General features: G+C 61.4%; 42 protein-coding genes, 1 tRNA gene and 4 pseudogenes. 28 read left to right on the top strand and 19 right to left on the bottom strand.

Annotation, left to right across the window (positions count from 1 at the left end; genetic code table 11):
* A partial coding sequence (locus SO180_RS22345) for an ATP-binding protein (protein WP_449380994.1) occupies positions 1-1914 on the top strand: 1914 nt, incomplete at its 5' end.
* 959 nt (positions 1915-2873) lie between these two features.
* Here the strand turns inward: SO180_RS22345 and SO180_RS22350 are convergent.
* Positions 2874-3902, bottom strand: coding sequence for an AraC family transcriptional regulator (locus SO180_RS22350; protein WP_449380995.1), 1029 nt, complete (start codon positions 3900-3902; stop codon positions 2874-2876).
* Between the two features lie 100 nt (positions 3903-4002).
* On the opposite strand from SO180_RS22350, the gene SO180_RS22355 reads away from it, so the two are divergent.
* The 6 genes from SO180_RS22355 to SO180_RS22380 all read left to right on the top strand — a co-directional run bounded on the left by SO180_RS22355 (position 4003) and on the right by SO180_RS22380 (position 10012).
* A complete protein-coding gene (locus tag SO180_RS22355) occupies positions 4003-4842 on the top strand; it encodes an SDR family NAD(P)-dependent oxidoreductase (protein WP_449380996.1) in 840 nt (279 codons plus the stop codon).
* A gap of 170 nt (positions 4843-5012) precedes the next feature.
* On the top strand, positions 5013-6326 hold the full coding sequence (locus SO180_RS22360; protein ID WP_449380997.1) for an MFS transporter: 1314 nt from the start codon (positions 5013-5015) through the stop codon (positions 6324-6326).
* Positions 6327-6351: 25 nt separating this feature from the next.
* Positions 6352-6759, top strand: coding sequence for a carboxymuconolactone decarboxylase family protein (locus SO180_RS22365; RefSeq protein WP_449380998.1), 408 nt, complete (start codon positions 6352-6354; stop codon positions 6757-6759).
* 17 nt (positions 6760-6776) lie between these two features.
* The gene (locus tag SO180_RS22370) at positions 6777-7838 is read left to right on the top strand and encodes a beta-keto acid cleavage family enzyme (RefSeq protein WP_449380999.1); all 1062 of its coding nucleotides are present in this window, start codon (positions 6777-6779) and stop codon (positions 7836-7838) included.
* Between the two features lie 86 nt (positions 7839-7924).
* Positions 7925-8761 carry a TauD/TfdA dioxygenase family protein gene (locus tag SO180_RS22375; protein WP_449381000.1) on the top strand — a complete coding sequence of 279 codons (837 nt, stop codon included), beginning with the start codon at positions 7925-7927 and terminating at the stop codon, positions 8759-8761.
* A gap of 300 nt (positions 8762-9061) precedes the next feature.
* Complete coding sequence (locus SO180_RS22380; RefSeq protein ID WP_449381001.1) at positions 9062-10012, top strand: YeiH family protein; 951 nt, start codon at positions 9062-9064, stop codon at positions 10010-10012.
* Positions 10013-10146: 134 nt separating this feature from the next.
* Here the strand turns inward: SO180_RS22380 and SO180_RS22385 are convergent, their stop codons facing one another.
* The 3 genes and pseudogenes from SO180_RS22385 to SO180_RS22395 all read right to left on the bottom strand — a co-directional run bounded on the left by SO180_RS22385 (position 10147) and on the right by SO180_RS22395 (position 12936).
* On the bottom strand, positions 10147-11301 hold the full coding sequence (locus SO180_RS22385) for an OpgC domain-containing protein (protein WP_449381002.1): 1155 nt from the start codon (positions 11299-11301) through the stop codon (positions 10147-10149).
* A 20-nt stretch (positions 11302-11321) separates the two neighbouring features.
* A pseudogene (locus SO180_RS22390) lies at positions 11322-11639 on the bottom strand (patatin-like phospholipase family protein); the annotation flags it as partial.
* 34 nt (positions 11640-11673) lie between these two features.
* A complete protein-coding gene (locus tag SO180_RS22395; protein WP_449381003.1) occupies positions 11674-12936 on the bottom strand; it encodes a serine hydrolase domain-containing protein in 1263 nt (420 codons plus the stop codon).
* Between the two features lie 711 nt (positions 12937-13647).
* Between SO180_RS22395 and SO180_RS22400 the strand changes: the two genes are divergently transcribed.
* Complete coding sequence (locus SO180_RS22400; protein ID WP_449381004.1) at positions 13648-14778, top strand: efflux RND transporter periplasmic adaptor subunit; 1131 nt, start codon at positions 13648-13650, stop codon at positions 14776-14778.
* Positions 14779-14793: 15 nt separating this feature from the next.
* Entirely contained in the window at positions 14794-17889 is a 3096-nt protein-coding gene (locus SO180_RS22405) for an efflux RND transporter permease subunit (protein WP_449381005.1), read from the top strand.
* A 224-nt stretch (positions 17890-18113) separates the two neighbouring features.
* Here SO180_RS22405 and SO180_RS22410 read toward each other — a convergent pair whose 3' ends face one another.
* Positions 18114-18611, bottom strand: a complete 498-nt coding sequence (locus tag SO180_RS22410) for a phosphate-starvation-inducible PsiE family protein (protein WP_449381006.1) — start codon at positions 18609-18611, stop codon at positions 18114-18116.
* Between the two features lie 259 nt (positions 18612-18870).
* Positions 18871-20079, bottom strand: coding sequence for a Na+/H+ antiporter NhaA (gene nhaA / locus SO180_RS22415; protein ID WP_449381007.1), 1209 nt, complete (start codon positions 20077-20079; stop codon positions 18871-18873).
* A gap of 468 nt (positions 20080-20547) precedes the next feature.
* Here nhaA and cydP point away from each other — a divergent pair, with 468 nt between their 5' ends.
* The 5 genes from cydP to SO180_RS22440 all read left to right on the top strand — a co-directional run bounded on the left by cydP (position 20548) and on the right by SO180_RS22440 (position 24502).
* Positions 20548-20736, top strand: a complete 189-nt coding sequence (cydP, locus tag SO180_RS22420; protein WP_449381047.1) for a cytochrome oxidase putative small subunit CydP — start codon at positions 20548-20550, stop codon at positions 20734-20736.
* A 20-nt stretch (positions 20737-20756) separates the two neighbouring features.
* Positions 20757-22313, top strand: a complete 1557-nt coding sequence (locus tag SO180_RS22425) for a cytochrome ubiquinol oxidase subunit I (protein WP_449381008.1) — start codon at positions 20757-20759, stop codon at positions 22311-22313.
* 10 nt (positions 22314-22323) lie between these two features.
* The gene (gene cydB / locus SO180_RS22430) at positions 22324-23475 is read left to right on the top strand and encodes a cytochrome d ubiquinol oxidase subunit II (RefSeq protein WP_449381009.1); all 1152 of its coding nucleotides are present in this window, start codon (positions 22324-22326) and stop codon (positions 23473-23475) included.
* A gap of 9 nt (positions 23476-23484) precedes the next feature.
* Positions 23485-23598, top strand: coding sequence for a cytochrome bd-I oxidase subunit CydX (gene cydX / locus SO180_RS22435; RefSeq protein WP_449381010.1), 114 nt, complete (start codon positions 23485-23487; stop codon positions 23596-23598).
* Positions 23599-24328: 730 nt separating this feature from the next.
* Complete coding sequence (locus SO180_RS22440; protein ID WP_449381011.1) at positions 24329-24502, top strand: hypothetical protein; 174 nt, start codon at positions 24329-24331, stop codon at positions 24500-24502.
* Between the two features lie 367 nt (positions 24503-24869).
* Here the strand turns inward: SO180_RS22440 and SO180_RS22445 are convergent, their stop codons facing one another.
* The 3 genes from SO180_RS22445 to SO180_RS22455 form a co-directional block, all read right to left on the bottom strand.
* Positions 24870-25796: an ABC transporter substrate-binding protein gene (locus SO180_RS22445; protein WP_449381012.1), complete on the bottom strand. Its 927-nt coding sequence runs from the start codon at positions 25794-25796 to the stop codon at positions 24870-24872.
* Positions 25797-26087: 291 nt separating this feature from the next.
* A complete protein-coding gene (locus SO180_RS22450) occupies positions 26088-26654 on the bottom strand; it encodes a hypothetical protein (RefSeq protein ID WP_449381013.1) in 567 nt (188 codons plus the stop codon).
* A gap of 392 nt (positions 26655-27046) precedes the next feature.
* A complete protein-coding gene (locus tag SO180_RS22455; RefSeq protein WP_449381014.1) occupies positions 27047-27520 on the bottom strand; it encodes a GYD domain-containing protein in 474 nt (157 codons plus the stop codon).
* A gap of 773 nt (positions 27521-28293) precedes the next feature.
* On the opposite strand from SO180_RS22455, the gene SO180_RS22460 reads away from it, so the two are divergent.
* Positions 28294-29094, top strand: coding sequence for a KilA-N domain-containing protein (locus SO180_RS22460; protein WP_449381015.1), 801 nt, complete (start codon positions 28294-28296; stop codon positions 29092-29094).
* 395 nt (positions 29095-29489) lie between these two features.
* On the opposite strand, the gene SO180_RS22465 is transcribed toward SO180_RS22460, so the two are convergent.
* The gene (locus SO180_RS22465) at positions 29490-29726 is read right to left on the bottom strand and encodes a hypothetical protein (RefSeq protein ID WP_449381016.1); all 237 of its coding nucleotides are present in this window, start codon (positions 29724-29726) and stop codon (positions 29490-29492) included.
* A gap of 68 nt (positions 29727-29794) precedes the next feature.
* On the opposite strand from SO180_RS22465, the gene SO180_RS22470 reads away from it, so the two are divergent.
* Both SO180_RS22470 and SO180_RS22475 read left to right on the top strand, forming a co-directional pair.
* Positions 29795-30004, top strand: a complete 210-nt coding sequence (locus SO180_RS22470) for a hypothetical protein (RefSeq protein WP_449381017.1) — start codon at positions 29795-29797, stop codon at positions 30002-30004.
* The gene (locus SO180_RS22475; RefSeq protein WP_449381018.1) at positions 29991-31082 is read left to right on the top strand and encodes a tyrosine-type recombinase/integrase; all 1092 of its coding nucleotides are present in this window, start codon (positions 29991-29993) and stop codon (positions 31080-31082) included. The genes SO180_RS22470 and SO180_RS22475 overlap by 14 nt, the downstream gene beginning before the upstream one ends.
* 81 nt (positions 31083-31163) lie before the next feature.
* Here SO180_RS22475 and SO180_RS22480 read toward each other — a convergent pair.
* Positions 31164-31240, bottom strand: a tRNA-Arg gene (locus SO180_RS22480).
* Positions 31241-31609: 369 nt separating this feature from the next.
* Here SO180_RS22480 and SO180_RS22485 point away from each other — a divergent pair.
* The 6 genes and pseudogenes from SO180_RS22485 to SO180_RS22510 all read left to right on the top strand — a co-directional run bounded on the left by SO180_RS22485 (position 31610) and on the right by SO180_RS22510 (position 42668).
* Complete coding sequence (locus SO180_RS22485; protein WP_449381019.1) at positions 31610-36814, top strand: alpha-2-macroglobulin family protein; 5205 nt, start codon at positions 31610-31612, stop codon at positions 36812-36814.
* Between the two features lie 111 nt (positions 36815-36925).
* On the top strand, positions 36926-39034 hold the full coding sequence (gene pbpC, locus SO180_RS22490) for a penicillin-binding protein 1C (RefSeq protein ID WP_449381020.1): 2109 nt from the start codon (positions 36926-36928) through the stop codon (positions 39032-39034).
* Between the two features lie 50 nt (positions 39035-39084).
* A pseudogene (locus SO180_RS22495) lies at positions 39085-40815 on the top strand (ArnT family glycosyltransferase); the annotation flags it as partial.
* A 96-nt stretch (positions 40816-40911) separates the two neighbouring features.
* Entirely contained in the window at positions 40912-41538 is a 627-nt protein-coding gene (locus SO180_RS22500) for a phosphatase PAP2 family protein (RefSeq protein ID WP_449381048.1), read from the top strand.
* 63 nt (positions 41539-41601) lie between these two features.
* Positions 41602-42333, top strand: a complete 732-nt coding sequence (locus tag SO180_RS22505) for a glycosyltransferase family 2 protein (protein WP_449381021.1) — start codon at positions 41602-41604, stop codon at positions 42331-42333.
* A complete protein-coding gene (locus tag SO180_RS22510; RefSeq protein WP_449381022.1) occupies positions 42330-42668 on the top strand; it encodes a lipid-A-disaccharide synthase N-terminal domain-containing protein in 339 nt (112 codons plus the stop codon). The genes SO180_RS22505 and SO180_RS22510 overlap by 4 nt, the downstream gene beginning before the upstream one ends.
* Positions 42669-42942: 274 nt before the next feature.
* On the opposite strand, the gene SO180_RS22515 is transcribed toward SO180_RS22510, so the two are convergent.
* The 5 genes and pseudogenes from SO180_RS22515 to SO180_RS22535 form a co-directional block, all read right to left on the bottom strand.
* On the bottom strand, positions 42943-44136 hold the full coding sequence (locus SO180_RS22515; RefSeq protein WP_449381023.1) for an MFS transporter: 1194 nt from the start codon (positions 44134-44136) through the stop codon (positions 42943-42945).
* Positions 44133-45296 (bottom strand): hypothetical protein, encoded by a 1164-nt coding sequence (locus tag SO180_RS22520; RefSeq protein WP_449381024.1) that lies wholly within the window; start codon positions 45294-45296, stop codon positions 44133-44135. The genes SO180_RS22515 and SO180_RS22520 overlap by 4 nt, the downstream gene beginning before the upstream one ends.
* A gap of 37 nt (positions 45297-45333) precedes the next feature.
* On the bottom strand, positions 45334-45564 hold the full coding sequence (locus SO180_RS22525; RefSeq protein WP_449381025.1) for an aminotransferase class III-fold pyridoxal phosphate-dependent enzyme: 231 nt from the start codon (positions 45562-45564) through the stop codon (positions 45334-45336).
* 94 nt (positions 45565-45658) lie between these two features.
* A pseudogene (locus SO180_RS22530) lies at positions 45659-45991 on the bottom strand (aminotransferase class III-fold pyridoxal phosphate-dependent enzyme); the annotation flags it as partial.
* 49 nt (positions 45992-46040) lie between these two features.
* Positions 46041-46811: pseudogene (locus tag SO180_RS22535) on the bottom strand (SidA/IucD/PvdA family monooxygenase); the annotation flags it as partial.
* Between the two features lie 484 nt (positions 46812-47295).
* On the opposite strand from SO180_RS22535, the gene SO180_RS22540 reads away from it, so the two are divergent.
* Complete coding sequence (locus SO180_RS22540; RefSeq protein ID WP_449381026.1) at positions 47296-48201, top strand: LysR substrate-binding domain-containing protein; 906 nt, start codon at positions 47296-47298, stop codon at positions 48199-48201.
* 414 nt (positions 48202-48615) lie between these two features.
* Here SO180_RS22540 and metC read toward each other — a convergent pair whose 3' ends face one another.
* Entirely contained in the window at positions 48616-49809 is a 1194-nt protein-coding gene (metC, locus tag SO180_RS22545; RefSeq protein WP_449381027.1) for a cystathionine beta-lyase, read from the bottom strand.
* A gap of 387 nt (positions 49810-50196) precedes the next feature.
* Here metC and SO180_RS22550 point away from each other — a divergent pair, with 387 nt between their 5' ends.
* Genes SO180_RS22550 through SO180_RS22565 form a run of 4 tightly spaced genes read left to right on the top strand, consistent with a single transcriptional unit; the run spans position 50197 to position 54712 of the window.
* Positions 50197-51213, top strand: coding sequence for an amino acid ABC transporter substrate-binding protein (locus tag SO180_RS22550; RefSeq protein ID WP_449381028.1), 1017 nt, complete (start codon positions 50197-50199; stop codon positions 51211-51213).
* Positions 51214-51237: 24 nt separating this feature from the next.
* The gene (locus SO180_RS22555; protein WP_449381029.1) at positions 51238-52443 is read left to right on the top strand and encodes an amino acid ABC transporter permease; all 1206 of its coding nucleotides are present in this window, start codon (positions 51238-51240) and stop codon (positions 52441-52443) included.
* Complete coding sequence (locus SO180_RS22560) at positions 52440-53960, top strand: amino acid ABC transporter permease (protein WP_449381030.1); 1521 nt, start codon at positions 52440-52442, stop codon at positions 53958-53960. Before SO180_RS22555 ends, SO180_RS22560 begins: the two co-directional genes overlap by 4 nt.
* A gap of 11 nt (positions 53961-53971) precedes the next feature.
* Positions 53972-54712 (top strand): amino acid ABC transporter ATP-binding protein, encoded by a 741-nt coding sequence (locus SO180_RS22565; RefSeq protein WP_449381031.1) that lies wholly within the window; start codon positions 53972-53974, stop codon positions 54710-54712.
* A gap of 134 nt (positions 54713-54846) precedes the next feature.
* On the opposite strand, the gene SO180_RS22570 is transcribed toward SO180_RS22565, so the two are convergent.
* Positions 54847-55881, bottom strand: coding sequence for a cysteine synthase A (locus SO180_RS22570; RefSeq protein WP_449381032.1), 1035 nt, complete (start codon positions 55879-55881; stop codon positions 54847-54849).
* A gap of 84 nt (positions 55882-55965) precedes the next feature.
* Positions 55966-57195 carry a class I SAM-dependent methyltransferase gene (locus SO180_RS22575; protein WP_449381033.1) on the bottom strand — a complete coding sequence of 410 codons (1230 nt, stop codon included), beginning with the start codon at positions 57193-57195 and terminating at the stop codon, positions 55966-55968.
* Between the last annotated feature and the right edge of the window lie 476 nt (positions 57196-57671).

The following is a 57671-nucleotide window of genomic DNA, read 5'->3' on the forward strand; positions in this document are numbered from 1 at the left end:
TACGCGCATCTGAGCAACATCGCGCTCGGGCGCATCGGCCGAGACGACGGAGCATCGTTGATCTCGAAGGTTACGGGCGGCAAGGCGCTGCCAAGTGGGGTGTTGCAGCAGATCCTGGCCCGCACCGACGGCGTCCCGCTGTTCCTTGAGGAGCTGACCAAGGCCGTGGTCGAGAGTGGTGTGCTCACCGACGCCGGCGACCGCTACACGCTGGCGGGACCGTTGCCGGCGCTGGCGATCCCGACGTCGCTGAACGCCTCTCTTCTGGCCCGGCTCGATCGCCTCGCGCCAGTGCGCGAAGTGGCGCAGATCGGAGCGGCGCTTGGACGCCAGTTCTCACATGCGCTGATCAGCGCTCTCGCGCCCATGCCGCAGCCGAAACTGGACGACGCCTTGGCCCAGCTCGAGCACGCCGAATTGATTTTTCGGCGCGGGACTCCTCCCGATGCGGAATACACCTTCAAGCATGCACTGGTACAGGATGCGGCCTATGGCACCTTGCTGCACGCCCGACGGCAGCAGCTGCATGGCCGGATCGCTGCGACTTTGGAGCGGCAGTTTCCAGAAGTCGCGGAGACGCAGCCCGAGCGATTGGCGCAGCATTGCGCGGAGGCGGGCTTGGTCGAGAAGGCGGTCGGTTACTACCTCAAGGCGGGCAAGCAGGCCATTGCGCGGGCGACAATGATCGAAGCGGGGGCACAACTCCGAAAGGGCCTTGACGCTCTGGCTGGCCTTCCCGACGACGCTGTGCGCCAGGAGCTAGAGCTTGACCTGCAGATCGCGCTGGGACACGCGCTCGAGACGACCAAGGGCTTGGCCGCGCCGGAGACGGGTGAGGTCTATGCTCGTGCACGTGGCCTCTGTGAGCAACTAAATCGGCCTGCGCAATTGGGACAGGTTCTGTATGGCCAGTATTTGTTTCGCGTCGTCCGCGGCGAGCTCGACCAAGCGGAATGCCACGCCGAGGAGCTGCGTCGCCTGGGTGGGGTCGGAAACGACACGATGTGGGAATGTTTCGGCACGCAGATTAACGGAAGCATCTGCTTCTACCTTGCCAAGTTCACCGACGTCTGCCGTTTCATGGAGAGTGCATTCTCCTTGTGGGACCCGAAGTATCGAGCCTTCGCGCCGACCGCCGAGGATCCATACGTTGGAGCGATGAGCCATTTTTCGCGCGCGTTGACCTGCCTCGGTCATCTCGACCAGGCACGTTCGCGGCGGGACCAGAGCCTGGCCGACGCCGAACGGCTCTCGCCTTTCATGCGGGCTTTCGCATTACGCCAGGCCTGGTATGGCGATTGGGCCATCGAGGGGGCTCAATCAGCCCGGACCATCCTCGAGTCGGCGCAAGAGGTAGTGGCCATCTCGGATCAGCACGGCTTCCGCGACTCGCTGGCGATCGGGAACATCATGCGTGGTTGGTGTCTGGCGAGCTTGGGGCAAGCGGAGGTGGGCGTCCCGCTGCTCCTTGAAGGGCTGACAGTGTGCCGCGCAGGCGGGCGCAAATTGATGATTCCATTCTTTCTGTTGACGCTCGGGGAAGCTTACGGGCTGGCAGGCCAGCCGCAAGAAGGGCTAGATCGGCTTGCTGAGGTCGCCTGCCTGGTTGAGACGACTCATGAGCGCTGGGTTGAGGCCGAAATGCATCGGCTGCGCGGGACGCTACTGCTGTCCATGAACGAGCACGCTGCGGCAGAGGAGAGCTATCGCCACGCGATCGAAGTGGCGCAGCGACAGAGCGCCAAGTTCTGGGAGTTGCGTGCGGCGCTTGACCTTGCGCGGCTCTGGCGCGACCAAGGCAAAAGCACCGAGGCGCGCGATCTGCTCTCGCCGGTTCATGCCTGGTTCACGGAGGGTTTCGATACGAGGGACTTGAAGGAGGCCGGGGCCTTGCTCGTTGGCTTGGCGCACTGAGTTACAAAAGGTCCGGCCGTCAGCTGGCGCGCGCGAGTCGATGCAGCTAAGCAGCGCCGTCGCCGGATATTGTCCCGAAGCGCTTGCCGTCTGTTCACGCAGGTAACTGCGCTCTCTCCATTCGCCTCTATGGAAACACGAGTTTGGTCCTTCTTGCGCCCGACGAGCAGCCATCCAGTTCCAGGATCGGCCGCTTGGCGCCGCGCGAGGCTAGGGGACGTCCAATCGAGTCGTAAAATGTAAAATCCACGTCGTGAATCGTCAGACGAACGCTTTTGGAGTTGGGTACATCGGGATGGCGCAACGACAACTGTTAACGCAAACGCCGAGCGGTTAATGACGTTGCGTCTGCCCGGAGTGGACCAGAGCGAGCACAGTGACGCTCGAGACGGAGACGCGCTATCACCAGCGCTGCACAGTCATCTCATCGGACGACCGATGTGGCCTCGCTTTGCATCCGATTGTTTCGTTGATCCAGTCTGGCGCAGACCCAGTCTTCGCCCAAACGGCGCCGAGATGTCTCGCGCAGCGTTGTTCGGTTTGGTCGCCGCGTGGAGCGGAGTACTGAGCTGCTTGCTGTTCGCTTTAATCGTTGTGCGCCTGTTCGCTTAGGAGGAACGCGATGATCGTCTGCTCTTGCAACGTTTTTAGCGACGCGCATGTCAGGTGCGTTGCAAGTGCGGAGCAACGGCCACCTATGCGACGAATCTACGCCTCACTTGGCTGCGCCGCGAAATGCGGTCGCTGCGCCAAGATCATCAAGAGTATCCTTGATGAAATCAAACCGTGCGTGACCTTTGATGGTATCGCAGGAAGCGGCGCGACAAAGGGCTGACAGGCGCAAAGCGTGCCCGGCGGGTTTGTGCCCAAAATTACCTGCGCCCCTCCTAGCAACACAGAGCGTCGATTTGCTCAAGAGCAGGCCGTCGACCTCGGACTGTCGCGTAAGTCGTGCGTCTTTACAAATGATCGGCTTTGCCCAAAGACGGCCGCCGCAGATGACTGGCCCGCCATTGTGTGATGTTGCACCCAAAGCGTTCTTTAAACCAGCGCGCGAGCGCACTTTGCGCGGAGAAGCCGAGCAGCTCGGCGACTGCCGGTAGCGATCGATTTCGATCTTCGATGAGGCGAACCACCATTTCGGCCCGCTGGGCGTCGAGCATCTCGGAAAAACTCTTCCCATGTTCCGCGAGCCAGCGTTGCACTGTCCGAGCATCGCAGCCCAGATGCTGAGCAACCCTGTCCAGCGAACAACGGCCCGTGGGCAGGAGAGCAACGATCAATTCTTGTATCTTTCCGTCGATGGTCAAAGATCGTTCGGCAATAGAATCAACATAGCTCTGCGCGTACCGCGCCATCGACGCATCTGCCGCCGCCATCGGCCGATCGATATCGGTAGCCGGGCAGATGATCGCGTCGAACTCGGCACCGAAGGCGACATTGCAGTTGAAGAAGCGTCGGTACGTCTCGCGATGGCGCGGGGCGGGATGGGCGAAGTGAACATCGAGCGGTCGCCATCCGGACCCCAGGAAGGCGCTGAGGATGCGATAGGTCACGCCCACGAGCAGCTCGGCTGACTGACGCGCCGGCACGGGGCGTCCCAGCAACAGCAGCGGCGCGATGACAGCGAGATCGGCATGTCGTTCGATGCGCAGGCGAACCGATTCATTGTGAATGTGAATATAGCGTCCGAGAGCTTCCAGGGCCGCGCCGACAGTGGGTTGCTCGCGGGCTACCAGGGCAACCGGGCCTAAATTCGAAAGTCCGCCCCGCTCTGCCAGTCGCAGCCCGAAATCGTCGGTCCCTGACGCGGCCGCGGTCGCTTCCAGGAGGCGGCGTACGCTACCACTTGGGATCCTGATGTCGGGGTCAGCCAGGCCTCTCGCGGGCAATCCCACGCTTCGCAGCATCTTCGCGGGATCGATTCCGACGGACCGCGCGACGTCGGCGTAATGCGTCAGACAGGCGGCGCGGATCAGGTCGGCCATCGCAGATACTCGACAGAGTGTCGCGAAATGTAAAACCGCTGTCGCGTATCGTCAAACCAATCTTTTTGGCCAGACTAAGCTCCAACGACAATTCGGCATCGTGAAGCGGAGCAAAGCAATGGTTCTAAATGGCAAGATTGCTGTGGTCACGGGTGCAGCCGCCGGCCTCGGAAGAGCAATCGCGCTGGCCTATGCGCGAGCCGGCGCGCGGCTAGCCATCTGCGATATCAATGAGAAATCATTGGCGGAGACCGCCTGTGCGATCGAGGCGGCGGGAGCCGAATGTTTTAGTGTCCGCTGCGACGTCTCGTCAAGTGCGATGGTCGCGGCCATGTTCGAACGCGCCTGTTCGCGCTTTGGTACGGTGCATGTGCTGGTGAACAACGCGGCCATGGTACCGTCACGGCCGGAAGACACGGCCAGGCGCAACAGGCACTACGCCTACTTGACTACCCCGATGCCCCGACAATCGCTCGGTTTTACGAGTTCGATGACCGACGAGGAATGGTCTCGCTTCTGGGATGTCAACGTGAACGGCGTATTCTACTGCACGCGCGAAGCGCTGCGCCGCATGGAGCCGCAACGGGACGGTAAGATCATCAACGTCGCTTCGATTGCGGGCCTCTCCAGCTTCAGCGCCCACAGCCCGCACTATTCTGCCAGCAAAGGGGCAGTCGTAGCGTTCACGCGCTCAGTCGCAGCGGAAGTCGCGGGCGCGAATATCTTCGTCAATGCGATCGCTCCGGGTGGCGTTCACACCGAGACGTTTGACGCCTACCTGAACGCAATAGGGGAGGCGAAGCGCAAGCAATTCTTCCAACTCGTTCCGCTCGGTCGGCTCGGAACACCTGAGGAATATGCGTCGCTTGCGCTCTATCTCGGAGCAGACGGCCACTACCTGGTCGGACAGATCATCAGCCCCAATGGCGGGATGTTCTAGCACCTTGAGGCGGCCTGACAGCCGCGACACGCCAAATTGCAGGCGCGTCGTGAAATGTAAAATCAATGTCGGGAATCGTCAAACGTGTTTTCGGGCATCGGATATCGGGTGATCCAGAGAACGATAGCAACGACTGATCAGCGGAAGCGCGTCAAGAAGGGATCATCGCAATGCGCGTGCCGGAAGCTGCCCAAAGTGAGCACGGCTATCTGGTGCCAAAGCCGCAGGCCTGGTTCGCCTTTGCGCTCTCGTTCCTGCTAATGACCTTCGATTTCATCGACCGCCAGATCGTGGTGTCGATGTTTCCCTATCTGAAGGCAGAATGGTCGCTCACCGACGGCGAACTCGGTGCACTGATCTCGATTGTCTCCGTGACCATCGCAGTCGGCACATTGCCGCTTTCGCTCTTGGTCGACAATTGGAGCCGCGTGAAGGGTGTCGTCGTCATGGCGACGGTCTGGAGCCTTGCGACCATCGCCTGTGCCTTCGCCGGATCCTATCAGCGCCTACTCACCGCTCGCGCCTTCATTGGCGTCGGTGAAGCCGGCTACGGCCCGGCAGCTGGCGCCATCTTGTCGAGCGTGTTTCCCACGCGCATGCGTGCCACCATCATCGGCGGATTTCTGGCGGCAGCATCGTTCGGCTCTGTGCTTGGGGTCGTGCTCGGCGGGGTGATTGCTACGCATTGGGGCTGGAAGACCGCGTTCGGGATTGTCGGCATACCCGGTCTTCTGCTCGCAGTGCTGTACATGTTCGTGCGCGACTACAGGGCGCCCGAACTCGACGTGGCTTCGCCGGCCGGAATCTTGCGGGCACGTTGCATCGCCCGGGAGCTGTTTCGTGCGCGCTCCGGCATCGCGGCTTACTTTGCGGGCGCCCTTCAGCTCGTCACGGTGTCGACGATCCTTGCCTGGCTACCGAGCTTCTTCAATCGCGTCTACGGATTGCCCGCCGATCGCAGCGGTATCTCGGCGGCCGGCGTGATCATCTGCGCGACAATCGGCGCTGTGTTCTGGGCGGGTGTTGCCGATCGCTTGGCTCGGCGCGACGTGCGATTGCGGATGATAACGACGGCCGCGTGCTGCCTGGTAACGTTCGCCGTCTTTGCGTTTGCCTTTGGCGCGCTCAATCCTGGCTCGTTGCAGATCGGCGCGATCGTGTTCGGTGCCTTCGTGATGAGCGCGACCACCGGCCCCGTTCCTGCAGTTGCTATCGATGTCGTGCATCCCGCTTTGAGAGCGACCGCAGGCTCGATGGTCGCCGTCGTGCAGAACTTGTTCGGTCTCGGAGTTGGCCCACTCGTCAGCGGCTGGCTCTCGGATGCATTCGGACTGCAGACGGCCATGGCGATCATACCGATTTCGTGCGGCTTCGCCGCGGTGCTGCTCGTGGTCGGATCTCGCTCATATGCGGCCGACCGCGCGGCGGTGGCGAATCTCGAGATTCATGCCGACATCGCCGGCGCCGTGCCAGCAACAGCCTGACCAAACCCTGGAGAGAGAGAGAAAAATGCACGATCGCAAGACACCATCGCGAACCCCTGTCACCGATCATCTGCGCGCCACCGGCGCGTGGAATCCGGCATGGGATAGTTTCGCCGAGCTCGACCCGGTCTGGACCGAGAAATTCACGGAAGCGGGGGCGGCGCCATTTGCACGCGGCGTCCTCGACCAGAAGACGTGGGAGCTGATTGCGATCGCAGTCGATGCGTCCTGCACGCACATGTATGCGCCCGGTATCCGCCGTCACATCCGCGCGGCGCTCGAACTCGGCGTCACAAAGGAGGAGATCCTCGCCGTCCTTCAGGCGGTGAGTGCCCTCGGCATCCATTCAATGAGTCTCGGCGCGCCGATCCTCGTCGAGGAACTCGCCGCCCGGAAGGCCCAACAGGGCAACACGCAAGCAAGCAACATCTAACCAACGGAGAACTGATCATGCACTTTCTTGACGATTCGCTACTGCCGGAGAACCAGCAGAAACTTGTGATCCAGGTCGCACCCTATGGGCCGCAATGGCTTCCGGGCGATTTTCCCGAAGACATTCCCGTTTCCTTTGCCGAGCAGGTTCAGAAGGCAGTCGACTGCTACAATGCCGGCGCAACGTTGCTGCATGTGCATTGCCGCGAGGCAGATGGCAAGGGCTCTAAGCGGCTGAGTGTGTTCAACGAGATGCTGGATCGCCTGCGCACGGCCGTGCCGAAGATGGTGCTGCAGGTCGGCGGCTCGATCTCATTCGCGCCGGAAGGCGAAGGCTCGGAAGCGAAATGGCTGAGCGACGACACCCGCCACATGCTGGCCGAGCTAAAGCCCAAGCCAGATCAAGTGACCATCGCGATCAATTCGTCGACGATGAATGTCGTCGAGCTGATGATGGACGGGGACATCGATGGCACTTCCCTGACAAACCCCGCGCTCTACATGGCCTATCGTGACATGTATCTCGAAGCGGGACCAAAATTCTATTTCGAGCACCTGAAACGTCTGGCTGCCGCGGGGATCCAGCCGCAATTCATGCTTGGGCACATTGCACAGCTCGAAACCGTCGAACGGCTGATCCGCCGAGGCTTCTACAAGGGCCCGCTGAACCTGAACTACGTCGCCATTGGCGGCGGCGCCTCAGGCACGCATCCAGCGGATCTTTTGGAATTCATCCGCAGGACGCCCGATGGGGCGGTGCTGACGATCGAATCGATCATGCGCTCGGTCATCCCGCTGAACACGGTTGCGATCGCTCTGGGACTGCACGTTCGCGTCGGCATCGAGGACAACATCTGGCGGCGCAAGGGCGAGCGCATGACGTCCGTGCAGCAGATCGAACAGATGGTGCGCATCTCCCGCGAGATCGGCCGTGATGTCGCGACTGGGCAGGAGGCGCGCGACATCTACCAGATCGGGGTGCAGTACAACTCGACCGAGGAAACGCTCGCGAAGCTCGGCATGGTGCCGAACCGCGAGCCTGGCCAGCGCGGCTTCCCGGTGCGGGCAATCGCCGCCTGACGCCCTCCTACGCAGACCCTCGCCGGCAAGACCGGCGGGGGTCTTCTCCAGGAAGCCCGGAACGAACAAATAGGTAAGAAACGGTCATGGCCTTTGAGACCATTGAGGTGCGCAAAACCACTCGCACGATCGGCGCCGAGATTTTCGGCGTCGATCTCTCCCGACAATTGAGCAATCGTCAATTTGACGAGGTCCAGCAGGCGTTGATAGAAAATCTCGTCATCTTCTTTCGTGACCAGAAACTAACGGTGGATCAGCACAAGGCATTCGGGGCCCGGTTCGGTAAGCTCCACGTCCATCCGAACGCTCCAAAGGGCCTGTCCGATCACCCAGAGATCCTTGTCATCAAGGCCGACGAGAACAGCAAGCGTGTCGCCGGCGAAGCCTGGCATTCCGACGTCTCCTGCGACGAAGAGCCGCCGATGGGCTCAATCCTTTATATCCACGAAGTCCCGCCGGACGGCGGCGGAGACACTATGTTCGCCAACATGTATCAGGCATACGAAAGCCTGTCGGAACCTCTGCGCAAGATGATCGACGGCATGACGGCGATCCACGACTCCTGGAAAGCGCATTCCGGCCGCAAGCCAGGCGAGGGGAGCGACATGCAGTTTCCGCGCTTTGAGCATCCGGTCGTACGCGTTCATCCGACGACCCGTCGAAAACTGCTATTCGTGAATCGCGGGTTCACGACGCGGATCGTGCAATTGAACCAGACGGAAAGTGACGCACTGCTCGCCTTCCTGTTTCAGCACATCGAAACGCCGAAGCTTTCGTGTCGGTTCAAGTGGCAGAAGGATTCGATCGCGTTCTGGGACAATCGCTGCGCCCAGCATCAGGCGATCTTCGATTACTGGCCGCACAGGCGTTACGGCCACCGCGTGACGATCTGCGGCGACAAGCCGTTTGGCATGACTGCATAAAACGTAGCCGGCGGATGAGCGTGATCCACCCAAGCATAAAAATGGGCGCGACTTCAACCGCACCACGAGCACTGCGCCAGGTTTCGGCTGGCTCTTGTCCACTATGGACGTTGTGCCCGACCCGGGCCTGCGTGCGCCCAAGTACAGCCGATAACGGACGAACCGAGGATTCCCTCAAACCACGAGCAAGCAATGCTAACGTCAGACGTGTGTAAGGAAATCGACGCGTCTGTCGCTCGGCACCGCCTAACCGCAGCTGCGACGGACTTGCGGGCGTCTACAGGCGCGATATTTCCCGGCATGCTTGCAAGCGGGACGATTGCCCTGGCAGCGACATGGCTGGCACAGCACTACAACGCGCCGGTGATGCTCTGCGCGTTGCTGCTTGGCATGGCCTTCCATTTCTTGCACGAGGAGGGGAGGTGCATCGCCGGCATCGAGTTCAGCTCGAAATCCCTGTTACGCATCGGCGTTGGGCTGCTCGGCGCCCGCATCACCGTCGCACAGATCGCCGATCTCGGCATCGGATCGATGCTGATCGTTGCAATTGGTGTAATTTCCACCATCGCCTTTGGCGTTGCGGTCGCGCGGCTTCTGGGGTTGAGGCCGATGTTCGGGCTGCTCAGCGGCGGGTCGGTCGCGATCTGCGGTGCATCGGCGGCGCTTGCGGTGGGATTGACTTTGCCGGAGCACGAGGACAATGAGCGCGACACGATCCTGACCGTAATCGTCGTCACCGCGCTCTCAACCGTTGCGATGATCCTCTATCCGGTGCTGGTGGAGACGATCGGCCTCGATGAGGGACAAGCCGGTATCTTCCTGGGCGGCACGATCCACGATGTCGCGCAAGTCGTCGGCGCCGGATACACGATTTCACCCGCCGCAGGCGATGTTGCAACCTATGTGAAGCTGCTGCGGGTTGCGATGCTCCTGCCCATCGTGATTGCTCTTCCGCTTCTGTTCCGAGGCGGGGCCACCCGGGCTTCGAGCAGGAAGACCGCCTTCCCGTTTTTCCTGGTCGGGTTCGCCTCACTCGTCGTGCTTCGCAGTGGCGGCCTCGTTCCCGGCGCCGTCGTCGACCTCGCAAACGATGTCTCGCGATGGTGTCTCGTTGCCGCGATCGCGGCCCTCGGCATGAAAACGTCATTCAAGCAGGTGTTCGCGGCCGGATGGCGACCGGTCTGTCTGATGTGTGCGGAGACGGCTTGGATCGCTGGACTGGTTTTCCTGTCGGTCAAGTTCGTCCTGTAGCACAATCAATCTCTTTCAATGCGACTACAAGCGGCACAACGGAAGAGAAGCTCCGTAAAGGGCCAACACGGCCAAGGCAAATAAGTGTATCGCATCCTCCCCCGAAGTACGACTCGCTCTCAAGCTGTCAGCATTCAGACAGTGTCGGCGGCTGACGCGATGGGCAGCTTTGGAAGCTTGTCCTGCTTCTTTGACCAGGAGATGTAATAGGCCACCCCCGTCATGATCGCGATGCCGATCGCGCTCACAAGGATCTGGGCCAGCAGTGATCCCGCGCTCAGCAGGAGCGCAATATAACCGATGAAGGAAAGGAACGTCCCGACGCAAAATACCGCAAGGGACTGCTGGCCGCATTTGATCACCGGCACGAAGACCTTCCATTGCAGGCCGGGCCAGTCCTTCGGCATGAACCTGGTGGTGAGAAAGGCGATCGCAACAAAATGCAAGAAGCGGTGCGGTGGAAGATTGGTCTTATCATTCGGGAAGGCGTCAAACAGCCACACGGGCAGCAGGTTTCCGAAGTCTGGGAAGCGCCTGCCCATTGTGATCGCGAGCGCAAACAGCAAATAGAAAATGGCGAGATAAAGCATGATCGGGGACTGGAAGATCGCGGCTCGCTTTCCCCTGAACCCGCCGAGCGCGCACCAGGCGCCGAACACGAACAGAAGCTGCCAGGCAAATGGATTGAAGTACCAGACGCCGGCGGGATAGGACGGCAAATTCCAGCCAAGCCACCGGGCGACAAGGTACAACAGCAGTGAGCCAATCATGGTCCAGTCCGGCCTGCGCAGCATCAGCCACAATACCGGCGGCAGCAGCGCCATCAGCACGATGTAGAGGGGCAGGACGTCGAGGTTGACCGGTTTGAGTTTGAGCACCAGCCCCTGTGTTAGCGTCTCGATCGGATTGCTGACGAGACCCGCGATATTGAAATCATGAATGATGTCGGAATTGTTGAATCGCTGGGCGACAAAGGCAATCGCGGCGATATACATCACGAACAGCACGATGTGGGCGACGTAAAGCTGCCAGACACGCTTGAACAGCCGCGTTGCACTGATGACAAAGCCGCGATCCAGCATCATCTTCGCGTAGACGAACGCCGCAGTATAGCCGGATATGAAGACAAACACGTCGGCTGCGTCGCTAAAACCGTAATTTCGCGTCGTGATCCAGTTCACGACATTGTTTGGCATGTGATTCAGGAAGATCGCCCAGTTGGCGATCCCGCGCAACAAATCAAGCCGAAGGTCGCGGCCGCCGCCCGGCAGGATTGCCCGAATCTCCATCGAGGCTACTCCGCGGTTGGCTTGAACATTGTCGGAAGACAGGCCGAAGCAACCAGAACGTCAGCCGTGATCTCCGGATTGCGAAAGATGCGTTCGCGACCGGTGCGCACCTTTATTGCCGTGACGAACGGGTTGATTGGCGGACGGGAAGGCCGTTCAAATTTGACGGTCTCGGCAAGAAAGTTTCGCAGCGGAGTCGCGCGCGCGGAGGTGCTGGATATCGCCGCGATCCGAGGGCGCTTCTCCTCAAGACGGCGATCCGGGGCGCTCCATGTGAACGGCCCATGGGCACCGCCGCCTTGAAGGGCAAGATCGACGAGCCCATGATCCCGCACCATCGTTTCCCCCTCAAGACCCTCGCATTTTGGGAATTCAGTCCACGATCGATGCCAGAACAAGGTTTTTCACCAGCGCGCGAAAATATGCGCGAAGTTCGCTTGGCGTCGCCGCCATGAAGACGACCGCAAGATCTTCCTGCGGGTCGACCCAGAAGTAGGTGCCGAACGCACCTCCCCAACCAAAATCACCCGTAGACCCGGCTAGTGACGCTCGGCCGGTTTGGGTCCGAATGGTAAAACCGAGACCGAAACTGTAGCCCTGGGCGAGTACCGTCGAGGTAGTGCTGGCTCGGACGTCGGGGCGGAGTTGATCGCTGGTCATCAGCTCCAGGGTCTTGCGCGACAGAATGCGTTGCCCATCAAGCGTGCCCTTGTTTGCCAGCATCTGGGCAAAGCGCAGATAGTCTATCGCCGTTGATACGGCACAGCCTCCACCACATTCGAATTTCAGTGGCTTGCCCAGCGCGTGCAAAACACTCTGTGGCTGGTTGGTCAGGGGATCGGTGGGAAACGCCAATGCGTAGCGCGCTTTTTTTGCGTCGGGGATACTGAAACTGGTGTCGACCATGCCAAGCGGATCCCAGACACGTTCCTGCAGGAAGGCGCCGAGCGTTTTCCCCGAGACGGCCTCGACGATCAGACCAAGCAGGTCAACGGACAGGCCATACTCCCAGACGGTGCCGGGTTGATGATGCAGTGGCGCCTTGCTGAGCAAGGCGATGAGCTCGGGGCCAGTGTATGTGAGAGCAGCGAAGGAGGATGAGACCGGCCTCATTTCGTCTGCCTCGGTAGTCGATCCGCCATAGACAAAGCCCGACGTATGGCGCAGCAGGTCCAGGATAGTGGGCTGCCGCCGTGCGGGTTCGGTTTCGATCGTGCTCTTGCCGGCACCGTCGATCTTGATCGCAGCCACTTGCATGTTGGCAAGTGGCGGCAGGTATTTGCCGACCGGATCGGAAAGAAATAGCTTGCCTTCGTCAAGCAACATCATGATGGCAACCGCGACCATCGGCTTGGTCATCGAAGCGATCGAGAAGATGGCGTTCCGAGGCAGCGGCTCCCTGGCTCCGGGGTCACGGAAGCCAAGAGCTTCGAAATATGCGAGCTGGCCCTTGCGGGCGACGGCAATGACCGCGCCTGGGAGATGGCCTTGCTCGACCTCGGTTTTCAATATTGCGGTAAGATGCTGTAGCCTCTCGGACGAGAGTCCGACTTTCTCCGGTATACTGGCTGGAAGAGGGGCCCCGTGCAGGGGCCCTGAAAGCACTGTGACCAATGCAATTGAGAGCACGCTCATGCCCGTGTTCGCTGCGATACTCCGCGGTTTCATCCCCATGTTTCACTTTTGCGAGCCTGACTGATTTCACGAGTTTGGCCTGGCAATGAGCGTAAATCTCCACGGCAGTTGCCAGGTCAAAAGCCTGCCGTTCCGACCGCGAAACCAGTTAGCGAGAGTTTTGCGATTAGCTCGCCTGATACCTCGCTATCGAAGGAGTTCAGCAAACACCCAAGCCAGTTATGCTCGCTGCATCCTGAGACGTTTCCTGGGGGTTGTCCAGCAGCGCTTGGTGGAGGCATCCGCCCCGGTGTTCCCGTTAGCGGCGCTGAGTCCGCTGGCAGGCATCGCCCCCATTTGCTGCGCCGCATCCTGTCAGTGTCCGTGGTATCGTGGCTTTGCTTACGCACTGGGTTGGGTCGATAGATGGGCGTTTTGAAAAGCCTGGGGCAAGTGTCCAAATGACAAACGACGCGGCTGTCTCAACTGTACTCGTAAGCTCTTTCGTCGATACCGCTGAAAAAATTGAGCATTCCAAGGTCAGGCTTCCCAAGCGGGGACCAAAGGAGATGATGACGATCAAGTGTCTCTGAAGGAGACAACAGCTTCAGTTGAAAACTCTTGAGACGCGACCGTTGAAGCAGTCAGATCATGACGCTCAATTTGGGCAGTTCTCCTAAATCGCGAGCAATTGTCGGTCCAATAATTTAGGGTTAGCCGAGGGAGATAGCGATGCTCGTCATCACCGGCGCGGTTCTTGGCCCACGGCGCCTCGTTTGGTCGCTTCTCGCTACAATACTTCCTATTTTGATCGTCGGCTGTGGCAAAAGGCCCGCTGAACAGGCCACCCAACCGCCGCGTCCCGTGATTGCCCTGCGCGTGGTCAATGCCGACGTGTTCGCCGGGCGAGCCTTCCCCGGTCAGGCAAGGTCCGCTAACGAGGCCGCGCTTTCGTTTCGTGTAGGCGGCCGTATTCTGGAGCGCCGCGTCAAGGTCGGCGACGAGGTCAAGGAAGGTGACACTGTAGCAACGATCGATCCCGCGCCCTACCAGGCGGAAGTGGATACTGTGACCGCCAATCTGGAGCGGGCGCGGGCCGCTCATCGAAATGCCGCGGGCCAATTGGAGCGCGATCGCCAACTCTTTGCGAAAGACATCGTTGCCAAGGCCCGCCTGGAAAGCAGCGAATCTGCCGCGGATCAGGCTCTAGCGGAGGTGCAATCCCTTGAGGCCGCGCTAGGACGAAGAAAGCTCGACCTGGAATATACGGTTTTGCGCGCTCCGTTTAGCGGCGTTGTAAGCGCTGTCTTTGCCGAGGTCTTTGAGGAGGTCAAGGCACAGCAGTCCGTCATGCGCGTAATCGATCCGCAAAAGATCGAAATGATCGTCAACGTGCCGGAATCGATGATCTCGCTGGTCCCCTACGCCGTAGATGTCAAAGCCTCGTTCGACGCATTCCCTGGAGTTGAGATCCCGGCCGAAGTCTCGGAAGTCGGACGGGAGCCGTCGCAGACGACACGAACCTACGCCGTCAAGGTTCTGCTGGCGCCGCCTGCCGGGCTGACCATCGTTCCGGGCATGGCCGGCCGAGTACGGGCTCGGCCTGGGCAGCAGATCGCGGATCAACTGAAGGGAGTGGTCGTCCCGCTGGCGGCGGTTTTTTCGGTCGATGACACCGTGGGCAGCTTCGTCTGGACAGTGAACGAAAAAGCCAACACCGTTTCGCGTCGGCAGGTTGAGCTGGGCGAGCCTGTCGTCGGTGGCATCACTATCAAAAAGGGATTATCGCCCGGCGATCTCGTCGTGCGGGCCGGGGTTCACAGCCTCAAGGAAGGCCAAGCCGTCCAAATTCAGGAACGCTGAGCGAAGATCTTCCCCATGAATATGGCCAAGCTCGCACTCGAAAATCGAACGGCTACCGTTTTTACGGTAGTGCTTCTCGTCCTGGCGGGCGTCGGGGCTTTTCTCAAGCTCGGGCAACTGGAGGACCCGGCATTCACCATCAAGGTCGCCGTCGTCTCCACGCTTTATCCTGGCGCAACGCCGGCCGAAGTCGAGCGGGACGTGACCGACCGGATCGAAGCCAAACTCCAGGAGCTAAAGCAGGTTGAGCACCTGGAGTCGTTCTCACGGCAAGGCCTGTCGGTCGTCAAAGTATTCATCAAGCCTTCCTATTCGTCGGCCGAGGTCCCGCAGGTCTGGGACGAACTACGCCGCAAGGTCGGCGACGTCGCGCCACAACTTCCAAAGGGAGCGGGTCCATCGGCCGTCGGCGACGATTTCGGCGATGTCTATGGATTGCTGCTCGCCATAACCGGCGACGGCTTCAGCTACGCCGAACTCAAGGGCTATGTCGACAACCTCAAGAAGGAGCTGAGCCTGGTCCCCGGTGCGGCGCGGGTCGAACTGTGGGGCGTGCAGGATCGGCGCATCTATCTGGATTCGACGCTTGCCCAGCTCTCACATTTGGGTATCTCGGAAACCACCCTGCAAAGGACCCTTGCGCAGCAGAACACGGTTGCGTCTGCCGGAACGATTACGTTGGGCCGCCAACGCGTCGCGGTTACCCCATCCGGCCAGTTTCCATCGCCGGAGTCGATCGCTGATCTGTTAGTCCAGGCTTCACCTGCTGAAAGCGCTGCAAATACGGGCCAGCGCCAGCAAACCGACGACCTTATCCGAATTAGGGACATTGGGGACGTCCATGTCGGGTACCGTGAACCGGCCCTGACCATGATGCGCTATGACGGCCAACCGGCGATTGCAGTCGCGATCACCAATCAGCCAGGTGTGAACGTCGTCGACATGGGTAAGGCGGTGGATGCAAGGCTGACCGAGCTGATTGCCGATCTGCCGGTTGGGGTCGAGGTCCACCGGGTTCACTGGCAATCCGCGCTGGTCCAGGCTTCGGTGCGCGATTTCTTCGTCGCGCTGACGCAGGCGGTTCTCATCGTCCTGGCGGTACTCTGGCTTGCCATGGGCTGGCGCATGGGCCTCATCATCGGGTCCAGCATCATTCTCACGATCCTCGGCACCTTCGTGGTGATGGCGATCGCTGGAATTGACCTGCAGCGCATGTCGCTGGGAGCCCTTGTCATTGCGCTCGGCATGATGGTCGACAACTCCATCGTCGTCGCTGAGGGGGCATTGGTCCGGATGCAGCAGGGCATGGAGCGCGAGCAAGCCGCGATCGAGGCTGCGACCCAGCCGGCCTGGGCGCTCCTTGGGGCAACCATCGTCGCGGTGCTGGCGTTCTATCCGATCGCGGCCTCGAAGGAGAACGCAGGCGAATACTGCTCCTCGCTGTTCTCGGTTGTCGGAATTTCATTGCTTTTGAGCTGGCTTCTGTCGGTCACGGTCACGCCGCTTCAATGCGTCCAGATGCTTCGTATCAGAAACGGCGAAGCAAGCGGCGATCCCTATGGAGGCCGTCTGTTCAGGGCCTTCCGCGCCGTACTCGAATGGGCCATCCGCCGCCGGGAGCTCACCCTGGCGACGGCGGCGGGAATTCTCGTCCTCGCGCTCGCGGGTTTCGGCCAGGTGACCAAGCTGTTCTTTCCGGACTCCTCGATGCCAAAGTTCCTGATCGATTACCGGTTGCCGGAAGGTGCGAACATCGCCGCGGTCAGCAAAGACCTCGAAGGGATCGAGCGTAAGTTGCTGAGCGACAAACGGATCGAGGGTGTCGCAAGCTTCATCGGGGCCGGCCCGCCACGCTTCTATCTGCCAGTCGACCCCGAACCGAACGCTTCGAACTACGCGCAGTTGGTGGTGAATATGAGGGACTATCGTGACATCGCGTCCGTGATGGCTTCCACCGAGAATTGGCTCAGAGAAACCTACCCAGAGGCCACATCCCTGTTTCGGCCGTTTGCACTCGGCCCCGGGGTAACCTGGAAGTTTGAGGTGCGGATTTCCGGCCCCGCGCTGGCGACCGCCGATACCCTGCGATCGCTTGCCGCACGGGGCGCTGCCATCCTTCAAAACGAGCCGCAAACCGATGCGTTTCAGACGAACTGGCAGCAGCGCGTGCTGAAGTTCGAGCCTGAGTTTAATGACGCCAGAGCCCGATGGGCCGGAGTTAGCCGTGAAGACGTCGTACGAAGCATCAGTCAGTCCCTCGACGGCCGGATCATCGGGGTCTTCAATCAGCAGGACGAGGCCTTGCCGATCGTGCTGCGGGTCAAGCCGGAGGAGGGGATCGGGGGCGACGTGACGGCTCTTCGAGGAGTGCAGATTCGCCAGGAGAATACCGCGCAATCCATTCCAATCGATCAGGTCGTTGATCGCTTCGGGGTGACCTGGGAAGACCCGGTCATTTGGCGCCGCGACCGCAAGCGAACCATCACGCTGCAGGCCAATCCCGTCCGCGGGGTCACCCTTCCGACCTACATGAAAGCGGTCGAGCCGAAATTTGACGAACTCGCCAAGGACTTGCCGCGCGGCTACAAAATGGAATGGGGCGGCGAATACGAGAACTCGACAAAATCGCAGAAATCGCTGGTGCCAGGCATCGTCCCGGCGCTGGCGATCATGCTGTTAATTATCGTCTACCTGTTCAACGCCGTACAACCCGCGTTGATCATTGCTCTGACGGTTCCGTTCGCCATTGTCGGAATGACGGCCGGCCTATTGACGACCGGTACGCCATTCGGGTTCGTCGCGCTGCTTGGCGCCATGAGTTTGGCGGGAATGATGATCAAGAACGCCATCGTGCTGCTTGATGAAGTGAACGTGAACCTCGCGATAGGGAAATCGCAATACGATGCGGTCGTGCTGGCCGCACTGTCGCGATTACGTCCGGTTTTTCTCGCAGCGGCAACAACAGTGCTTGGTGTCATCCCGCTGCTGACCGATGTTTTCTGGGTTGGCCTTGCCGTGACCGTGATGGCGGGGCTTGCCGTCGGGACCGCTATTACGATGCTCGCGGTACCGGTTCTGTACGCAACCTTCTATCGGGTGCCTGCGGGCTGAACAGCCTGGCGGGCGGAGGTCTCGCTAGGGACGAGGATTCTACCAGTCGAGAAGCTCGATTTGATCGAAGGCCTGGCGCGGTGTGCCCCCACCAAGATGCGCGGATCGGGCAATGGACGATGCACCTACGCCCTAATCGGGGTTGGTTCCTCCAGACGAGTAATACACGGCGAACACGATAAATCCCTTCGCTGCCTACCAAGGCCGCCATTTCTCCGGTGGTTTCACCTTGGTTGTTCCGGAGCGGCATCCGACGACTCTCTCGGCGCGGCATTCGCACGTCGCCGATTCCCACCGGCTATGAGCCAATAGAGCCCTCCCAGCGCCAGCAGCAGCCCACCGAAACCGAGCAACGTCTGGAAGTCCAGTGCTACGAAATCCTGCAGCATGAGTTTGCGCGCGACGACGAGAATGGCGATGAGAACGACAGCTCGTGTTTGAATGGCGCCAGATCCTTCGGTCAAGGCCACGAAGATCGAATGATTGAATTCGAGCAGGATGACGACCGTGAGCACCAAGCCGAAGGTATCCTGCAAGGCGGCCTTCTCCAGGAATGATCCACCGAGCAAAAAGTCGGCTGCCAGTCTGATGGCGGATAGAATGATCGCGTATACGATGATCGTCCCGACCAGGAACATGACGCACCGGAGCGCGACAAGTTCGAATTGCCCATAGGTGGGCAATTTTCGCCATGCCTCTTTGGAAAAAGATTCATGGGCCATCGTCATCCTCCGCCGCATTATCTCGCATGATTGTGCCACGGGGATTTGGCCTGCACCATCTCTCGTCTAAGAAGCGAGTTCCCGCCTTACTCACGGCGAGATCATCGCTCGATAAGAAATCTTGCTGTCGGACCGCCCAACAAGCTCGCCACGATCAGCCCCAGGGTCGCTACCGCGGCGCCGGTCGCGAGCCAGGCCGAACAATGAGACGCCCAGCAGTCTGATCACGTTCTGCAGCGAAAGATCGTGTTGAGAATGTCTAGGTCGCACTGTTGCCGCTGGCCGGCTTCAACTCACTTGCCGGTGCCGTAGCTGATAGCAGCAAAGCCGCGATTATTCCAGACAGGAGAGAAGCCGCGAGGACACCCAGCCGAAGCTGAGCCAGGACGCTCTCGTCGTCGTAAGCCAGCGTTCCGATGAACAGGCTCATCGTAAATCCGATGCCGGTCAAGACGGCGATCCCATACAGCTTGAGCGTGGTCGCACCCTCCGGCAGCGCAGCAACACCCAATTTTATCGCAAGTAGCGACAGGCCAAAGACACCAAGCTGCTTGCCAATGAAGAGGCCGGCGATGATACCGAGCGGGATGGGCGCGGCGACGTTCGAAAACGTCAGGCCCGCCAACGGAACTCCCGCATTGGCGAATGCAAAAATAGGGACGATGGCAAAACTTACCCACGGCTTGAGCGCGTGCTCGGTATCCTCAAGCAGGCTATGTCCATCATACTTGGTAAGGGGCATCGCGAAGCCAACGGCGACGCCGGCCAATGTGGCATGGACACCAGATTTCAGAACGCATACCCAGGTGAATACGCCGACGACCACATAGAGCGCCGGCTTGCGCACGTCGAAAAAGTTCAGGGCCGCCAGAGCCGCTATGCCTATGCCGCCCAGTGCCAGGGCCGTTACCGACAGGTCTGCAGTGTAAAAAATCGCAATGACAATGATGGCCATCAGGTCATCGATGATCGCGAGGGCGAGCAGGAACGTTTTCAGTGAGGTAGGAATTGCGCGTCCCAGCATCGCGCAAATACCCAACGCAAAGGCGATGTCAGTCGCGACTGGAACGGCCCAGCCGCGCAACGCCTGCGAATCTCCCCAATTTAAGGCGGTATAGATGGCGGCCGGGACGACGAAGCCGCCCAACGCGGCAATGACCGGCAAAGCCGCCTTCTTTACACTTGCTAGTTCTCCCTCGATCGCCGCGCGCTTTATTTCGAGCGCCACCAGCAGAAAGAAGATCGCCATCAAACCGTCATTGATCCAGTGCTCGAGGCTCTTGCTGAGACCAATCGACCCTATCCTTATTTCGCCTTTGGCCGCGAGGAGGGCGCTGTATTGCGGTCCCAGCGGGGAGTTCGCAACGATGAGTGCAGCAATCGTGGCGATGCAAAGGACAATGCCGCCATACAGGTCGACGTCGGCATCGCTGTGGGACGGTATCGGTGAGGAACTATTGCCTGCCATTTGCCGCCCCTTCGGCGAGCAACGTCCGATCCAGTGATTGTTGTATCCTAGACGGGTTCCCGGATATTTGAAACGTGTTTTAGGGGAACTGGCTTTCAAAGCGCTGCGGAGGGTGCGGCTTTCCGATCGTGCTTCGAAGCGGGCGTGCGAGTGCACTGCGCAATGACGATCGGCGGTGACCTCCGACTTCTCCACTCGTCGCGGGGCGGCCGCAGGCTCGATCGATGGCGATGCAGCGCGCTCCGCTTGCGCGGAGAATAAACTTGCAGGATGGGCCGTATTGACGTTGATCGTGAACCACGAGATTGAGAATAGGTATAGGATTTACGGCATTGCTAAGCCGTGGCGTGACTTACAATCGGCTCTGCGGAGCCTTACGCGGCGCCATCGTAGCGGACCACATCACCAAGCTATTCGAGTGCGTCGGATATGATTGAGGGCCTCTAGTTGAACTCGATTCTATCGTCGTTGAGCGCGTTCCTAGCTGCCGGCGCCAGGCCGAAAACTCCGCTTGCGAGGGCGATTGCGCTCGTTCTTGTCATCAAGCTAGTCGGACTCGTAAGCATGAAGATCTTTATGTTTCCGGATAGCACAAAGCCGGTCGTTGACGCTACCGCCGTGGCCCGTGTGTTAGGTCCATCTACGTCCCTGCCGTAACAAAGCGACGGATATCGATGATGTTCGACCTTGATCCTGTCGGCCTTGCCCGACTCCAGTTTGCAACAACGGCTTTCTATCATTTCCTGTTTGCTCCTCTGACGCTCGGTCTCTCGCTACTGCTTGCCATGATGGAAAGCGTATACGTGATGACGGGTCGAACAATCTGGCGTGATGCGACCATGTTCTGGGGCAAGCTTTTCGGGATCAACTTTGCGATGGGGGTGGCCACTGGAATAACCATGGAATTTCAGTTCGGCACTAACTGGGCGTATTACTCACACTATGTCGGCGACATATTCGGCGTGCCACTCGCGATCGAAGGGTTGATGGCCTTCTTCCTTGAATCGACTTTTGTCGGGCTGTTTTTCTTCGGTTGGGATCGCTTGCCGAAGCTCGGCCACCTGGCGGTAACGTGGTTGGTCGCGATCGGCTCGAACTTCTCGGCCATGTGGATACTAATCGCCAACGGATGGATGCAGAATCCGGTGGGCGCCGTTTTCAACCCCGACACCATGCGGATGGAGCTCAGTTCATTCTGGGATTTGATTTTCAATCCGGTCGCTCAGGCGAAGTTTGTCCACACGGTCGGGGCTGGATATGTCACCGGTTCAATGTTCGTTGTTGCGATCTCGGCCTACTATCTACTCTCCGGCCGCTTCCACGCGTTCGCAAAGCGATCGATCATCGTTGCATCGGCATTTGGACTGGCATCGGCACTATGCGTCGTCGTTCTTGGGGATGAGAGCGGTTACACCCTGTCAGAGAATCAGAAAATGAAACTCGCCGTCATCGAGGCCATGTGGCAAACCGAGCCAGCGCCGGCGGGATTTTATGTCTTCGGGATTCCCGACACTGCGAACAGCCGGGTCGGCTATGGCGTTAAGATACCATGGGCTCTCGGCATCATAGCCACGCGCTCGCTTGACCAGCAGGTCGCCGGAATTAACGATCTTGTGCAGCACGCCGAAACCCGAATCCGCAACGGTCTGATCGCCTACGATGCACTCGAGCGGCTGAAGCAGAATCGCAGCGACAGGCAAGCCGCGGAGGAGCTTCGGGACCAGTCATCTGATCTTGGATATGCCCTGCTTCTTAAGCGGCACGTCGCCGACCCGCGAACCGCGGACCCCTCGACCATTGCGAAAGCTGCGGCAGACACGGTGCCTAACATCAGTCCACTGTTCTGGAGCTTCCGTATCATGGTGGGATTGGGCTTCTATTTTATAGTCTTGTTCGCGCTCATATTCTGGAATGCATCGCACAGGAATTTCTCGCGCCTATGGCTGTTGCGTTTGATGCTGTGGTCGTTGCCGCTTCCCTGGATCGCCGCTGAACTCGGCTGGATCGTCGCCGAATATGGACGCCAACCCTGGGCAATCGATGGAGTGCTTCCGACATTTCTCGCCGCGTCTTCAGTATCATCCGCCCAGGTCCTGTTTACGTTGGCAGGCTTTGTTCTGTTTTATTCTTCTCTTCTCGTCGTCGACATCGTTCTGATGCGCAAATACATTCGCATGGGGCCCGTGGAGGCGGTGGGCTTAGGGTCCGCGCAGAGACCTGTACTGGCTGAGTGAGAGGCAAATCATGACAATCCCGCTCGACTACGAAACCCTTCGCGTCATCTGGTGGCTTCTGCTCGGCCTGTTGGTCATCGGTTTCGCCATCACGGGCGGATACGATCTCGGGGCGGCAATGCTGCTACGATACGTTGCGAGAAACGACATGGAAAGGCGGATCACGATCAACGCTATCGGGCCGTTCTGGGAGGGAAATCAAGTCTGGCTGATTCTCGGTGCGGGCGCCGTGTTCGCAGCTTGGCCAGCGGTCTATGCAGCATCCCTTTCGGGCTTTTACATCGCGATGTTCCTGGTGCTCGCGTCGCTTATCTTGAGGCCGGTTGGATTCAAGTTTCGAAACGGATTCGCCGACACGCGCTGGCGCGTATTTTGGGATTATGCATTGCTCGTGGGAGGCCTTGTGCCGAGCCTGGTTTTCGGCGTGGCATTTGGCAACTTGTTGCAGGGAGTTCCCTTTCGCATCGATAACGATCTGAGGGTGCTTTATGAAGGCGGCGGACTTCTCGAACTTCTCAACCCTTTCGGCCTGTTGTGCGGTCTGGTGTCGGCAGCGATGCTCGCTACCCACGGTGCCGCCTATCTTGCGCTGAAGACTGACAATGCCGTGCAACGTCGCGCGTGCGACGCCATGAAGATCGGCAGTTTGGCGACGTTCGTCTTGTTTGTCGTCGGGGGCCTGTGGGTATGGTTAGGCATTGATGGATACGCCATTACCAGTGTGGTGACGACGGACGGTCCTTCTAACCCATTGCTGAAAACGGTCGTTCGCAAGCAGGGCCAATGGTTCACTAACTACACGGCGCATCACTGGATGATCCTCGCTCCTTCTCTTGGCTTCCTTGGACCGCTTCTTACTTTCTTGCTGGCTACAACGCAGCGTCGTGTGCTGGGGTTTGTTGCCAGCGCGCTTGGCATCGTCGGCATCATCGGTACTGCCGGTGTGAGCATGTTCCCTTTTATCATGCCGTCGGATATCGCGCCTGAAGCAAGCCTGACTGTGTGGGATGCTTCTTCAAGCCGCCTCACCTTGTTTGTGACGTTGTTAGCGACGCTGATCTTTCTTCCAGTTGTGCTCGCGTACACTGCGATTGTGTTCCGGGCGATGCGCGGGACGATGACGGCAAGCCTGATTGAGAAAAATTCCGCCAGTTACTATTGAGGACGCGCGATGTGGTACTTCGCCTGGATACTTGGCGTCGGTCTCGCGTGTAGCTTCGGCATTCTCAATGCCGTCTGGCATGAGCATCATCTGCCGGATGAGGGGATTGATTCGGAAACTTAGACAACGCTGGTTGTGACCGCGCTCACTCGGCCCTTCACCAAATCCCCCAGCAAGTTCGGCGCCACCATTAGCTTGGCAAGTGTCAGACCGTCGGCCGCCACCGGTACGGCTGAGGCAGTGATCAAGTGGACCGCCGGTTCACGCCTGGCGGGCCTTCGACTGGGTGAGGCTCACCGTCCTGTTCTGAACGAAACCTCTGGGAAGGGCGTTAAAAATTATCACCGCGCGGCCTCTGGCATCGATCGGTGATGAGAACGCCTTTTTTGCGCTCCCGCCTCCTCGAACGGAATGGAGAAGCGCAAATGAAGCGTCTCCGTTTCACTCACGCAACCACCCTTAAGGAACGCCTCGTCACCGAGGCAAAACAGCTTCGCGAGAAGGCCAGGTTGCTTCCTCCCGGTGTCGATCGGGAGACCCTGCTTCGGAAAGCCAGGTTAGACGAAACGGCCGCTCATATCGACGAGTGGCTAAATTCGCTAGGTCTAAGACGGCCGACATGAAACCGGGAATGCAAACGAGCGTTGAGTCTTATGGATGACAAAGAGCTGCAAGCCCGTAGTGAACAAGCGCTCGTCGTGGTGACCCTCAGTACGGCAACGCTCATCGCGTGCGTCACCCTTTTAGTATCTCAATTGTAAGGCCGCGTCAGTTGCCGGCCTCTGTCTTCAAGAGCCGCACATAGGTCCCGCTCTCGTGCAGCTCGAGCCACCCGCGCTGGACCGCAAACCTGATGCCCGCGCCGAACTCTTCGCCGCTGGCTTTGAGCGTGTATGCGACCGTCTTGTACGGGCTCGATGCCGACGGCCAGCTCGACGAGCTTGCGCGCTGCAGCTTCCGGGTTGGCGAAGGGACGTTCGGCGGTGAGCTTCATGCGGCGGTCAGGCTGTGGGAAGAGCGAATATGAGAAACTAGTGTTGTGGGATTGGTGATTACCTCGCCGCAGAAGCAGCGCGCAATCCCTTCTGGACGCTGTGTCGGCAGCGGAAGCGCCAGCCGGTGCATCCGGTCCTTCCAAGCGGTCTAGTCGCGCTGGCGACGCCACGCCTCGAAGTCTGTCTTGGTGCGCGTGGCGGCCAGCTCCTGCCACGCTACTTGGAAACTCGTGCGGCTTCGTTGAACGTCTCAGCAATGCCACCGCGCTGCTCACCGGGATCAGTGCCGGGGTAGAAGCCGCAGGACCAACTCCACTGCGGGGCCGAGTTCGGGACACCGGCGCGGCGACGGGACCGCCGCTCTGGGCCACTTCCGGACTCCTGGCGTGGCGAGGTGACCTATTCAATCACTTCGTCGGCGCGGGCGAGGACGGTTGGAGACAACTCGAGACCCAGGGCCTTGGCGATCCGCAGATTGATCCTGAGATCGAATTTGGTGGGTCGTTCGAAAGGTAAGTCGCCTGGCTTTGCGCCTTTCAGAACGCGGTCAACCTGTGCAATCAAGAGACGCGTTGCGTCTGCAAAGTCGGGCCCAAACGACATAAGGCCGCCGTTGGCGACCCAGTCCGGTGCAGCAAATATCGCAGGTTTTCTGCTTAGGCCCACTATCCTAATGATTTCGGCCAAGTGGGCATTGAGTATGGCATCCGGAACAAAAACAAGCCCGTCAAATCGGGCGAGGATTTCCGGGCTGAGGATTTTCGCGATATTGGCGGGATCATCGATGTTGATCGCTTCAACCTCGAAACCCAGCTTCCGGCCGGTCTTCAAAACGGGCGCAAGGCTCGTTGCGCCGCTTGTGAGTTTTGTCGTCACAGTCCCAAGGCGGACGGCCTGCGGGAGAATTTCCCGCATTAGCTCGACCCGCTTGACGGTGGTTTCTTCAGAAAAAACCGCGATGCCGGTCACGTTGCGACCCGGACGTGCGAGGCTATCCGCCAGTCCGGACGCGACTGGATCAACTGCGGCAAAGGCCACGATCGGAATTGTCTGAGTTGCCTTGTAGGCCGCGAGAGCAGCAGGCGTGCTAATCGCGATGATCACGTCCGCGCGGCCCTCTCGCACGATTTCCTCTGCCAGCGCCGGCAGCGCGTCGGCATTTCCGGCCGTGTTACGAAATTCAAGTTGAATATTCCGCCCTTCAACGTAACCAAGCTCGGCCAGAAGCCTTCTAATTCTGTCAATCTGCCCAGGAATGTTGACCGGTCCCAGTTGGACAACGCGCGTCGTTGCAGCCAGCTTTTGGGCGCGTGCAACGAGCGGCAAACTTATTGCTCCTGTAACGAGCCCAATGAATCTGCGTCGTAGCACCTGACCTCGCTGGATCCTGTCATCCGGTGGCGAGACTATCGCAATCTTGGAGTGCTCGCGAGTGAAAGGACCGCTGGTCTCGCCCGATTCGGTCACGAGCGGTAAGATTCAGATCGAGCAAATGTTTTCCGGTCTGTGCCTCAAAGCAGACGCAAGGCCTTTGTGAGTACACATCCTGGGACGAGGCAGAGCCGCAGCGCTGCCGGACCCAAGTGATGGGGCTCGCAATCAGGCCATGGTGGCGGATTACGGCTTGAGCACGTATTCGGTCAGGTCGATCTTGCGCTGTGCAAGCAACTCCGCTGCAATATCCTCGACGCTGCTGGCGTGAGCCTCGAGCAGGTCCCACGCACGCCGATGACCGTTCTGACGCAAGTCGTAGGCGGTGGTCTCATCCGTCTCCTCGAGTTCCTCAAGCAGTTCTAGGACCATGCGGTGGTCGCCAGAGTCGGCCAATTCGTGTGATGGCGGCGCGTCGAACATTTCCGCCGCGTTCATTCCTGCGACGCAAATTGCGATCCGATCCACCAGTGGAAGATGATCAGCGTTCTCGGCGTCGGCGGCTCCGGAATAGTCCTCCTGGAAGATTTGCACCCTTGCGATCTTCAAACCGAGCGCCAGCGCGACTACGGCATGCCCAGCTTCGTGGTATGCGACACTGCGCAACGCCTCATCGGTCATTGCTGCCCCCTCGCTTCGGTTCATCAAAGCTTCCTTCTCCCCGCCAAGCCGCTGGCGGTGAGCTTCATCAGCGAGCCGTAGCGCGATTCGGGCTTTGAAGGAGAGGGGGAGGCCGGGACCTTCCTCGATCATGGGGCTGGGCTGCATATTCTTCCCGATGACAACGAGTAGGAACCGATTCTAAGTCACATCCATCGTCCGGCCGTAAGCCGAGCGAGGGGTCAGCTTGGATGGAAGAGTACAGGGTCAATTTGCTCGGGCCCGATGGGCAAATTACCAACCGGATCGATATCATTTGTGCGGATGAGAAAACGGCGAGAGAGCGGGCATCGCAACTCGCGCATGATTGCGCAGTCGAGCTTTGGCAGGGGAATCGAATGATCACGAAATATCCAGCCCGTCAGTGAGGCAGAGGGGACCTCAACGGTAACCCATCACAGACGTCACCGGCTTATTCCAGTTGAAGTCCGGCCGAACATCCGCGCCGCGCCTGCCGCAGGACTGGCAGACGAAGCGCGGCTCAATCATCCGACCGCCGAAGATCGTCTGGTGGTAATGTCTCGCTTAGCTCTTGCCGGGAGCTCGATAATGGCTAGCTGCTTTGGAAGCCCTTTCAGCCACCCTTTGAATTCCGCTCCAGTCCAAGCTCTTGCAGTTTTCACGCCAGATATTGCGCCCGCCGCCACCGCTGCCAACAACGCGGCGATAATGGATTCGGACTCGTCAGCCTCAGAAATGAGCATGAAATCGGAGTCGCCGGTCGTGAAGTAAAAGCTAACAAGCTTGCCACCAGCACCCTCAATCAGCCTGCGCACAGCCGGCTCTCTGTCCTCGGGTGCGCTAACTAACCCCTTGGCATAATTCTCAGTGAAGCAACCACGCGTAAACAACCTGATCATAACGCCCGCCATTGTTTGTGAGCGCATTGACGCGGAGATTTTAGGGGCGGGCTCAGGAGGACTATTGAGATGGATCAATCCATCCAGCGATATTCCCATCTATCGCGCCGCCCGATTCCATCTCCGCCGACAATTGATGTCCGGCAGGGCCCCTTAGCCGCAGCGGCGCGACAGACGAACCTCAGCTCGATGTCGGACAGGCGCACCTCATCCGGCCAGCGATCGGCATTCAGGGCCACGTTGTGGCTGCAACGATAGTCCGAGCAGTAGACCAGGACGGGCCGCGCACGCCCATCTCGCGCATGTCGCCAAAGGTGATCTTGACCGGGCGGTGAGTGGGCGGTGTGCGGTTCTCGCGGCGGACAGGCTTGGGCATTCCGCCATGAAAGCGACTTTCCAGGCACCTCGCAAATTATCGATTCCTAGCGCCTCGGAGCGGCGACGAGCTACTGCGTGTCGTGGGTGTGGAAACCGATGTGCGCCCGTGATCACCCGGATGTTGTGGCGGGGCGACATTTGCTGGAAATTAGCAGGCGCGGGTTTAGATTCGCATAAATAACAGGCAAGTGCCTGTTCGCAAGTCACCCGGTGCCAACGTAGTGCGTTGCGCCGAGAAGGCGCCCGGGTGTCCAATAACCGTCATGTGCTCTCCTGATTCGAGACGGGCGCTTAAGGAACGCTACGGTAACTGCTCTCGTTTCAGTTTGAGTGCTGATAAGCCGAAGGGCGGCCCCGCGCCAACGGGTAGCCGCCCCTCTTAATTCAAATCTGGACCACGACGTGCGTAGTACAGCCCCTTGAACAAGGCATTTGTACTATCGCTGGAGAAATCCACAAGCACGGAGTGGTCGTAACGCACAGGAGTTACGACCTTGAACGAGACGAGCATTCTGGTCTTGCGGGGCAACCGCATCTACGAAGACGCGAACGGCCACATCTGCCTCGATGACCTCTGGAGCGCAGCGAAGACAAAGGCGACGCGGAAGCCGAAGCACTGGCGCGGGACCGCAGTGGCCAAAGCATTGATTGCAGAGCTGCAGAAAAAGGTAACCACGAGTTACATTAAGGACAATAAGCAAAACATTCCAGTCATTTACTCCAAGGTCGGTCGCGGAAATGCCGGCACGTTTGCTCACCCGGTTATCGCAGCCGCCTATGCAGGTTACCTCAGCCCAAAGTTAGAGATTGAGGTTCGCCAAATCTGGCTCCGTTTCAGGGCTGGTGACGCGACCCTGGCCGACGAAATACTGCAGCGTGCCACCGCAGAGGCCAATCGATGGGTCGGTGCACGAGCTGTCTCGCGATCTCAACGCGTGGCCTACACCGACACGCTCAAGCAGCATCACGTCACGGGCAAGGGCTACATGCTGTGCACCGAGGCGGTGTACGTGAAGCTGCTGGGAGGACGTTCCCACCAACTACGCCAGGCCCGCGGGTTAGATCCGATGGCTAACATCCGGGACAATCTCAGCGTGGCTGAGTTGTCTTTCGTCATGGCAGCCGAGGCGCTCGCGGCCGAGCGGATCGAACAGGAAATCCGCATCGGAAATGACGATTGTATCGAGGCGAGCGCTACAAGTGCTTCCGCTATCCGCGGTGCGATCGAGGCCGACCGACGTAACCGGCAGCCGATTGGCAGCTTCCGCGGTGTCGAACGCGCTGGCGGGGTTTGACGGCGGCTGCCCCGCCGAGTCTGATCCACGGCCATGGGGCGGGATCAACACGTCATCGACTTACTCGAGCACTTCGAACGGCTCTGCCTGGAGCTGGCGACAGCACCTTGCCTGAGGAGCGCGCCGACTTGCGGTCGCTCGCGATCAACAATCGATTGGGCACGGCCATAGACGGCCTAGGAGCGCCGGTAGATCTCGAAACAGGACGATGGATCTGGCTGGCCGCAAGCGACGAGCCGGCCGCCTTGGTTCAGCGCTCGTTACTAGGTGAGGTAACGATCCAGAATTCCAGCTCATCTTCAAGTTGGGCGAGCTGAGCAGGTTTCGTTTCAGGAAATTCTCCAGCAGCTCTAGGCATTTAGGGCCGACACATATCGCAATTATTGGGAGTAGAATCAAAGGCTTAAGGCGGTTATAACTTTGTGATGCGTCTTGACGGAAACCCGCTTCAGCATCTCGATGGTGCCTGCGGTGTTTTGCGAGGGCTGTGTATTCACATGCAGAAAATGAAGCGATTTACTGTCGAAATTCCTCCTGCGCTGCATCGGCGGATCAAGATCCAGTGTGCGATCGACAATACCAGGATGACCGATGTCATGCGGGTTCTGCTGGAGCGAGAGTTTGAGCGGCAAGAGCGGCAGGGTGGTTTGGCGTCCTCAGCCAGGACGACGAACCCGAAGCACAGTGGGGAGGCCATCTGATGAGCCGTGTGCGCTCTAGCTTCCGCGAGAACGACGTGAAACGGGCGCTGCGTGCCATCGAAGCTGCCGGCCAGAAAGCGGAATCCCTCGAGATCGAAGGCGGCTGTCTCAAGATCAAGATCCAGAACGTCAATGATGCCGACGAGGGCACCAGCGAAAACAGAATGAACGAGACCGACGAGTGGGATGCGAAATATGGCCAGCATTGAGCTTTGGCGCGTCAACAGCTTCCGTGATCGCCACGGCAAAATGCGACATTATTTTCGGCCGCCCGGACATAAACCGGTTCCATTGCCGGGATTGCCGGGTTCTGACGAATTTATGGAGGCTTACCGGACTGCACTGCGGGAGTGCAAAGCAGTGCGGCCCTCGATTGGCGAAAGCCGCACCCCAGCCGGAACGCTCGACGCCGCCATCGTTGCATACTATGCGAGTCCCGATTTCAAGTCCGGGCTCGCCGCTGTCACGCAGAGTAATCGTCGCGCGATTTTGGAGCGGTGGCGCATCGAGGACGGTGCGAAACGATTCTCAGGGATCCGGTCGCATCATCTCACCAACATGCTCGCGCCAAAGAAGCCGAACGTGCAGAAAAACTGGCTTAAGGCGATCCGGGGGCTGATGAAATTCGGCAAGAAAATGAACTTGCGCTCCGACGATCCAACGCAGGACGTCGAGGTGGTCAGGGTAGGAAAGAGCATGGGCCACATGACGTGGCTCGAGCCTCAGGTGACTCGGTATCGCGAGCACCACAAGGTTGGCACGATGCCGCGACTCGCTCTTGAGCTTCTGCTCAACGTTGCCGGGCGGCGGCAGGACGCGCATGTGCTTGGCCGTCAGCACATCAATCGCGACGGCAAGCTGTCATGGCGTCCGCAAAAAACCCGGCGCAGCACCGGCAAGACGCTGACGATCTCCATCATGCCAGAGCTGCAGGTGGCGCTCGACGCGATGCCGAAGAGCGACGTGATGACCTTCCTGCTCACAGAGTACGGTCGGCCGTTCGCGTCGGCGGCGGCATTCGGCAACAAATTCGCTGACTGGTGCACCGACGCCGGATTGCGATCGGTGGTGTGCGACGACGGCAGGGTGCGAAACTACCGCGCGCACGGTCTGCGCAAGGCGGCGCTGCGCGCGCTGGCGCATGCCGGATGCACCGGTTCCGAAATGATGAACGTGAGCGGTCACAGCTCGCTTCAACAATTGCAGGAATATCTCGACGAGGTGGAGCAGGAACGTCAGGCCGATGCGGCTCTCACCAAATTGAGGGCCGCGAAGGCCAAAACCTGAACAGCGAGTTACAAACCGTGCTGACCCTGATTTACAAACCGGAGCCTAAGCGATTGAAATCGCAAGAGCTTCATTCTAGGTTGGCGATCCCGGCAGGGCTCGAACCTGCAACCCGCGGAGTAGAAATCCGCTACTCTATCCAGTTGAGCTACGGGACCGTCTGGACGGCCCCGGGGATGGGGCCCGGCGACGTCTTTAGCACGCCAAATATGAAAAATCCGCGCGTCCGCCAAGCCCGGATCGAACCGTTTTCCTCAGCCGAGCGACAAAGCGAAGCGATGGACGTTTATTGTCCCGGGTCTGCGACAGCGACGCTTGAGATGTTGCGCCCGCGTCCGGGACGGGTCCACCGGCTAATTTTGTCCGGTGCTGCCACAGGCTGAGGCGGCGCCAGGGGCGGCACTTGGATTTGCTTGCCAATGGCGCATGCGACGTTCTGCTATTCTGGTTCCATCGCCTTGAGTCTGTCACCTTTCCGCGCATTTCATCGCCTACGCGGCGCTCGTCCGCGCTCCCGGGAGTCCATCATGATCGGTTTGATTCGCGCCGTCACAATCTGCGCAGCGCTGGCGCTCGGCCTGGTATCGGCGCAGGCCGCCGACAAGGCGTTCAAGCGCGACGATCTCGCGGATGCCGCGATCAAGCTGGAAGCCCAGATCAAGAGCGAGGCCGGGCCGGTCGCCAAGACCAACGCGACCCTGCGCACCGACGCGGATGCCGCCTTCAGGCGCAACGACGGCCGCAGCGGCCTTTCGATCCTCGGCCAGATCGCCGCCACCACGCCGGAGGATGCCGGCAACTGGCTGCGCATTGCCCGTGTCATCTTCCAGATCACCCCGAAGAGCTCGAGCGAGCAGACTTTCCTGCTCGAGCGCGCCTCGACCGCCGCCTACATCGCCTACATGCGCGCCGGCAATCCGGGCGAGGAGGCTGACGCGCTCGCGATGCTCGGCAGGTCGCTCGCCGAGCGGCATTTGTTCCGGCCGGCGCTGGATGCGCTGCGGCTGTCGCTCGACATGCGGGAGGTCGCCGACGTCCGCGGCCAATATGAGAAGCTGCGGGACGAGCATGGCTTCCGGCTGCTCGACTACACCGTCGATTCCGACTCGGCGGGCCCGCGCGCCTGCTTCCAGTTCTCCGAGGAGCTTGCCAAGCGCACCGACTTCGCGCCGTTCCTGGCGCTCGCGGGGCAGGACAAGCCGGCGCTGTCGGCCGAGGGTAAGCAGCTCTGCGTCGACGGCCTGAAGCACGGCGAGCGCTACAACATCAACCTGCGCGCCGGTCTGCCTTCAACCGTGAAGGAGGGGCTGCCGAAATCGGCCGAGTTCAACATCTATGTGCGCGACCGCAAGCCGTTCGTGCGCTTCACCAGCCGTGCCTACGTGCTGCCGCGCACCGGCCAGCGCGGCATTCCCGTGGTCAGCGTCAATACGCCGGCGGTCAACATCAACGTGTTCCGGATCGGCGACCGCAACCTGATCAACACGGTTGTCGACAGCGACTTTCAGAAGACGCTGTCGCGTTACCAGCTCTCCGATCTCGGTGGCGAGCGCGGCGTGAAGGTGTGGTCCGGCGAACTCGCGACCGCGACGACGCTGAACCAGGACGTCACCACCGCATTCCCGGTCGACCAGGCACTCGGCGATCTCCAGCCCGGCGTGTACGTGATGACGGCCGCGGCCAAGGGGCCGGGCAGCGACGACGATTCCCAGCTCGCGACGCAATGGTTCATCGTTTCGGATCTCGGCGTCACCGCCTATTCCGGCAACGACGGCATCCACGTCTTCGTCAACTCGCTGGCGTCGACCGATCCGGTCGGCAAGGCCGAGGTGAGGCTGGTTGCCCGCAACAACGAAATTCTGGCGACTCGCAAAACGGACGATGCCGGCCATGTGCTGTTCGAGGCAGGGCTGGCGCGCGGCGAGGGCGGGCTGTCGCCGGCGCTGCTCACGGTCAGCGGCGAGAAGACCGACTATGCCTTCCTGAGCCTGAAGACCAGCGCCTTCGATCTCACCGACCGCGGTGTTGCGGGACGCGCGGTGCCGGCCGGCGCCGACGCCTTCGTCTATGCCGAGCGCGGCGTCTATCGCTCCAACGAGACCGTGTATCTCACGGCGCTCCTGCGCGACGGGCAGGGCAATGCCGTCACTGGCGGGCCGCTGACGCTGGTGATCGAGCGTCCCGACGGCGTCGAATTCCGCCGCGCCGTGCTGTCGGACCAGGGGGCCGGCGGCCGCACGCTCTCCTTGCCGCTCAACTCGGCGGTGCCGACCGGCACTTGGCGGGTGCGCGCCTTCACCGATCCGAAGGGCTCGTCGGTCGGCGAGACCACCTTCATGGTCGAGGATTACGTCCCCGACAGAATCGAGTTCGATCTCACGTCCAAGGACAAGCTGATCAAGGCCAATGCTCCGGTCGAACTGAAGGTCGACGGCCATTTCCTCTATGGCGCGCCGGCCTCGGGCCTCCAGCTCGAAGGCGACATGCTGGTTGCGCCCGCCGACGAGCGGCCGGGCTTCGCCGGCTACCAGTTCGGCGTCGCCGACGAGGAGACCACCAGCAACGAGCGCACGCCGCTGGAGAATTTGCCGGAGGCCGACGCCAATGGCGTAGCGACTTTCCCGGTCACGTTGGACAAGCAGCCGTCATCGACGCGGCCGCAGGAGGCGCAGATCTTCGTCCGCATGGCGGAGACGGGCGGCCGCGCCGTCGAGCGCAAGATCGTGCTGCCGGTCGCACCCGCGGCCGCGATGCTCGGCGTCAAGCCGCTGTTCGGCGACAGGAACGTTGCCGAAGGCGACAAGGCCGAGTTCGACGTGGTGTTCGTCTCGCCTGAGGGCAAGACGCATCCCCGCGACGGCCTGCGCTACGAGCTCCTGAAGATGGAGTCGCGCTACCAGTGGTATCGCCAGAACAATTATTGGGAGTACGAGCCGGTCAAGTCGACCTCGCGCGTCGCTGACGGCGATCTCACCATTGCCGCCGACAAGCCGTCGCGCATTTCGCTCAACCCGCAGCCCGGCCGCTACCGGCTGGACGTGAAGTCTACCGATGCGGATGGTCCGGTGACGTCGGTGCAGTTCGATGTCGGCTGGTATTCGGACGGCAGCGCCGACACGCCCGACCTTTTGGAAACCTCGATCGACAAGCCGCAATACGCCTCCGGCGACACCATGACGGTGTCGGTGAACGTGCGTAGCGCCGGCAAGCTCACCATCAACGTGCTCGGTGACCGCCTGCTGACCACGCAGACCGTCGACGTCAAGGAAGGCACCGCGCAGGTGAAGATCCCCGTCGGCAACGACTGGGGCACCGGCGCCTATGTCGTGGCGACGCTCCGCCGGCCCCTCGATGCGGCGGCCCAGCGCATGCCGGGCCGGGCGATTGGTCTCAAATGGTTCGGCATCGACAAGCAGACGCGCACGCTCGCCGTGAAGCTGACGCCGCCGGCACCGATCCGGCCGAATGCGGCGCTGAAAATCCCGGTGAAGCTCGACGGACTCAATCCGGGCGAGGACGCCAAGATCGTCATCGCGGCAGTCGATGTCGGCATTCTCAACCTTACCAACTACAAGCCGCCGGCGCCGGATGATTATTATCTCGGCCAGCGCCGCCTGACCGCCGAGATCCGCGATCTCTATGGCCAGCTTATCGACGGCATGTCGGGCACGCGCGGCCAGATTAAGTCCGGCGGCGACGCGGGTGCTGCCGAGCTCCAGGGCTCGCCGCCCACACAAAAGCCGCTCGCGCTCTATTCCGGCATCCTCACGGTTGCCGCGGACGGCACCGCGGAGGTGAGCTTCGACATTCCTGAGTTCGCCGGCACCGCGCGCGTCATGGCGGTGGCGTGGACCGCCACCAAGCTTGGCCGCGCCAATACCGACGTCGTGATCCGCGATCCCGTGGTGCTGACGGCGACGCTGCCGCGCTTCCTGCTCAATGGCGACCACGGCACGGTCAATCTCGAGATCGACAATGTCGAGGGGCAGGCCGGCGACTACACGATCAATGTGAAGACCGCTGGCCCGGTCAAGATGACCGGCAATCCCGCGACCACGGTCAGGCTCGCCGCCAAGCAGCGCAACTCGTTCTCGCTTGCGCTCGATGCAACCGCGGCGGGGCAGGCGACGCTCGATGTCGACATCAAGGGGCCGAACGGGCTTGCGCTCGCGCGGCACTATGCGCTCGACGTCAAGGCGGCGACGCAGGTGCTGGCGCGCCGCTCGATCCGCACGCTGGCGAAGGGCGAGAGCCTGACGCTGACCTCGGACATGTTCTCCGACCTCGTGCCGGGTACCGGCAGCGTCTCGGTCTCGGCGAGCCTGTCGACCGCGCTCGACGCCGCGACGATCCTCAAGGCGCTCGATCGCTATCCCTATGGCTGCTCGGAGCAGATCACGAGCCGCGCCATGCCGCTGCTTTACGTCAACGAGCTCGCGGCCGGTGCGCATCTTGCCATGGACACCGAGGTCGACCAGCGCATCCGCGATGCAATCGAGCGGCTGCTGGCCCGCCAGGGCTCGAACGGCTCGTTCGGCCTGTGGTCAGCAGGCGGCGACGACGCCTGGCTCGATGCCTATGTGACTGACTTCCTCAGCCGCGCCCGTGAAAAAGGCTTTGTGGTGCCGGACGTGCTGTTCAAGAACGCGCTCGACCGCATCCGCAACTCGGTGGTGAATGCCAACGAGCCGGAGAAGGACGGCGGCCGTGATCTCGCCTACGGCCTCTACGTGCTCGCGCGCAACGGCGCAGCTCCGATCGGCGATCTCCGCTATCTCGCCGATACCAAGCTGAACAATCTGGCGACGCCGATTGCGAAATCGCAGCTTGCGGCAGCGCTCGCTCTGGTCGGTGACCGCAACCGTGCGGAGCGGGTCTACGGCGCAGCGCTCGACTCGCTCGCGCCAAAGCCCGTGCTGGAGTTCGGCCGCAGTGATTACGGCTCGCAGCTCCGCGATGCCGCAGCATTGGTTTCGCTCGCCGGCGAAGGCAACGCGCCGAAGGCGACGTTGACGCAAGCGGTGTCGCGGGTCGAGACCGCACGCGGACTGACACCCTACACCTCGACACAGGAGAATGCGTGGCTGGTGCTGGCGGCGCGGGCGCTGGCGAAGGAAAGCCTGTCGCTCGATGTCGATGGCCAGGGCGTCAAGACCGCGCTGTACCGCAGCTACAAGGCGGCGACGCTGGAGGGCAAGCCGCTGAAGATCACCAACACGGGTGATGCTCCGATACAGGCCGTGGTCTCGGTGTCGGGTTCGCCGGTTACGCCGGAGCCAGCCGCTTCGGCCGGGTTCAAGATCGAGCGCAACTACTTCACGCTCGACGGCAAGCCCGCCGACATCAGCAAGGTCAAGCAGAACGATCGCTTCGCCGTGGTGTTGAAGATCACCGAGGCCAAGCCTGAGTACGGTCACATCATGGTGTCCGACTATCTGCCGGCGGGCCTCGAGATCGACAATCCAAAGCTGGTGTCGTCGGGCGACAGCGGCACGCTGGACTGGATCGAGGACGGAGTGGAGCCCGAGGATACCGAGTTCCGCGACGACCGCTTCACCGCCGCAGTCGACCGGGCCTCGGACGCCAAGTCGGTCTTTACCGTCGCCTATGTCGTGCGCGCGGTCTCGCCCGGCAAATACGTGCTGCCGCAGGCCTATGTCGAGGACATGTACAATCCCTCGCGCTACGGCCGGACGGGGACGGGGTCGGTCGAGGTGCGAGCGGCGAAGTGAGATGGGCTCGAACCTGAGCTAGTTCGTATGAGCGAAGCCGCGCAACAAACTCCATCGTCATGCCCTGGCTTGACCCGGGCATCCACGGCCACGCGTGCGGTGGGTGACGACGTGGATGGCCGGGTCAAGCCCGGCCATGACGGCGCGAGGGGAGGCGTCGCACGTATCCTCTCGATAGCCGCGTTTGCGCTTGTCGTTGCAATCGGTGCATTCGTGGCCTGGGTGTATTCCCTCGGCCCGCTGCCGCTCGACGAGGCGCGCGCAGTTTCCACCACCATCGTCGATCGCAACGGCAAGCTCCTGCGCGCCTACGCCATGGCCGACGGGCGCTGGCGGTTGCCGGCCGAGACCAAAGCGAACGTCGATCCGACTTACGTGAAGCTGCTGCTCGCCTATGAGGACCAGCGCTTCTACGCGCATGACGGCGTCGATCCGCTCGCACTGGGGCGCGCCGCGATCCAGCTTGCGACGCGCGGTCATATCGTCTCGGGCGGATCGACCATCACGATGCAGCTCGCTCGGCTGATGGAGCCGCGGCGGCAGCGCTCGCTCCACGCAAAGCTGCGGCAGATCGTGCGCGCGATCGAGCTGGAGCGCAGCCTGAGCAAGGACCAGATCCTCGATCTCTACCTTACACTCGCGCCCTATGGCGGCAATCTCGAGGGTATTCGTGCCGCATCCATCGCCTATCTCGGCAAGGAGCCGAAGCGGCTGTCGCTCGCGGAAGCCGCGCTTCTGGTCGCGTTGCCGCAATCGCCGGAAACACGCCGGCTCGATCGCTATCCCGAGGCGGCGCGCAAGGCGCGCGACCGCGTGCTGGACCGCATGGTCGAGGAGCATCAGATCAGCGCCGATGACGCCAAGCAAGCGAAGGCCGTACCCGTGCCGAAGCTGCGCAAGCCGATGCCGATCCTGGCGCCGCATGCGTCCGATACAGCGCTTTCAACCGTCAAGGACGCGCCGGTCATCAAGCTGACGCTGGACGCCAATCTCCAGAAGGTGCTGGAGCCGCTCGCACGCGACCGCGCCATCGCGTTGGGTCCGAACATTTCGGTCGGCATCATCGTCGTCGACAATGAGAGCGGCGACGTGCTGGCACGCGTCGGCTCCGCCGATTATTTCGACGAGAGCCGGGCAGGGCAGGTCGACATGACCCGCGCATTGCGCTCGCCGGGCTCGACGCTGAAGCCGTTCATCTATGGCCTCGCGTTCGAGGACGGCTTCGTCCATCCCGACAGCCTGATCGACGATCGCCCGGTCCGCTTCGGCTCCTACGCGCCGGAAAATTTCGACATGACTTTCCAGGGCACTGTGCCGGTGAAGAAGGCGCTGCAGATGTCGCTGAACGTACCGGCGATCGTGCTGCTCGACCGGGTCGGCTCCAGCCGCATGGCCTCGCGGCTGCGGCAGGCCGGCGGCAATCTGGTGCTCCCCAAGGACGAAGCGCCGGGTCTAGCCATGGGCCTCGGCGGTGTCGGCGTCACGCTCCAGGATCTTGCGCAGCTCTATGCGGGCCTCGCCAGGCTCGGAACCACGCGCCCGCTGCGCGAAATCATGACCGACAGGGACGTGCGCGAGCCATTGCGGCTGCTTGACCAGGTCGCGGCCTGGCAGGTCGGCAACGTGCTTCTCGGTACGCCGCCACCCGAAAACGCCGCCCACAACCGCATCGCCTTCAAGACCGGGACCTCCTACGGCTATCGTGATGCCTGGTCGGTCGGCTTCGATGGCCGCATGACCATCGCCGTCTGGGTCGGCCGTCCCGACGGCGCGCCGGTTCCCGGTCTGATCGGCCGCGCGGCAGCAGCGCCCATCCTGTTCGATGCCTTCGCCCGGAGCGGAAAGTTGCCGGTCCCGCTGCCCAAGCCGCCGAAGGGAACCCTCCTCGTCAGTAACGCCAAGCTGCCGTTGCCTCTGCGGCGGTTCCGTCCTGTAGGGGAACTCGTGCGCGCTGGCGGCGAGCAGGCTCCCCACATCCAGTTTCCCCTGAATGGTTCCCGGATCGACGTCGACCGCTCGGCCGGCAGCGAGGCTGCCACCATGCCCGTGAAGGTCGCCGGCGGCGTTCTGCCCATGACGATACTGGTCAACGGCACCGCGCTCGGCGAGATCGACGGACGGCGCCAGAGGCTGATCGATCCGCCCGGCCCGGGCTTTGCGCGGCTGACCGTGATCGACGCCACGGGCGCCGCCGACACAGTCGTCATTCGAATTCAATGAGCCCGGCTTAAGCGGTTGTAGGGGCGGTGGTTTCAGCGTATGCGGAACCAATGGTCGAGACCTTTGCCCGCCCCCGTTTCGGAGAGCCCCGCGAGCCGAAAACCCCCGTAAATCCGGGCAACCGGTTCGTGCGCGTGATCGATGCCGTCACCGGCAGCCACGCCCGCGCAATCGGCTTCCTGGTGCTGTGCGCGCTGCTTCTGCTCTTGCCCGGCTTCTTCACGATTCCGCCGGTCGATCGCGACGAGGCGCGCTTTGCGCAGGCGACCAAGCAGATGGTCGAGACCGGCGATTACGTCGACATCCGCTTCCAGGACGACGTCCGCTACAAGAAGCCGGTCGGCATCTACTGGCTGCAGGCGGCCGCCGTTCATACCGCGTCCGCGCTCGGCCTGCCGCGCGCCCAATTGCGCATCTGGGTCTACCGCGTGCCGTCGCTGGTCGGCGCGATCGGTGCGGTGCTGATGACCTATTGGACCGCGCTCGGCTTCGTCACGCGCCGCGCCGCCGTGCTTGCGGCGCTGGTCATGTGCGCGTCCGTGCTGCTCGGCGTCGAGGCGCGGCTTGCCAAGACCGATGCGGTGCTGCTCTTCACCGTGGTTGCGGCCATGGGCGCGATGGCACGGGTTTACCTCGCCTGGCAGCGCGGCGAGGACGAGGCGCATCCGCCGTGGAGCTATCCCGCGATCTTCTGGACCGCAATCGCCGCCGGCATCCTGATCAAGGGGCCGCTGATCCTGATGTTCGCCGCGCTCACCATCATCGTGCTGGCGATCCAGGACCGCGACGCGTCCTGGCTGTGGCGGCTGCGCCCGCTCTGGGGCCTGATGTGGGTGCTGGTGCTGGTGCTGCCCTGGTTCATCGCGATCTTCTGGCGTGCAGGCGATGCCTTCTTCGCCGATTCCGTCGGCGGCGACATGCTGAGCAAGCTTGGCGCCCAGGAATCCCATGGCGCGCCGCCCGGACTCTATCTGGTCCTGTTCTGGATCACCTTCTGGCCGGGCGCGCCGCTCGCGGCGATGGCGGCGCCGGCGGTGTGGCGGGCCCGGCGCGAGCCGGGTGCACAATATCTGCTGGCGTGGCTGATCCCGTCCTGGATCGTGTTCGAAGCGGTGCTGACCAAGCTGCCGCACTACGTGCTGCCGCTCTATCCGGCGATCGCGATCCTCACGGCGGGTGCCGTGGAGCGGCGCGTGCTGTCGCGCTCCTGGCTGATGCGCGGCTCGGCCTGGTGGTTCGCCATCCCGGCGCTCGGCTCGATCATGGCGGTCGTCGGTGCGGTCATGCTGACGCGCCAGCCGGCTTTCGCGGCATGGCCCTTCATCGCGGCGTCGCTGATCTTCGGCCTGTTCGCCTGGTGGCTCTACGACAACAACCGCGCCGAACGCTCGCTACTCAATGCACTGGTTGCGGCGCTGATGCTGGCGGTCGTGGTCTGGGGCCTGGTCCTGCCGTCGCTGACGCCGCTGTTTCCGAGCGTCGAGATCGCGCGCGAATTGCGCAACGTGCGCTGCGTCGGCCCGAAGGCGGCCTCTGCCGGCTATCACGAGCCGAGCCTCGTCTTCCTGACGGGAACGTCGACCCTCCTGACCGATGGCTCGGGTGCTGCCGACTTCCTCAAGCAGGGCAACTGCCGCTTTGCGTTCGTCGAGCAGCGTTCCGAGCGCAGCTTCGTCCAGCGTGCCGAGGCGATCGGGCTTCGTTACCGCGTTGGCTCGCGCATCGACGGCTACAACTTCTCGCAGGGGCGCGCGATCTCGATTGCGATCTTCCGTTCGGATGTGTATAAGAGACAGCATTCACTCTGGCTGAGTGCGGCCGGCGCGACCCTGATCATCGCGCTGATGGTCGTGTTCGACATGAGCGAGATCCAGATGATGCCGGCGCGCGGCACGCCCGGCCTGTGGCCGATCAAGATCCTCACCGATTTCGGCAAGGATGAGTATGTGCTGACGGCGCTCGCCGCCGCGCTCGTGACTGTGGCACTGATTGCGGCCGGCCGGCACGGCACCTCGCGTGCGCTGCTGCTCGGCTTCGGCACGCGGTTGCAATTCATCTTCTTTTCCGTGCTCTTCTCGGTGCTGGTCGGCGAGGTCCTGAAATACGTCATTGGCCGCGGCCGGCCCTTCGTCGGCGGCAAGGCGAACGCGTTCAATTTCATTCCCTTCAGTGGAACGGAAGCCCATGCCAGCCTGCCTTCCGGCCATGCGGTGACCGCGTTCGCATTGGCCTTTGCCGTCAGCGCAGTGTGGCCGCGCCTGCGCGTGTTCATGTTCACCTATGCCATCGTCATCTTGCTGACGCGGCTGGTCCTGCTGGCCCATCATCCGAGCGACGTCGTGGCCGGCGCTCTGGTCGGCATCGTCGGCACCATGGCGGTACGCTACTGGTTTGCGGCACGCCGGCTCGGCTTTGCCATCAGCAGCGACGGGGTGATCGTGGCGCTTCCAGGGCCGGTATTCACACGCCTCAAAAGGGTTGCCCGCGGGGCATCCGCCCCATAAAAGCGGCTGCCTGCTGACCGGACCGGTTCCCGCCGCGGGCCCATTCCAACCACGAGCATCGATTTGTCGTTCCAGCCCTCGGTTTCCATCGTCGTCCCCGTGCGCAATGAGGCGGACAACATCGCGCCTCTGATCGAGGAGATCGGCGCTGCGCTCGATGGCCGCTGGGCCTATGAGATCGTCTACGTCAATGACGGCTCGACCGATGCGACCGGCGAGCGGCTGTCGGCCATCATGAAGCAGCGGGGCAATCTGCGTCAGCTCCGCCATGCCAGGTCAACCGGACAGTCGGCGGCCGTACGCAGCGGTGTACGAGCGGCACGTGGGGCGATCGTGGCCACGCTCGATGGCGACGGCCAGAACAATCCGGCCTTCCTGCCGGACCTGATCGCAGCGGTCGAGAAAAGCGATCGCATCGGCCTCGTCGCCGGCCAGCGGGTCGGGCGCAAGGACACCGGCTTCAAGAAGTTGCAGTCGCGCATCGCCAACGGCGTGCGCGGCACGATCCTGAAGGACGGCACGCGCGACACCGGATGCGGCCTGAAGGTCTTCCGCCGCGAGGTGTTTCTGATGCTGCCCTATTTCGACGGGCTGCATCGCTTCCTGCCTGCGCTGGTGCGCCGCGAGGGTTTCGAGATCGCCTATGTCGACGTGATCGACCGGCCGCGCCGCGCAGGCGTATCAAACTACGGCTTCTTCGACCGGCTATGGATCGGGATCATGGATCTCGCCGGCGTGTGGTGGTTGATCCGGCGCAAGAAGCCGACGCCAGAAGTCAGCGAGGTGAAGGCATGATCATCCAATACGGCCAGGCGCTGAGCAACTATCTCTACGACGTCTTCGTCGCCAAGTTCGACTTCTGGCTCGCATTCGGCCTGGTCGCGCAGCTCTTCTTCACGGCGCGCTTTCTCGTGCAATGGATCGCGAGCGAGCGTGCCGGAAACAGCGTGGTGCCGATGGCCTTCTGGTTCTGCTCCATGGGCGGCGGGCTGATGACGCTGGTTTATGGCGTCGTGAAGCGCGAGCCGGTCATCATCCTCGGACAGGCGCTGGCGACCATCATCTACGTCCGCAACATCATGCTGATCTGGAAGAACCGCGGCAGCGCCTCGAAGACGCTGGATCGCTGATCCCTGTCCGGGCCAGGGCTTTTGGCCCGTCCGACCAAAATGTCGAAAACAACCCCATGCAAAGTAAGACTGGCGATCGCCGGTCCTAAACGCCAGGCATCCGGTAGATAAGGCGTATCGAACAAATTGGAGTTGACGCAGAGCCGGGCAGGGCGGCCGCCTCCGCCTCGTTTCTGCGGTAGGGCCCGCCCTCGCGCAGGCGATCGAGATGCCGCTGCTCTCGGGCGCATGGATAGACTCATTTCAGCGAGCAGCGATTTCCGCCGTGGCACTTTTATGGGTTGAGCGCCTTCTGGTGCCTGGCTTTCCGGCGCTTGATCACGTCAGTATAGAGCGAGCACAGCGTCACGACCACAATCGCAAAGCTGGCCGCCGCGCCGCCCTGCTTGTCGATCAGATATCCAAAGAGAGGCGCAACGAGCGAAAATGATCCGTCTCCCGCCATGGATGCGACAGACATCGCCGTAGCGCGGCTGTCTGATGATTCAGCATACCGGTTGATCAGTATGCGCATGATCGGATCGGAGATGCCTTGGGCGACCGCGTGGAGCGCAAGCCCTATGGAGACAATGACGATGCCAACCTTGCCTTCGGATGCAAAGGAGAGGCTCATGATGGCGAAGGCGGCCACGATCAGCGCGGTTTGCGTATGCAGCAGGCCGAAGACGCGACAGATGCGCTCGACGAAGAACGAGGCGACGAGCGAAATGAACAGGAGTGCCGTGAAGCATGTGCCGATCCATTCCAACGGCAGATGGTGCAAATCCGAGAAGGGCTGAAACGCCCAGAAACCGGCCTTTACGCCGATCGTGATAATCGCGAATTGCAGCAGGACCCGCCGATATTCGGCGTTGCGTCGGACCAGCGCGACCGCGGACACGACAACGGTCTTAAGCGCCGTGTTTCTGCGGCCACCTTCCTTGAGGAACAGGGCTGCTACGGGCGCGGAAATGAAGATTGCGATGGACGTGAGAATGAATGTGCTGCCCATCGTGTACCAGGTTGCGAAGACCGACCCGAAGGCCGAAGCAACACCGCGCGCGATGTTCCGCATGCCCCATCCGATGGACTCGACCCGCTCATATTCTTCGGTCTTTGCAAGGGCCTTATACTCGTCGTACACAAGAGCGGAGTCGGTGCCGGACGCCATCGACATCGAGAGGCCTAGGCCAGCCTCGAAGAGCATCATCTGCCAGTACTGATCGCAAAGTCCGAGACCAAGATAGCAGGATGCGGCCACCAGCGAGCCAAGGACCAGCGTGAGCTTCCGGCCGATACTGTCTGCAAAGACACCGCACGGCACTTCGAAACCAGCTTTGGCGATATAGTAGAAGCTCTCCAATGAGAGAGCCGTTGCGAGTGAGAAGCCCAGGCTCTGGAAGTACAAGACGCTAAAGGCCACGTGAAAGTAGCTGTTGCGCGAGAACCGGAAGACGATGAAGGCTAACCCGAACGGCTCTACCCTCATTGAGCGGCCCTTCCGAGCATTCGAATACCCGTCGCATAGATGGAGGCCCAGGTCGGCAGGTCCGGCACGACGGTCTGAGATCTCAGCCATCCGAAACACGAGTTCGCGGCATAAAGGTAGAACCTGACACGCCAGTTTCCGCGCAGCGCAGCAGCCGGCAGCATCTGTGCAACACTTTCTTCCGCCGCCTCGATCCCGGCCTCCGTCGAGGCGAAGTAGCGGTCGTCCAGGTCCATGACAAGCTGGGAGCCGGAGAGTGACAGCGCGTAAACGGGGGCCGCGCTTTTGCTTTCCTTCTTGATGAGGATCGGCGAAAGGCCAGCTATGCTGTGCAGCACGTTGGCGGCATCGTAAAGCGGCGATCCATGGAAAGCCACGTGCGGTGCCTTTCCTTCCCAGCTCGCCCTCGGATCTATGAGTAGGAAGCCCTCGTGTTGCTGCGAGGGGATAATATTCCGCAATTGTAAATCGCCGTGAATGAAGGAGGACGGAGCCGCATCGTCTGTCATGCGGCTCACGGCCGTATCCAGCATCGTGAGCGGCGCAGCGAAGGTACGTCCGTTGATGATCACGCGGCTCGCGACGATGTCCGAAAGAGGGGGAAGGCCCACAATCCGCCCGGCATTGATGCGCATGGCCTCGTTGTCGGTCAGGAGTGCGGTGGTCCGTCCCGTGAGGTGATACTGATCGAGCCGCCAGGCCTCCGGCGTCAGTGTCTCCGAATAGATCGGGGCCATGCAGTTTGCAAAGCGATTGAGGGTACGTTCCCATCCTTCGACCAGTTCGCCCACACCATCGTAGAGATCATGTTCGATCGTCACGTCTTTGCCAGCTTCCATGGCGAACCACCCGACAGATCGTTCGACGGATCGGCAATACACCGCGGGAAAATCGATATGCGGTGCACTGCTCGTGAATTTCCGGGCGGCTTCGAAGAAGTCCGTCTCCTCGCGCATTACATCGCTTGCGCCGATCTTGATGACGACCGACGGCTCTGCGCTAACGTAGAACAAGGCGAGGGAGCCCGTTCCACTCGTCAGCCGACGAAAAGTAGGCGCAAAGCCGCGGTTTCTCACCGATCGATTGGCCATGCATGAGTCCAGCGCTTGCTGGACGCACATGGTCATATCGGGGGGAGAAGCATGAAGGTGGCTGTTCATGGGAGGACTCTTTTAGTTACGCGTCGGGGCCAGCAGCTCACGCGGCGACGGCCGGGACTGCGCCGATCGCTTCCAGCGCGTCGAGGGCTGATGCGAGCGATTCGAGCTCGATCGTCAGCGGCGGCAGGAATTTCAGGACCTCATCGTTGGGCCCGCAGGTCTCCGCGATGACGCCACGACGATAGAGTCCCCGCGAGAGGTTCTGGGCGATGGCTGCGTCCGTGAAGGCGAGACCAGTGAAGAGCCCGCGCCCCCTGATCGAAGCCACGCCTGGTGGAAAGAGGGGGACGATTTTTTCGAGTCTGCTTCGAGAGGAAGGCGGTCTTGCGGGCGATCCCGGTCGCGAAGCTGTCGTCGGTCCAATAGGCGTGGATCGCCGCCGTCGCGCCGACAAAGCCGAGATTGTTACCGCGGAACGTGCCATTGTGTTCGCCCGGTGCCCATTTATCGAGTTCGGGTTTGCGAAGGACGACCGCGAGCGGCGTCCCAAATCCACTGAGCGATTTGGACAGGGTTACGATGTCCGGCACGACGCCGGACTCCTCGAAGCTGAAGAATGTTCCGGTGCGCCCGCATCCGGCCTGAATATCGTCCACGATCAGGAGGGCTCCGACCTCCTTGGCGAGCTCGCTGATCTTCCGCAGCCATTCCGGCCGGCAATGCGAAAGACCGCCCTCTCCCTGAACGGTCTCCACGATGAAGGCGGCCGGTGCTGCGCCATAGATCGACGCTTAGCGACCGTTGCACGCCCTCGGGCGCCGCATGGAAATAATCGACAAAGTCCGGGAAGTAGATGTGCTCGGTGAAGGGGCTTGTATCCTTCAGCTTGACGCCCTGTCCGCGCCAGATCAGGTGAAGCTGAACGTCCGGGTAGCGACCAAGCAGGTCGAGGGCGATCTCGATAGCGCTTTGGCTGGCGCCAACGATCGCAAGGCTCCTTGGGGCCGCCTCGAGTCCGATAGCATTGAGACCAAAGAGGTACTGGGAGGCATGAAAGATACGCTTATCGTTCACCTCGGCGAAGACGGGCGGCACCAAGGGCGATCGACCGGGCGCAAATGCGATCGTTCGAGCCAGGCGCGTTCTGCCGTCGGCCGATCGGATTTGATAGAGATCGGCACCAAGCGACCGATCCACCTGGATCGATACAATTTCCTCGCCGTAGGAGACGACCTCGGCAAATTGCTCTGCGACCCAGCGGACATAGCCCGCGTACTCCGTGCGCGGCGGGAACGGCTGATCGAGATTGAGGAAATCGAACAAGCGTCCGACGGACTCCAGATAGCTCAGGAAACCGTATCGGCTGCGTGGATTTCTGGGAGTGGCGAAATCCCGAAGCGGATTGTGCTGGATGTCGCTTCCCTCGAGAAGCATTCCCGGCTGCCAATTGGGCTCAAGAGATCGCTCGAGAAAAAGAACATTCCCTCGGAAATGCGCCTCCTTCATCATCACCGCCAGAGCGATGTTTGCGGGACCAAAGCCGATCCCAATGCAATCGTAGATATCGCGCATCATTGCCAGTGCACCTCAGCGGTTTGCGGACACAATCGATGAAAGTCTGTTCGTGGAAATCGCGCGGCGAGGGGCGGCTCACCTGTCCGGACGGCCGCCGGATCGTTTCATGCGCGATACCGGCCGGCCGCGGAGATGTTCGCTTGACCACGCGTGCGCCGCGCAGCTCGAACCGGGAGATACTTCTCTCAAGGCTGATCGCGGCGAAGGATCATTCTTCCAATGACGCTGCCCGGAAATCGCCAGTTCTCCGTTCGGGCTGAAGCGAGCCTTACGGCTCGGCCTGAAAGCGGCCGTATGAATTCCGTCGACGGCGTAGCGGCCATCGTCGAAAGATTGCGCGTAGCCCATCCGATGCCCCATCGCCTTGGTCTTCAAAATCTTCGGGAGCCGCTGATTGGTCCGCACTGATCTTGCGTGACACTTTTGTGAATTAGTTGCGCCGAGGCAATTGACAATTTCTAATACACATTAGAAAAGCCAGCGCATGACCTTCGCGAACCTTCCACCCCTCAATGCCTTGCGCTATTTCGAAGCTGCGGCCCGCAGGAGGAGCTTCACGTCGGCGGCCGAAGAACTGCACATCACCCAGAGCGCGGTGAGCCAGCAGATCAGAAACCTGGAAAGTTTCATCGGAGCCGCTCTTTTCAAGCGCGGCACTGCGACGGTCGTATTGACCGACATCGGCAAGAAATATTTTGAAACTGTCAGCAAGGCGCTTGAGCGTATTGATACGGCGACGTCCAAAGCGAAGACAACGCAGCGAAGCAAGAAGATCGAGCAAATCTGCCTTAGCGTGTCGCCGTCGTTCACGCATCTATGGCTCGTCAAGCGTCTCTATAAATTCCACCAGGACGTGAAAGACATCCAGTTGGCCCTGAATGTCACGCGGCACTACGTGGATTTCGAAGTCGAGAACGTGGATATGGCCATCCGTCACGGCGATGGTGAATGGCCCGGCCTTCATGCCGATCTTCTGACGAAGGACCGCATGGTGGCGGTCTGCAGTCCACGGCTCCTTCAGAAGCAGCGGGTGCCGAAGAGTCTGCCGGAGATTGCCAACTATCCCATCATCGAGGATCCCGTCTATCGGTACTGGGCCCGCTATGCCCGCCAAGTCGGCCATCAACTCGATCTGACCGACGCCGTCCAATACGATGACAGCGGGGTCATCGTCGAAGCCGCCATCAACGAGCAAGGTATCGCGATGGCGCGTGCATCGCTCGCTTCCGCGGCTCTTGCGCGCGGCCAGCTCGTCAAGCTGTTCGACGCCGATTTTTCCGACGCACTCGGATATTACATCGTTTTTCCATCTGCCCATAAGATTCGTCGAAGCGTGACGCGTGTGAGCAAATGGTTGCGACTGGAAGCTTCGCGTGAGCGCACCATCTAGTTCCTTCCAGGTCGGACCCGCCTGAGCGCGTTAGCTATCTCGGATATCTTGCTAGCGCGGCAGAGCGGACGCCGCGCCAGAGACGAACAGGGCGGCCGCCTCGGCCTAGTTCCTGGGTAGGGCTCGCCGGCTACATCGAGCACGGGATGGGCCACCGAGCAGATATGCGAGTGAATGCAGCGCAAGTCGTGCAGGCGATCGAGATGCCGCTCGGCGTCGGCGAGTTAGGTGTTACGCGGCCTGGACATTTCCACCAGCAGTTTGCGCGCCTCGTTGGCATCGCCCGACATGAGCACATCGAAGGCGATGCACAGCGAGTCCATAGTCCGCTGGTAGAAGGTTGCCAACTGCAACGCGCCCGCATCACCCCTTTGTTGCGGTGCGTTTGTTAGGCGGGATGCCCAATTTCGAAGCTCAAATTGCCGCGTTGAAGGCAGCAAAGCCGCGATCGAGATCAGCCTTGAGGTCCTCGACGCTCTCGAGCCCGATATGCAGACGCAGCGTCGGACCGCCCGGGGCCCACTTCGTTGCCGTGCGATAACTGTCGCAGTCGAAGGGGATGGCGAGGCTCTCGAAGCCGCCCCAGGAATAGCCCATTCCGAACAGCTTGAGGCTATCGAGCATGGCATCGACTGCCTTCTGCGGCGCGGGCTTCAAGATGACGCTGAACAGGCCGGAGGCGCCGGTGAAGTCGCGCTTCCAGATCGCGTGGCCCGGATCTGTCTCGAGCGCGGGATGGAGCACGCGCGCAACCTCCGGCCGCGTGGCGAGCCAGCGCGCCACGTCGAGCCCCGAGCGATAGTGCTGTGCCAGCCGCACCGACAGCGTGCGCATGCCGCGCAGCGCGAGGAAAACGTCGTCGGGCCCCGCGCAGACACCGAGCAGGCGGATGGCCTCGGTCACGAGCGGCCACGCCTTGGCATTTGCGGAGATGGTGCCGAACATGATGTCGGAATGGCCGCCGATATATTTGGTCGCGGCCTGCATGCTGATGTCGACGCCCTGGTCGAGCGAGCGATGATAGAGCGGCGTCGCCCAGGTGTTGTCGTCGATGACGAGCGCGTCGCGGGCGTGCGCGACCTCGGCGACCGCGCGAATGTCCGGCATCTCGAAGGACTGCGAGCCCGGCGCTTCCACCAGCACCGCGCGCGTATTGGGCTTGAACAGGGCTTCGATGCCTGCACCGATCAGCGGATCGAAATAGGTGGTCTCGATGGCGTAGCGCGCGAGCAGGCCGTTGCAGAAATTGCGCGTGGGCCGATAGACGTTGTCGCAGACGAGCAGGTGATCGCCCGCCTTCAGCACCGCGAGCAGGGTGGTGGTGATCGCAGCCAGGCCCGACGGCGCGATGCCGACGCCGGCGCAGTTCGGTCCCTCCAGCGCCATCAGCGTCTCCTGGAGCGCCTTGGTGGTGGGAGTGCCGTGGCGGCCATACTGGAACTCGCCGCGATGGGCGTGCAGGTCCTCGGCCGTCGGGTAGAGCACGGTCGAACCGTGCACGACCGGCGGATTGACAAAACCCTTCTGCGCCTTGGTGTCGCGGCCGGAGGTCACCAGCCGGGTGTCGGGATGTTGCGAGAAGGGCTTCGCGCCCGCAGAAGAATCCATGCGTGTGCTTTCAAAACTGGGATTGTCGGCGCGGAAAGTCCCCGCGCGGGACGGCGGATCGACCGCAACTGGTAATAACAGATCACAGAAGAGTCCCGTCAACCCCTTGACCCGGCTCGCCAGTCGTTCTGTGATGCGCAGGTGCTATTCTGTCGCCGCATGTTGAGGGGCTTGCCGCGACCTTCGATCCACCGCCCGAGGGACCATGCCTGACAGCCTGGCGTCCAACGGTTTCCGGCAGGGGATCAACGGGGTTGGCCCACAGCTTGCACGATGTTCAGCGAAAGACGTTCAGCGAAGGATGTTCAACGAACGTTCCCATACGCCATTAGATTAGAGACGACCGCACGTCGCCCCCAACACGATGCCCTTGAAAGGCTTCAGCCCATGAAACGCGTAACTCTGGTTCTCACCCTTGCTCTCGCCGCCGGCCTGTCCGCCCCGGCCGCCCAAGCGCAAACGCTCAAGACCATCAAGGACAGGGGCATGCTGTCCTGCGGCGTCAGCCAGGGCCTGCCGGGCTTCTCGTCGCCGGACGACAAGGGCAACTGGACCGGGCTCGACGTCGACCTCTGCCGCGCGGTCGCGGCGGCCGTCTTCAACGATCCGACGAAAGTCAAATACGTGCCGACGTCCGCCAAGGACCGTTTCACCGCGCTGCAATCCGGCGAGATCGATCTGCTCTCGCGCAACACCACCTGGACGATCTCGCGCGATACCTCGCTCGGCGCCAATTTCGCCGGCGTGAACTACTATGACGGCCAGGGCTTCATGGTGAAGAAGTCGCTCAAGGTGAATTCGGCGCTGGAACTCAACAGCGCCTCGGTCTGCGTCCAGACCGGTACGACCACCGAGCAAAATCTCGCCGACTACTTCAAGGCCAACAACATGAAGTACGAGGTGATCGCGTTCGCCACCAACGACGAGACGGTCAAGGCCTATGAATCCGGCCGCTGCGACGTCTTCACCACCGACCAGTCTGGCCTCTACGCCAACCGCCTGAAGCTTGCCAATCCCAACGACCACATGGTGCTCCCGGAAATCATCTCCAAGGAGCCGCTCGGTCCGATGGTGCGCCACGGTGATGACCAGTGGTTCGACATCGTCAAATGGACCCTGTTCGCGATGGTCACGGCCGAAGAGCTTGGCATCACCTCCAAGAACGTGGACGAGAAGGCGAAGTCGGACAATCCCGAACTGAAGCGCGTCCTCGGCACCGACGGCAATTTCGGCGAACAGCTCGGCCTGACCAAGGACTGGGTGGTCCGGATCGTGAAACAGGTCGGCAATTACGGCGAGGTGTTCGACCGCAACGTCGGCACCGGCTCACCGCTGGGTATTGCCCGCGGCCTCAACAGCCTTTGGAACAAGGGCGGTCTCCAGTACGCTCCGCCGATCCGCTGATTGCCAAGCCCACGGCTTGCGGCGATGAGCACCGAGGCCCGAAAACCACCGCCGCAGATCGCGCTGAAGCTGAGGCGCGCTCTCGGTGGTAAGGCTGGCTGGAACGGCGTCGCCGTCCAGCTCGCCTTCGCCGCGATCCTGGGCTGGATGGCCTATGAGATCATCTCCAATGCCCGCGCCAATCTGGAAAACCAGCACATTGCTGCCGGTTTCGGATTCCTGAGGAACAATGCGGGCTTCGACGTCAATCAGACCCTGATCCCCTACACCGGCTCGGACACGTTCTTGCGCGTGTTCGTGGTCGGGCTTCTGAACACGCTGGTGGTCTCGGTCGTCGGCATCTTCTTTGCCACCATCATCGGCTTCATCGTCGCGCTGTGCCGGCTCTCCCCCAATTGGCTGCTGTCACGCGTCGGCGAGATCTATGTGGAGATCATCCGCAACCTGCCGCTCCTGTTCCAGCTGCTGTTCTGGTACCTCGCGGTGCTCGCGGCCTTGCCCAATCCACGGCAGAGCATCTCGCTGCTGGGCATTGCCTTCATCAGCAACCGGGGACTGGTCATTCCACGCCCGGTCGGCGAAAGTGGATTCGAGGCGTTCCTGGTGGTGCTGGCGCTCGGCATCGTCGCTTCGTTGGCGCTGCGCGTCTACGCGCGGCGCGAGCTCTACCAGCGCGGCCGCATGATCCGGATCTGGCCCTACGTGCTGGGCCTTCTGTTCGGGCTTCCGCTCGTCACGATGCTGATATTCGGTCTGCCCTTCACCTTCGAGCTGCCGCAGCTCAAGGGCTTCAATTTCGCCGGCGGCGCGCGGATCATTCCGGAATTCGTGGCGCTGTCGGTGGCGCTGTCGACTTACACGGCGGCCTTCATCGCCGAGATCGTGCGCGCCGGTATCCTGTCCGTGCACAAGGGACAGATGGAGGCGGGATCCTCGCTGGGCTTGAGCCGCGGCACCACGCTACGGCTGATCGTGGTGCCGCAGGCCATGCGCGTGATCGTCCCGCCACTGACCAACCAGTATCTCAACCTCACCAAGAACTCCTCGCTTGCCGTCGGGATCGGCTATCCTGATCTGGTCTCAGTGTTCGCCGGCACATCGCTCAGCCAGACCGGGCAGGCGATCGAGATCATCGCCATGACCATGGCCGTCTACCTCCTGATCTCGCTCTTCACCAGCGCCGTCATGAGCGTCTATGGCTGGCGCATCAACCGGAGCCTGGGAGCATGACGGATATCACCGCGTCATCCTTCGTTCGCCAGGACCTCGTTGCGGAGCGGCCTGCGCCGGTGAAGACCACCGGCTTCGTCGGCCTTGTGCGCACGCGCCTGTTGAACTCGCCGACCAACATTCTCTTGACGATCCTCGGCGCGCTGCTGCTCTGGTACACCGTCATTCCCGCGCTCAGATTCCTGGTGGTCGACGCCGTCTGGACCGGAAAGGACCGTACGGCGTGCCTGCCCGAAAATGCGGGGTATGTGGTCGGTGCCTGCTGGCCCTATATACAGGCGAAGCTTCCGCAGCTCATCTATGGCTTCTATCCCGAGGCGGAACGCTGGCGGGTCAATCTGACCTTCATCCTGGCGGCAGTCCTTTTGTTGCCGCTGCTGATTCCGCGCCTGCCGGCGAAGGGACTCAATGCCGGCCTGTTCTTCTTCGCCTTCCCGGTGGTCGCATTCTTCCTGATGCACGGCGGCGGCATCACCGGTTTCGGCCTGAGCTGGACCGCCGGCCTGCTGCAACTGTTCGACGACAGCGTCATCGGCGCGGGGCAGGTACTGGTCAGCCTCGGCAAGAGTTCGGCCATCGGTCCGCTTTTGTGGGTCGTCGGAAACTTCATCGTGCTGGTCGGCACCGCGATCCAGTGGCTGATCTTTCCGCTGACCTGGCTGCGCGATCAGATCCAGGCAAGTAGCCAGTCGGTCTGGATCGATTTCGCGATCACAACTATCGTCGTCTCGTTGATCCTGTTCTTCCTGGGCGGGGGAATGCGCACCGGCTGGCGCGCGCTTGCATCGAGCATAGCGACGTTCATCGGCACCGCGCTCGTGATCAAGCTGATGGGGCTCGATCACGGCGGCCTGCCGATCGTCGATACACGCCTGTGGGGTGGGCTCCTGGTGACGCTGGTGGTTGCCGTGACCGGCATCGTCACCTCCATGCCGATCGGCGTCGCGCTGGCGCTCGGGCGCCGCTCGACGATCCCGCTGATCCGGATCTTCTCGATCGCCTATATCGAGTTCTGGCGCGGCGTGCCGCTGATCACCGTGCTGTTCTTCGCGACCTACATGCTGCCCCTGTTCCTGCCGGGCAACTTCACGGTCGACGGCCTGGTGCGCGCATTGATCGGCATTGCGTTGTTTACCGGCGCCTACCAGGCCGAAAACATTCGCGGTGGGCTCGCTGCGGTTCCGCGTGGGCAGGGAGAGGCGGCTTCAGCACTGGGCCTGTCCTGGTGGAAGACCACCTCGCTGATCGTGCTGCCGCAGGCGCTGCGCCACGTCATCCCGAGCCTCGTCAACAGCTTCATCTCGCTGTTCAAGGACACTTCTCTGGTCTCGATCGTGGCGCTGTTCGATCTGCTCGGCTCGCTCAGGGCATCCTTCTCCGACCCGGTCTGGTCGACGCCGTCGACGGCGTTCACCGGCTTTGCCTTTGCCGGAGTCCTCTATTTCCTCTTCTGCTTTGGAATGTCGCGTTACTCACTCTTCGTCGAGAACCGACTCAACGCCCATCGCCGCAACTGAACGGGGTCACCATGTCCGCCAGCCCGATCGTCAAGATTTCCGGCCTCAACAAATGGTATGGCGACTTTCACGTGCTGCGGGACATCGATCTCGAGGTCGAGAAGGGCGAGCGCATCGTGATCTGCGGTCCCTCGGGCTCGGGCAAGTCGACGCTGATCCGCTGCATCAACGCGCTGGAGGAGTTTCAGGAGGGCGAGATCGTCGTCGACGGTATCGAGCTCGGGCCGAACCTGAAACACATCGACGCGGTGCGCCGCGAGGTTGGCATGGTATTCCAGAGCTTCAATCTATTCCCGCACCTCACGGTGCTCGACAATTGCACGCTGGCGCCGATCTGGGTCCGCAACATCCCGAAGAAGGACGCCGAGGCGACCGCGATGAAATTCCTGGAGCGGGTCAAGATCCCGCACCAGGCCAACAAGTTTCCGGGCCAGATGTCCGGCGGCCAGCAGCAGCGCGTCGCGATCGCGCGCGCACTCACCATGAATCCGAAGGTGATGCTGTTCGACGAACCCACCTCGGCGCTCGACCCAGAAATGGTCAAGGAGGTCCTCGACACCATGGTCGACCTCGCCAAGGAAGGCATGACCATGCTCGTCGTGACGCATGAAATGGGCTTTGCGAAGGAGGTCGCCAACCGCGTGGTGTTTATGGACGCCGGTCAGATCATCGAATCCAACACGCCGCAGGAATTCTTCGCCCATCCGCAGCACGCGCGCTCACAGCTTTTCCTGAGCCAGATATTGCGGTGATCTCGATCCTCATGGTGAGGAGCGAGCAAAGCGCGCGTCTCGAACCATGAAGGCCCCTTCGTCCTCGCGGCCATCCTTCGAGACGCGGCGCAAGGCGCCGCTCCTCAGGATGAGGTCGGAAGGCGCGCCGCGCCTTACACAAACGGCGGCTTGATGTTGCTGCGCTTCTCCAGCCAGGCCGGCACCGGCAGATTCTTGGCGCGCATGAAGTCCGCATTGAACAGCTTGGACTGATAGCGGCTGCCGGAATCGGCGAGCACGGTGACGATGGTCTTGCCGGGCCCGAGCTTCTTCGCGAGGCGAATGGCGCCAGCGATGTTGACGCCCGTCGAGCCGCCGAGGCACAGGCCCTCATGCTGGAGCAAATCGTAGATCAGGTTGACCGCTTCCTCGTCGGGAATGAGGAAGGCATCGTCGACCTTCGCGGTCTCGACGATTGCGGTCGCGCGGTTGAGCCCGATACCCTCAGTGATCGAGCCGCCGGACGTCGCAGTGGGCTCGCCGGTCCGGAAATATTCGTACATCCCGGCGCCGTGCGGATCGGCACAGGCGATGGCGACGTCCTTGTTTTTCTCCTTCAAATAGCGGCTGACGCCGGCAAGCGTACCGCCGCTGCCGACCGAGCAGGCGAAGCCGTCAACCTTGCCCCCGGTCTGCTGCCAGATTTCGGGGCCGGTGGATTCGTAATGCGCCTTGGCATTGTCGAGGTTGTTCCACTGGTCGGCGAACAGCACGCCGTTCGGCTCGCTCTTGCGCAACTCATCCGCGAGTCGGCGCCCGACATGCTGGTAGTTGTTGGGATTGGCGTAAGGCAGCGCCGGCACCTCGACGAGCTCGGCGCCGCACAGCTTCAGGAAATCCTTTTTCTCCTGGCTCTGGGTCTCCGGGATCACGATCAGCGTGCGATAGCCGCGCGCGCTTGCCACGACTGCAAGGCCGATGCCGGTGTTGCCGGCGGTTGCCTCGACCACCAGGCCCCCCGGCCTCAGTTCGCCGCGCTTCTCGGCCTCCAAGATCATCCATTTGCCGGCGCGGTCTTTCACCGACTGGCCGGGATTCATGAATTCGGCCTTGCCGAGAATGGTGCAGCCGGTCTGTTCGGACGCACGCTTGAGCTTGATGAGGGGAGTGTTGCCGATGGCTTCGACAACGTCGTTTTTGATGGTCATGTCAGGCAATTACCGGCTGGTTCTGTGAGGTGATCGAGACCCTAAAGTAGGGTCTCCGGCCACACAAGGCGAGGGCGCAAAGTCTTAATGCTGCTTTGCGAAGACGACCTGCCGGACGTCGATATTTCCGGAGAGGAAACCGGCCTCGCAATAGGAGAGATAGTACTCCCAGAGTCGCCGGAACCGATCGTCGAAGCCGAGCGGCACGAGGTTGGGCCAGGCGCTGCGGAAGTTATTTCGCCAGGTGGCAAGCGTCTTGGCATAATCTTGCCCAAAGATGCGCTCTCGGATGACGGGGACACCAAACGTCTCGCCAAGGGATTTGAGCACGGCGGGCGAGGGCAGCATGCCGCCGGGAAACACGTAGCGCTGGATGAAGTCGACCTCGCGCCGATAGGTCTGAAACAACCCGTCCTGGATGGTGATGGCCTGGATGCCGGCAAGACCGCCCGGCAACAGGCGATCACGTAGCTGCGCGAAATATTTCGGCCAAAACTGCTCGCCGACGGCCTCGATCATCTCGATCGAGGCGATGCGGTCATACCGGTCGCGCTCATCGCGGTAGTCCTGAAGGCGGATCTCGACCTTGTCGGAGAGACCGGCGTCCTGGATGCGCTTTTGCGCAAAGTCGCGCTGCTCGGTCGAGATTGTCAGCCCGACAACGTGCGCACCAAAAGTCTTGGCCGCGTACTCGGCAAATCCCCCCCAGCCGCAGCCGATCTCGAGCAGCTTCTGTCCCGGCTTGAGATCGATGGCTTCGGCGAGCCTGCGATACTTGTTGGTTTGGGCTGCCGTGAGATCGGTGGTGTTCTCTTCGAACAGCGCCGAGGAATAGGTCATGCTCGGATCGAGCCAGGCGGAATAAAAGGCGTTGCCGATGTCGTAATGCGCATGGATATTGCGCCGCGCCTGGCGCCTGGTGTTGCGGTTGAACCAGTGCCGGACCACCTGGACGAGGCGCATCAGCGGCTTGTCGCGGAGCATGGCCTGGATCAGGTCGTGGTTGACGCAGAAGATATAGAGGAACTGCGTGAGATCGGGCGTATCCCAATCGCCCGCGAGATAGGCTTCGGCAATCCCGATATCGCCGGCATTGATGAGGCGCGGCGCAAAATCGTAATTGTGCAGCCGCATCACGGCATTCGGGCCGGGCTCGAGGCCGCCGAGCCGGATGACGCGGCCGTCGGGCAGGATCACGTCGAGCGTGCCGCGCCTCAGACGTGAGCCGAAGGCGAGCGCGAGGCGAACCAGGCGGGGCAGGTCTGCGAGGACCGTCTCGACATTGTCGGGGGTGACCGGAATCGCGTTCTGCATCGGCATCACCTGAACTGGCACTGTCCGACCGCTCAGGTAGCCGCGCCCATCCCGGTTCTCGCTGGACCCGAGAGCGCCCCCGCAGGCAGTCAGCGACGGGTAGTATAAGCGCGCGTTTCCGCGGCCGCCAAGCTGTCGCGTTGTCGGCAATGCCCCCTGCCGCTCGATGTCTGAAGAGCTTCGGTGCGCTGCGGCGCAGGATTCAGTGGAGGGCAGCCCTTCTGTGGCCGTCCCGATCCCGCTGTGGCGGCAATACCACATGAAATGTTGGTAAGCTTGTCGACGCCGGGGAGCGCGTCGAAATGCGAGAAAGCCCTATAGAAGTAGGCAAAACCTGCGTGTTTCGCGACTTCGTGAAGTCCATTTGCGGGGCGGGCTTCGCAGTTGCGGGACTGTCCGCCCCGGCCACGCCCCGCTAATATGCGGCACGGTTGCAGGAAAGCATCACGCTGTGAACGAAACGGAGACCATCCCCC

The organism is Bradyrhizobium sp. UFLA05-112, assembly GCF_053572325.1.

Excerpts from the sequence above, each read along its gene's own strand:
- SO180_RS22385 (WP_449381002.1), bottom strand. The coding sequence starts at position 11,301 with ATGGAGATTCGGGCAATCCTGCCGGGCGGCGGCCGCGACCTTCGGCTT.
- cydX (WP_449381010.1), top strand. The coding sequence starts at position 23,485 with ATGTGGTACTTCGCCTGGATACTTGGCGTCGGTCTCGCGTGTAGCTTC.
- SO180_RS22410 (WP_449381006.1), bottom strand. The coding sequence starts at position 18,611 with ATGGCCCATGAATCTTTTTCCAAAGAGGCATGGCGAAAATTGCCCACC.
- SO180_RS22425 (WP_449381008.1), top strand. The coding sequence starts at position 20,757 with ATGTTCGACCTTGATCCTGTCGGCCTTGCCCGACTCCAGTTTGCAACA.
- cydB (WP_449381009.1), top strand. The coding sequence starts at position 22,324 with ATGACAATCCCGCTCGACTACGAAACCCTTCGCGTCATCTGGTGGCTT.
- SO180_RS22565 (WP_449381031.1), top strand. The coding sequence starts at position 53,972 with ATGTCCGCCAGCCCGATCGTCAAGATTTCCGGCCTCAACAAATGGTAT.
- SO180_RS22520 (WP_449381024.1), bottom strand. The coding sequence starts at position 45,296 with ATGAACAGCCACCTTCATGCTTCTCCCCCCGATATGACCATGTGCGTC.
- SO180_RS22515 (WP_449381023.1), bottom strand. The coding sequence starts at position 44,136 with ATGAGGGTAGAGCCGTTCGGGTTAGCCTTCATCGTCTTCCGGTTCTCG.
- SO180_RS22575 (WP_449381033.1), bottom strand. The coding sequence starts at position 57,195 with ATGCAGAACGCGATTCCGGTCACCCCCGACAATGTCGAGACGGTCCTC.
- SO180_RS22570 (WP_449381032.1), bottom strand. The coding sequence starts at position 55,881 with ATGACCATCAAAAACGACGTTGTCGAAGCCATCGGCAACACTCCCCTC.
- SO180_RS22540 (WP_449381026.1), top strand. The coding sequence starts at position 47,296 with ATGACCTTCGCGAACCTTCCACCCCTCAATGCCTTGCGCTATTTCGAA.
- SO180_RS22375 (WP_449381000.1), top strand. The coding sequence starts at position 7,925 with ATGGCCTTTGAGACCATTGAGGTGCGCAAAACCACTCGCACGATCGGC.
- SO180_RS22475 (WP_449381018.1), top strand. The coding sequence starts at position 29,991 with ATGGCCAGCATTGAGCTTTGGCGCGTCAACAGCTTCCGTGATCGCCAC.
- SO180_RS22510 (WP_449381022.1), top strand. The coding sequence starts at position 42,330 with ATGATCATCCAATACGGCCAGGCGCTGAGCAACTATCTCTACGACGTC.
- SO180_RS22560 (WP_449381030.1), top strand. The coding sequence starts at position 52,440 with ATGACGGATATCACCGCGTCATCCTTCGTTCGCCAGGACCTCGTTGCG.
- SO180_RS22360 (WP_449380997.1), top strand. The coding sequence starts at position 5,013 with ATGCGCGTGCCGGAAGCTGCCCAAAGTGAGCACGGCTATCTGGTGCCA.
- SO180_RS22370 (WP_449380999.1), top strand. The coding sequence starts at position 6,777 with ATGCACTTTCTTGACGATTCGCTACTGCCGGAGAACCAGCAGAAACTT.
- SO180_RS22485 (WP_449381019.1), top strand. The coding sequence starts at position 31,610 with ATGATCGGTTTGATTCGCGCCGTCACAATCTGCGCAGCGCTGGCGCTC.
- SO180_RS22550 (WP_449381028.1), top strand. The coding sequence starts at position 50,197 with ATGAAACGCGTAACTCTGGTTCTCACCCTTGCTCTCGCCGCCGGCCTG.
- SO180_RS22350 (WP_449380995.1), bottom strand. The coding sequence starts at position 3,902 with ATGGCCGACCTGATCCGCGCCGCCTGTCTGACGCATTACGCCGACGTC.
- SO180_RS22440 (WP_449381011.1), top strand. The coding sequence starts at position 24,329 with ATGCCCGCGCCGAACTCTTCGCCGCTGGCTTTGAGCGTGTATGCGACC.
- SO180_RS22500 (WP_449381048.1), top strand. The coding sequence starts at position 40,912 with ATGCCGGCGCGCGGCACGCCCGGCCTGTGGCCGATCAAGATCCTCACC.
- SO180_RS22405 (WP_449381005.1), top strand. The coding sequence starts at position 14,794 with ATGAATATGGCCAAGCTCGCACTCGAAAATCGAACGGCTACCGTTTTT.
- SO180_RS22555 (WP_449381029.1), top strand. The coding sequence starts at position 51,238 with ATGAGCACCGAGGCCCGAAAACCACCGCCGCAGATCGCGCTGAAGCTG.
- SO180_RS22455 (WP_449381014.1), bottom strand. The coding sequence starts at position 27,520 with ATGGGAATATCGCTGGATGGATTGATCCATCTCAATAGTCCTCCTGAG.
- SO180_RS22365 (WP_449380998.1), top strand. The coding sequence starts at position 6,352 with ATGCACGATCGCAAGACACCATCGCGAACCCCTGTCACCGATCATCTG.
- nhaA (WP_449381007.1), bottom strand. The coding sequence starts at position 20,079 with ATGGCAGGCAATAGTTCCTCACCGATACCGTCCCACAGCGATGCCGAC.
- SO180_RS22450 (WP_449381013.1), bottom strand. The coding sequence starts at position 26,654 with ATGATCGAGGAAGGTCCCGGCCTCCCCCTCTCCTTCAAAGCCCGAATC.
- SO180_RS22470 (WP_449381017.1), top strand. The coding sequence starts at position 29,795 with ATGAGCCGTGTGCGCTCTAGCTTCCGCGAGAACGACGTGAAACGGGCG.
- SO180_RS22380 (WP_449381001.1), top strand. The coding sequence starts at position 9,062 with ATGCTTGCAAGCGGGACGATTGCCCTGGCAGCGACATGGCTGGCACAG.
- metC (WP_449381027.1), bottom strand. The coding sequence starts at position 49,809 with ATGGATTCTTCTGCGGGCGCGAAGCCCTTCTCGCAACATCCCGACACC.
- SO180_RS22395 (WP_449381003.1), bottom strand. The coding sequence starts at position 12,936 with ATGAGCGTGCTCTCAATTGCATTGGTCACAGTGCTTTCAGGGCCCCTG.
- SO180_RS22400 (WP_449381004.1), top strand. The coding sequence starts at position 13,648 with ATGCTCGTCATCACCGGCGCGGTTCTTGGCCCACGGCGCCTCGTTTGG.